We start from the raw sequence: 55888 nt of genomic DNA, 5'->3' as shown, positions 1-55888 counted from the left end.
TCCCAAGAGCGATGTTATGGTACGTGGCCACACTTGGTTTGAGGCCTGTCCCGAGTGCCACCATGCCCCACTGGAACAATCGTCGGCCACCATGGTGGAGCTGGCCATTGCAACGCTACAGGGTGTCATCCGCAAGTAGCCACTGCTATCACCACATTGCTATTCCAGCCAGTTCCTCACCAACCTGATGATCAAGCAGCAGGACAGAGAGTATGGTTGGCAAAGCTGGCTATTCATCTGATTGAGAAGGAGATCGTCGTTGAATTTTGAACAGTTGAAAACTCGTTACCGGACTCTGCGTGAACACTCTCCCAGCAACCTCAACCTGCGAGTTCATCGTGCCTTAAGCTGGCTGCAACGTGCTGAAATGGCCGAAGATGAAGATGGCCGCTTTATCTTTCTCTGGATTGCGTTCAATGCGGCTTATGCCACTGAAATCGATGACGATCGTCGCCTCTCTGAACAGGAGACCTTCAAAGGCTTTCTGGAGAAACTGTGCGACCTGGATGAACACCAGCAGATCGAGCAGCTGGTCTGGCAAGAGTTCTCGGGCAGTATCCGCATACTGCTGGACACCCCGTTTGTGCTGCAAAGCTTCTGGGATTATCACAGCGGCAAGATAAGCGAAACCCAGTGGAAAGAGCGGCTGGCACAGGGCAAGAAGATGGCGACCCTGGCGCTTGCCAGCGGCAACACCCCGCAGTTGCTGGGGGTGGTGTTTAACCGCCTCTATACCTTGCGCAACCAGTTGATCCATGGCGGTGCGACCTGGAACAGCTCGGTCAATCGCAAACAACTGAAGGATTGTGCCAACCTGCTCGGCAAACTGGTGCCAGTGATCATCGAGTTGATGATGGCCCATCCCGATACCCTGTGGGGAGATGCCTGTTACCCGGTGGTAGAGATGGCGGGTTAACCGCGTGCAAGATGGCGGGGTAACGACTGCCCTGCCTCTTCAATCCGCCCGATCTGACAGATAGAAAGCACCGGCCAACAGACCATAGACCAACCGCACTCGCTCATCTCTGCCCAGCAGCACACCGAGTAGCACTTCGCCGCTTGCCAAATCGTCACCATGCCAGAAGCACCAGAGGGCTGCCTCCACTACATCCAGCCAGCTGGCATGGCCCAGCTGATTGCGTGACTTGCGCCGCCAGCTGCCACGTACCACAGCGCCGCTATTTGGAGATGTTGCTCCCAGCGCCCGCTGCTCCATCACGCTTGGCGTGAGTCCATCCAGCTTGGCCTGACGGCTGCCACGCCCTCCCCGCAGCAATTTGTCGAGTAGCAGCGCCAACAGACGAAACGCATCCTGATCTTCAAAGCGAGCAGCCTCCCCCAGCAAATCGGCTGCACCGGTCATCAGTTGCTCACGCCCCAGATAGATTGGCTGTGACGTGCAATCCAGCCGATGTTGCTCGACATGGATAGCCAATGCCGTCACCACCGCCAGCGGTGAAGTCTCACCCTCTTGGTGACACGCGCCTTTGGCAAGCAGAGCGGTCAGCTCCCTAGCTTGCTCGGCTGACAGCAGGCAATAGATCCCCTTGATCAGGGGCATGGCCGCCTGACCTGATAACAGACTTGAGTTCATAGCGCCTCAGTGACGATCGCGTTTGAAGTGAGTGGTTTTATGACCGACGGTGACAATCTCGCCGTCTTGCAGGACCAGATAGTGACGGCGCAGCCGCTGGCAACATTTCGCGGGCAATCCGTACTCGGCTTGCAGCATGGCCACTCCTTTGCGATCGAGATAAACCAGTTCGCGCCCCTGGTGATACGCAGAGCGTCCGATGTTCAGCAGCAGCTCTACCAGCTCGGGTGCAATACCGCGCTGCTGCATCCGGCACGCGGCGTGATGGCTGTACGCACTATCCAGCTTCCCGTTCATGACATGCTCCTTTGGCGCTCATTCCGATGGACTCATTATATGTAGCCTGTATACTCATGCCGATACTGGTTACATAAACATGTCGCATTTTGGAGCACGTATGGCACCCAAAGAGCTCACCTGGGATCAAACCCTGCGCTTTCGTCTGCTGGAAATCGTATTGCAGTGGGAAGGACGGCTGACCACCAATCATTTGATCACCGCCTTCAATATCGGTCGCCAACAGGCATCGCGGGACATCAACCACTACCTGACCCACTACTCACCGAAAGGGTTGGTCTATGACAGAAGCCTGAAGGGATACAAACCCACAGAGCACTTTGTCCCGCGCTTTAGTGAGGGAAAAGTAGATGAGTACCTGATGCTGCTACACCGTGAAAAGCAGCACCAGCGCCAACATGAAGCGGGCCTGTTAACGCTGCCGCTGATGGATCTGCGCTACGGCCATATCGAAATCCTGGATGTGCCAAACCGCCATATCGACCCGAAAATCGTGCGTGGTCTGGTGCAAGCGGCGCGTGGCCAGTTTCGGGTCGATGTCGATTACGTATCCCTCAGTTCAGAGGAGCAGAGTGGCCGCAATATCGTGCCTCACACTCTGGTCTATGACGGGATCCGCTGGCACGTACGTGCCTACTGCGAGAAGAAAGGGGAATATCTAGACTTTGTGATGAGTCGTTTTCGCGGCGAACCGGATCTGCTGGATGCCTCCCCTCACGGCCGGGATCAGGATCTGGAGTGGAACACCCAGGTAACTGCTGTAGTCGTTCCCAATCCAAGCCTTAGTCAAGGGCAGCAAGCCATCATCGCCAGCGACTATGCAATGACCGGGAACCAGCTATTGATCAGCCAGCGCATCCCTTTGATGCACTACGCATTAGAGCGAATGCAAGTGAGCTATAACGGCGAACACCAACACCATCCCCTGCTCTACCCGCTGGTGCTGGCCAACCGGGAGGAGCTTATCCAGCAAGGCTGTACCTTCAAGCTCAAGAGTGCAGACCTACAAATGCGACCAAGTTAACCATGGCACCATGATGTCCGACTTCTCCGCACATCCGGCAAAGAGAGATAGAAATAAGAAAGGCTCCCGACATGGCGGGAGCCTTGACTGTAATAAATCGTTTAATCGGAATTCGTGTTTTGGGGACGCCCGTAATTATTCTCGGCAACACTCATAACATCTGGGTGCTTTGGCGACTCACCATGCCAACGCAGCTTGGCCACCTTGCCATAATGATGAAAAAGGGTATTGGTACAAGGCTTATCAACACATTTTAAGCCGGCGAACCAACCCGCAGATAACCAAAGTCAGCAATGAGATCGGTCCTGTCGAACCACCGCCACCGTTGTCACCACCATCGTTGCGGCCATCATCAGTGTTGACACCTTGCACAGTAATAACGATTGGCTGGGTAATCACATTACCGCCAGTACCGCTACGCAGACCGAGGGTGAAGCTCTTGGCACCAACGAACGCCAGATCACGGGCGGTCAAACGCACTGTGTAAGTCGGATTGCCTGCCGCATCGAGTGCTGTTTGGCCTGTAGTCGGGTCAAAGCGCACCAGTTGCGAGATACCGTCGTTGTAGTGCTGGCCAACAACAGCGCTGCCAGACTCGCTATACAGCTCTACAGAGAGACGCTTACCGGCAGCATCAGTGCCAGAGGCAGTGATGGTAACATCGATGTACGGCTTCGCATTGGTCAGGGTAGTGCTGTCTACTTTCATTGTGAAAGTGCGATCAGCAACGTCTGCACTCGGCATGACGCCTGCACCAGTGCCTTTTGTCCATCCGTAGTAAGCGCGGAGGTTGCCATCAGGCATCGTCAACAGGCGAGCGGCATCAGGGCTGTCAGGGTTGTTGTAGAAGTTTTGGAGTAAATACCTCTCGCTTGGACCGTAAGGGTAAATATCCCCTTGATCAATGGCAGAAGGACTGCCACCGAACATGTTGTTCTTGGTCAGATCACCGTAACCACACATCAGACGACCAGCCCAGATGCCTCCTTGGTCGCAGAATCCTTCTGCACCTTTACGGTTGTAAAGATCTTCTGCGCCGAACAGGTGGAATGCTTCATGTGCGTAGGTATCAGGGGTGGTGTCATAACGGCTCACCCAGAAGTCAGGGCCAGCAGAAGCCATCCCATCAAACTTGCCATCTGGGCCGCCCTTTGTGGTGATCCACATATCGGCACCAGAGCTGTGCACAGCAAAAGTCAGGTCTTGAATGTCTTGCTCGTTGGTGCATACACCGTCCCACAGCGGAGGCGCCATGATGCCGAAGTTCGGGCCATAAGAGCTACGAACACCGATAACCTTTTCGTTGAGCAGAACAACCGCGGCTGAGTAGCCTGTTTTACACGTCGGGTTCAGGACGGTATCGCTCATAACGAGGATCTGCTTCACCTCGAAATGCAGGTTCTCAGGATTGCCATTTTTGACGATGCCGGTGCGTTGACTAGTGTAATACTCGTCCATAGCCGCTACGCGCTGGTGAATTGTGTTAAACACTTTTTCGGCACCATCTTGATCAACGATGGATTTAGGAACCATTACGTTTACATCAATAACCGTAGTGGCCATCACCGCATTACTTGCAACCAAGGTTGCAGCCATAAGGAGTAGCTTTGACATCAATAGTTTCTCCGGAACTAATATAACCATATGAAACCTCAAGCAATACTCCAACGAATCCAATTTGCAATGCGTGACATGATGTTTTTAAAAAAACGTCATAATTTGTGAACGGATTCACAATCCTGTAAAACACAAAGACTTTATTAACTCTCTGCTTAACCCCCACTTTATTACCCCCTCGGGGCTAACCTATCCAATCACTTTTACAACTTTACCAATAATGAATAGAGCCACCCGTTGACTTAACAACACGAACACACTCCATACCCAACTATCGAGAGCTAAAACGAGCCATAATTTTTATTGAAATTTACATGTCATGACCATAAGTCATATTGTTCCATAGCCTTTTTTATTGCTTCTATAATACACAAAAACAATTATTAAATTTATTTTAGCAGTATGAAAATGACGACTTGTTTTTCTATATCATAAAAGCAAGTCGTCTAAAAATATGGTAAATTGACACATATACCAATCATGTTTAACCTCCTAAAAAAATAGGAGGCTATATGAACAACAATGAACCAGCACTAATAAGGACAAAAACACTATTAAAAAAACTTGGCATATCTAGATCGACGCTGTATAGATGGATTAAAGAAAACAAATTCCCACCACCTCTCAACAAAGGCTTTTATTCGACCGCTGCGGTAAATAGCTGGATATCAAGTGAAAGGCACTCATCTTAGATGATGAATTATATAATATTATGGTTCGGTTATATTTTGAGTTCCTGCAAGGATTTTACAGCTTCCATTAATTTTTTATCCCATAACTCATATGCCTCACGTTGCTCATTAGTCCAATCATGAAGATTGTAAATAGCCATCACACCCGCCATTCGGTGGCCAAGCATTTTCTCGGTTACCTGTGGCATGACGCGTTCTTCCGACAGGCGCGTACTCAACGTTCGACGCATGTCATGCATACGCCAATACGGCAGATCCAGTTTATCTCGCACACGCTCTGCTAGCTGGATCAGGGACGCACTGCTCAATGACTTTTTCGGATTCACAGGTGAGCGACATACAGGGCCCCCCTTTAGCCGAGATCTCGCTGCCGCTTCTTGCAGCAACATCATCACCCTGCCAGGAATAGGCCGACGTATTGGCGCACCACATTTGGCTCGAGCAGCCGGAACCGTCCAAATTTGCTCCTCCATATTGAACTCACTCCACTGCGCACCCAATGCCTCACCACTGCGACAGCCAAGCAGGATCACCAGTTTGGCGGCCAATTTTAATCCGCGGCTGGCCCTACTCTGTTCAAATGCAATCCAAATCTGAGCGAGTTCACGCATGGTCAGTACGCGAGTGCCTCTCTCAGGTTGAGAGCCCACGTCTTCGGTGCGTAATTGCAACACCGGGGAGCCGCCAATGAGATTACGTCGAATACAAAAGCTAAGAATGGACTTTAATCTGCGCAATAAATGACCCGCATTTTTGGGCTTTTTCTTGCCAATTTTATCAAACCACTCCAGCCAGCTGGAAAACGGGATCTGTTCCACCGGAATACCAATAAACAGAGGTTCGAAATAGCGCTGCATGGTATGCTCATAGAGCATGACCGTACGGGGCCGCAGCTTCGGCAGATGGTGCTCACGAAAATGCTCGCAGCACTGTTTAAGTGTGACATCATGCTTCTGGTGGAGCTTATCCCAGAAAACTCTGGGGTGTTCGTTACGCTCCAGTGCACCACGGATAGCAGGGATCAATGCCCTGGCATCAGCGAGTTTAAGGTCGGGATAGCGTCCAATTTTGAGTCTCGCCGCCTTTCCTTGCCAGCGATAGCGATATTGCCATGAAATGGTGCCACGCTCGGTGACCCGAGCTGACAATCCATCACGATCTGACAATTCCGTCTTGCCAAAGTAGGGCTTACCATAGAGGGCCCGTAGCTTCGCATCAGTAAGTGGCATATGACTCTCCTGTGATTGGTCATCTGATTTTTCACTGACACATTAACGCGTCCTGACCTGTACGCAGATACGTACCAAACTGGTCTGAAACGGACTGAATCAAGATCGGACAAAGTGAGACAATCTGAGATGACGCACCGTATAACGACTTGTTTTTCAAGCATATAAACACAATTCAGAACCACGAAATGAGCCAGCAGACAAATCCTACTTTCTATTTCCACGATTACGAGACCTTCGGGATCAGTCCGGCGAAGGACAGGCCGTCGCAGTTTGCCGGTATTCGCACCGATGCGGATTTCAACATCATCGGCGAGCCACTGGTCATCTATTGCAAGCCGCCGGCGGATTATCTGCCGGATCCAGAGGCGTGCCTCATCACTGGCATCACGCCGCAAAAGGCGATGAAAGACGGACTGTGCGAGGCAGATTTCATCCGCCAGATCCACGAGCAGTTCGCTACACCGAATACCTGCGTGCTGGGCTACAACAGCATCCGCTTCGATGACGAGGTGACCCGCTACACCCTCTATCGCAACTTCTATGACCCTTACGCCTACGCCTGGCAAAACGGCAACTCCCGCTGGGATATCCTCGACATGCTGCGGGCCTGCTATGCCCTGCGCCCGGAGGGGATCGAGTGGGCCTTTGATGAGGAGGGCAAACCAAGTTTTCGTCTCGAAAAGCTCACGGTAGCCAACGGTGTATCCCACGCCAATGCCCACGATGCGCTCTCGGACGTGCTGGCCACCATAGAGATGACCAAGCTGGTGAAAAAAGCCCAGCCCAAGCTGTTTGAATACCTGTTTGCCCTGCGCAACAAGAACAAGGTCAAGGCGCTCATCGATGTGGTGACCATGAAGCCGCTGGTCCACGTCTCCGGCATGTTCTCCCCCTGGCAGGGGTGCGTGAGCTGGGTATCGCCACTCGCCTGGCACCCCACCAACCAGAATGCGGTGATCATGGTGGATTTGACCCGCGACCCGACCCCGCTCATCGAGCTTTCCAGCGAGGAGATCCGCGAGCGGCTCTATACCCGCAAGGACGAGCTGGGGGATCTGGCCGCCATTCCGGTGAAACTGGTGCACATCAACAAGTGCCCTGTGCTGGCGCCAGCCGCCACCCTGACACCGGAACGTGCCGATGAGCTCACCATCGACCGGGAGCAGTGCCGCAAGAGCCTGAACCTGCTGCGCGCTCACCCCGAGGTGCGTGAAAAACTGGTGGAGGTGTTCAATCAGGAGTTCGCGGGCAGCAATGACCCGGACCCCGATACCCAGCTCTACGCCGGTTTCTTCGGCCACGGCGACAAGTCCACCATGGATCTGGTACGCGCTACCCCGGCCGATCTGCTGGGTGAGCGTGAGTTTGCCTTCACAGATGCGCGACTGCCAGAGATGCTGTTTCGCTACCGCGCCCGCAACTGGCCCCACACTCTGAGCGAGGCGGAGCAAAAACGCTGGCGTCTGCACTGCAGCGACTATTTCAGCCGCCGCCTGCCGGACTATGCCCCTCGTCTCGAAGCACTGGCGGAGCAGAATCAGGGGAACGAACGGAACTTTGCGATTCTCAAGAGTCTCTATCGCTACCTCGAAGATCTATGAGATGTGATCGGTTTCACAGTTAAATGACTGTATGCTCCCCTCACCCCATTCATAATGGGCAGGGGAGTAAAGACTCCCGAAATTTCAACTATTTGTGCACTAACATTGCATTGACTGTGTTTGGCTATCGCCCCTTGGAGATGCTTCATCTGATGCGCTCAGGATTGCCCGGTTTCGGTTTGTTCGTCTGCTCCCTGCTGCCATCGGCCAGCATGGCGGCAGTACGTTTTGATGTCCCCGACTACCTGTTGCGGTTGCCGCAGCAAACCTATCAACTGATCGAAAGCAACTTCAACCACCTCTACCAGCAGACCGACTTCACCCCCCAGATCACCAACAGCTATTTCAACCGCTCCGATCTCTACAACTTTGTGGGGGTGCCGCTGGCCATTACCCCCCAGGCCGGTTTCCAGCTGGAGGTTTTTGGTCAGCTCTATAACCAAAGTTCACAAAGCTATGTGCACATGAGCAAGGATCTGTCGCTCTATCGCATGATCCGGGCCGACGTGATTGGCAACCCCAATGATGAGGTCGCCATCGGCCTGGGGCTCGGTATCCCGCTCAGCGCCCGGCTCACTTTCAAGGCGCTGCTCTCCAGCAACGAGATCCCCGGCTATGGCGCCGCCAACTACGCCATCGGCTTCGAGTGGCGTTACTGACCTCACGCGGTCGGCATATTGACAGGATTTACCAACAATTCAGGCTCCCGATGGGAGCCTGAATTGTTTATGGCAGCAAAGGATCAGAGGTAGCGGATCACCCGCCCCTCGCCCCCCTGCAGAGTGAGCGAGGTACCGATGGCGCCCTCGTCCCAGAAATCCTGCCCACCTTCCGGCAACAGGCACTCCTGGGGTTGCGCTTCCCAGTTGAACAGGCAAAGCAGGCTGCCCCCTTCAGGCAACACCACTTCGCCGCAGACAAACTCCATCGACTCGAAACGGGCAGACGGGGCACGGACTGCACACAAGGCCAGCAGCTTTTGCAGTTGCCCCCCTTGCTCACCATCAAGCGCTTGCAGTCTGTCTCCCGCCAGCATCATGCCGCCGCTTGCCACCAGCGCCGCCAGATGGAAGCTGTAATCCGCAGGGCTGGCCTGCTGACTCGGCAGATCCCGCAGGCAGATGCAGTCAGGATCGAGCGCCCATAGTCTGTCGTTCTGCCAGGCACGGCAGAAGGTCTCGCGGGCGATCTGGCGAAAACGGTGGCCATTGCGCTCCACGTCGTCGCTCACCCGCATGCCGTGTACCAGTCCCAGGCTCGGCCAGATGGGCGCGTTGCAGCCAAGCAGGAAAGCCCCCTCACCCGCCCCGCGCAAAATGGCCGCCATGCCGCGCCGATAGGCCTCGACCCGGGTGGCGCAAGGATCGTGGAAGCGGCCGCCATGGATGGCGCCCCAGAAGTTGGCATCCAGCTTGAAGTAGTGAATGCCCCACTGCTCGCGCAGGGTGCGGAACACGCCCTCGAGGTGAGCCTGCACCTCGGGATGGGTGCCATCGAGTACGTACCAAGGGGTGCAGCGCCAGCCGCCATAGGTGACTCGCTCGGAGGGCAACGGCAGGCCATCTTCCCCCTTCACGAACCAGTCGGGATGATCCTGAAACACCCGTGAACCTGGCTCGGCAATAAAGGGGGCAACCCAGAGTGCGGGCTCGCATCCGGCGGCGTGGATCTCGGCCGCCAGCGCAGCCACCCCTTGCTCGAACTTGGGCGAAGGAGTAAGCCAGTCCCCCATTTTGGCCTGATAGCCATCATCGATCTGCACATAGCGCAGGGCCGGGAAACGCTCGGCACGCACCGCCAGATTCTCGCGAATGTCATCGGCACTGACGTCCGCATAATAGTGATACCAGGAGCACCAGCCATTGGGGCGCTCGCCCACCTGACCGATCAGCGAGCCGTGTTCGGCGGCGATCCGCTCCGCCAGTTCGGCCAACAGCGCCTCCCTGTCAGCCCCTTCCAGGCAGATCAGCGCCTCGCTTTGCCAGTGCTGGCCGGCAGACAACAGACGATCTTCGCAGTTCATCAGGATCTGCAAGCGGCCATCCGGGTAGAGGTGAAACTCGCCGCCGAAGCGGTGGCAACTGGCAAAGGCGAGCAGCAGCCAACCCTTGTCATGCTCCACCAGCAACAGGTTATGAACTGTGTGATAGCCATCATCGTCCGTGATGCGATAGACGCTTGAATCGGGGCAACGGCCAACCGGTTGCGGGGATTGCCAGCTGCCCATGGTCTGGGCCAGCATCTGGAACCCTTCACCATAGAGGGGGGTGTCGAGCGGGAGGCCGAGCTTGCCATCAAACAGTACCCAGCGAGCGACCCGGGTATCGTCACTGCCCGTGTTGTCGAGCCGGATCCGGCACAGGGACCCGTCCCACTGACGGGTCTGCAACAACTGAGGGGGCAGATCACTATCGGCCGCCAGTTGACGCACGCGGGACAAGAGGGATGTCATGGCTACTCCTTGTAATTGGGAAATATGTGTTCAGCACGCCATGGTCTTGAAAATCCATGGTTCAGAAAGATCTGCTATCAAAGAATCTTCAATGAAATCAGCCATCATCGAACTGATTTCAGCTGTTATTGTTTTAATGCCGCGCCCCTGCCTCTCTGGTAAACTGCCCATTCATTCACAGTTTCCAAGTTGAGGCTCAGGTGATTGCGCAACGTGCCTTGCTCTACCTTCGCGACTTCATGGTCATAGTCGCCTGCCTGCTGGTGGGTAAAACCCTGGCCGCCATACTGCCTTTTGCCTTTCCCGGCAGCATCATCGGCATGCTGCTGCTGTTCGTGCTGCTCTCCTTGCAGCTGGTGAAGCTGCACTGGGTCGAGCTCGGTGCCGGCCTGCTGCTGCGGCATATGGGCGTCCTGTTCGTGCCGGTGGCCGTTGGCCTGGTCGCCTGGCTTGAGCCCCTGCGCCAGTCCTTCGGTCTCATCATGCTCTGCATAGTGCTCGGGATAGTCTTGATCCTGGGCACTGTCGGGCGCCTGTACCAGAGGATGAACAAATGATCTTCTGGCTTGCCATTCCCCTGACCCTGGCACTCTATTTTGCCACCCGGGCCCTCTATCGCCGTCTGCCCTGGCCCATCATCAATCCCGTGCTGGTGCCCACCGCCATCATCATAGGCCTGCTGCTCTGGCTGGATCTACCCCTTGAGCAGTACGAGAGTGGCACCCTCCCCATCACGGCCCTGCTGGAACCCGCCGTGGTGGCACTGGCGCTGCCGCTGTATCAACAGGCCCGCCAGATCCAGGCCAGGCTCAAGCCCATCCTGGTCTGTACTCTGGCCTCCGTCTTGATCTCGGTCTGCACTACTCTGGTTGTCGGTCATTTTATGGGCGCCGACCCGACGTTGCTGGCATCGCTCGCCACCAAGTCCATCACAACCCCGCTTGCCATGAGCGTCAGCCAGTCCATCGGCGGTATACCCGCCATAGCGGCGGCCGTGGTGGTGGTGGTCGGGATCGTCGGCGCTCTGATAGGGTACCCGCTGCTCACGCTGATGCGGGTCACAGATCCAGAAGCCCAGGGACTCGCCATGGGGGCCTGTGCCCACGCCATCGGTACCGCCACCTCCGCCGAGAAGGGCATTACCCAGGGCGCCTTCTCGTCACTGGCCATGGTGGTGTGCGGCATCCTCACCGCCGCCGTCGCCCCCCTGCTGTTTGCTCTTTATCACTGGTTGACCTGAGGGTCACCCATTTACTGGCGCTGCGGGCCTGTTGGCCCGCCACTGTGCGAGCTGACGCACAATTTGCGCAAGACAAACGTTTCCTTTATCCTCCTCCTCCTTTTGCCCGTCAGGGCGTGAGCGCGCTCACACATTTTGCCGAGCTTGCTCCCTACAATGGCCCCCCAATTGGCCTTTGAGGACACACTATGCATCCCCGTTTTGCCAAGCCACTCGATACTCTGTCCGCCCCGCTCAAAGCGGCGCTGCTGCCCATGCTGGACAACGATTTCCAGGCCCGTTTCACGCCACATCAGGTGGCAACCCTGAAAGCCGCCACAGGGCTGGAAGATCGCGCCCTGCGTCTGGCGCTGCTGCCACTGGCCGCCGCTTGCTCGGTGGCGCCCATCTCCAAATTTTTTGTCGGCGCCATCGCCTGCGGCCTGAGCGGCACCTGGTATTTCGGCGCCAACATGGAATTTGCCGGACAAGGGTTGTTTCACTCGGTCCATGCGGAGCAATCCGCCATCTCCAACGCCTGGCTGGGCGGTGAGACAGGGATCAGCGAGATCACGGTCAACTACACCCCCTGCGGCCATTGCCGCCAGTTCATGAACGAGCTGAGCACCGCCAAGACGCTGCAAGTCTCCCTGCCTGACGACTTGAGCGCTCTGCAATCCTTCCTGCCCCACTCCTTTGGCCCGGCCGATCTCGACATCACCGATGCCCTGATGAGCCCGCAAGCCCATGACGAACTGGTGCTCGAGAGCGAGGATCCGATCTGGCGAGCGGCGCTGGCGGCTGCCCGTCAAAGCTACGCCCCCTACAGCCAGGGCTATGCCGCCGTGGCCCTGCTGTTTGCCGATGGCCGCCTCTTCTGTGGTCGCTACGCTGAAAACGCGGCGTTCAATCCCAGCCTACCGCCGATGCAGATGGCCTGCGCCCACGCTGTGCTGTGCGGCGAAGATCTCGCCAGCATCCGTCGCGCCGTGCTGCTGGAGAGCAAAAACGGCCAGATCAGCCAGCGGGATTCCGCCCAGTCCACCCTCAAGGCGCTGGGCTCGGTCGAGCTGGAATACCAGGCCGTCTGAGGTACATGACGCCCAACAACAAGGGGAGCCATTGGCTCCCCTTGTTGTTGATCGCTGAGTCACGTCAATCTGTCAGGATTCCCAGATGATGCTCTGGGAGGAGGACCACTGCTCGCCGATGTTTGCGTATTTTTGCTCCAGCAGGTGGCGCTTGATCTTCATGGTGGGGGTGAGTACACCGTTTTCAATGTTCCAGGGCGTCTTCACCACCAGGATGCCACGAATTCTGGCGTGAGATTCCAATTGATCGTTGACCCGGTTGCGCGCCGCCTCCAGCTGGGCATTGATGCTTTCCCGATTACCCTTCATGGCGCTCTCGGCCAGCTGCACCAGCGCAATGGGCTGGGGCATGCCGTAACCAATCACGCACAGCTGCTCTATGATGGGCTCCTGTCCCAGCAAGCCTTCAATGGGCACAGGTGCCACATACTTGCCCTTGGCGGTTTTGAACACATCCTTCATGCGGCCTGTGATGGTGAGGTAGCCCTCTCTGTCCAGCTTGCCCATGTCGCCAGTGTGGAGCCAACCGTCGGCGTCGATGGCTTCGCTGCTGTGTTCGGGATCCTTGTAGTACCCCAGCATCATGCCCTCACAGCGACAGAGGATCTCACCCTCATCGGAAATCTTGATGGTCACCCCGGGCCCCGCCTTGCCGACCGTGCCTATCTTGTCGGCGCGGAAGGGGTAGTTGAGGGTGGAAAAAGCGTGATTCTCCGTCATGCCCCAGGCTTCGGTGATCTTGATGCCGATGCTGTGATACCACTGCAACAGCGAGGGTGAGACGGGCGCCGAGCCGCAACCCAGCACCCGCGCCTGATCCAGCCCCAGCCCTTTTTGCAACTTGCCCTTGATAAGCCCCGAGACAAACGGGATCTTGAGCAGCAGTTCCAGCTTCTTCTGGGGCAGCTTTTCGTGGATCTTGATGCGGAACATGGCCCACAACCGGGGCACAGAGATAAAGACGGTGGGACGGCAACGCTTGACGTCATCAATGAAGGTGTCGAGCGACTCGGGGAAGGCGATGGTGGCGCCGCTGAACAGGCTGCCGCCATAGATGTAAACCCGCTCTGTGATATGGGCGAGCGGCAGATAGGAAAAACCGCGATCGCTGGCGGTCAGCTCCACCGCTTCCACCAGCTTTTCACAGGACCAGGCATAACGCTCGACGCTCAACATGGCACCCTTGGGCTTGCCGGTACTGCCTGAGGTGTAGACCAGGCTCAGCAGCGCATCCGGCACCTGCTCCGGGCTGTCGGAGATTGGTTCGTGCGCCTCCAGCAGATCGTCCCACTGATGGCTGGCGGGCATGGTCTCATAGGGCATGGCGATGCGCAGCAAGGAGGCAGGCACTCCCGCCTCCTGGCTCTTCCAGTCGTCCAGCTTGCCGACGAAGATCGCCTTGGCTTCGCTGTGACGCAGCACATATTCGATGGTATCGACGTTGGCGGTCGGATAGATGGGCACGCTCACGTACTGCCCCATCTGCATGGCCAGATCAGCGATAAACCACTGGGCGCAGTTCTTGGAGAGCAGGGCCACCTTGTCACCGGGCTCCAGCCCCAGATGACGCAGCGCCGTCACCATGCGTCGCGCTTCGTCAGCCACTTCACCCCAGGTAAAGTCGACGTATTCGCGATTGATGGTTTGACGAAGATAGACTCGGTCAGGACACTGCCGCTCCCAATGGTAGAGCATCTCGAGCGGCAGTTTACTGGCAATACGTGAGGAAGAAGCCATAGTTTAATCCCTGAAACAAAAGGCGAAACTTATTATTAACCTTTCACTAACTTCAGGGAGGCGTCAACTAAAACTTCTGTTTGAAATGTGTATTCGATCAAGCTTCTGCTTGTTGTTGCAGACGCTGCCACATGGCTTGTACCAGCTCTTCATCCTGTTCAGAGAGCTCCCCCTCCAGGATGGCCTCGTTCAGGCTACGCAGTACATAACTCTTTACATCCCGCACCAGTGTCTTGCCTTCCAGCTCGGCACGCGCCACCGCCAGCGAAATGTGACCGCGCAGATAACCCCCCGCAAACAGCTCATCTTCCGTCGCCGTGGCCACCATGGCGTCTATCAGTCCCAACAACTTGTGCTCAAATTCATGAATCGTCATGTAACGCAGCCTCATTTTCAGAGTGGCTGGCAAAAAATTGCCGGCAAAATAATTCGGGGGAGTGGAACCGCGATCCGGTTGATCGCGGCTCTCTGGCGCAAGGGCCAGCCGCATCCTTGATGTCCTATTCCGGGTTGGCCACCGGGTAGATGACCTGATCCTTGTATCCCGTGGTTATGCGCAGATAACCACTTAACGACCGGTTCAGTGCCGGATCATCGGTATCCACCAGCAGCGGCCTGCCCCCGAGGGCAGCCAGCTTGGCTTTGGTGGCCAGGACCTGGATCTGGTCCCGCCCGACAGCCCGGATCACCTCTGGACTCAGTTGCTGATTACCGCGCCCGAACAGATGTCCCTGACCGCCGATCAGGGTAATGATCAGACGACAGTGACGACCGCGGATCCGGGTCAGGATCTCGGCGGCGGACAGATCCTGCCCGATAAGCTGGCCATTTTCCACCAGATCCACGCCGAGCAAGGTATTTTCCAGCCCCAGCGCTGCCATGCAGGCAGCGACTGTGCTGCCGGAGCCCATCAGGTAGAGGGTATCTGGCTCCATCTGCTCCACCACACCGGCGGCGAGATCTGCCAGTACCAGCTCTTCGGACTCCCGCCCCCCCTGCTTGACCGCCTGCACGTAGCGCAGATCCCCCGGAACCAGCAGTTGGCCATAGTGGCGGGCTCGCACCTTGCCCAGGCGAAATGCCTCCTCGTCGATGTCCATCACATCGGCATCCACCAGACTCAGCAATTCGCCGGCGATCATGCGGGCTGCCACGCGACCACTGGCTGCGGGGGTCACGCCGTACACGCCGGAGTGGATCTTGCAGCCCGCCGGAATACCGAGCACATGGCAGGATTCCCCGACAGCGGCGCAAATGTCCCGCGCCGTACCATCGCCGCCGGCAAACAGCAACAGATCGACGCCGGCCGCACGCATCAAGTCGGCTGCGGCGCGAGTGTCGGCCGCCGTGGTGGCCCCTGCGGCGGGCTGATAGACGATGCGACAAGGCAACTGAAGAGACGCCGTGAGATCGGCCCCCATCTCGCCCGCGACCGTGAGCAGCTCAAATGGGGTGGCAAGATCGCACAGGGGCAACAAGGCTTGTCGTGCCCGCTCCTGCGCCTTGGGCACGGCCCCCCGAGCCAGCGCTTCAGCCACCACGCCGTCACTGCCCTTGAGACCAACCGCGCCACCAATGCCGGCGACCGGGTTAATGATGAGCCCTAAACGAAACATAGATTTCTCCCTCTGGTCGGTCGCCATTCTATCTTTTCAAGGCGCTGGGACAAGCCATGTCGGGCCAGCACTCATCCTCCTTTTCCATCATTTTGCCAAGAGCGGTCACCACGGCTGCGAACAACTCGAGCAGCAAGCGGGTCAGCCACAAAAAAGAGCGCCATCAGGCGCTCTTTTTTTATCCACACAACCGGCTTATTCGTTGCTGATGATGATGCCAACGCGGCGGTTCTCTGCCCGACCGGCAGCCGTCTTGTTGTCTGCCACCGGATCCCGTTCACCGCGGCCACGGATGTCAAGGTTGGCCGGCTGCATGCCGACCGACACCAGCACATCGGCCACCGATTTCGCCCGCTTCAAAGAGAGCTGATCGTTATAAGCCTCAGGTCCGTTGGAATCGGTGTGACCATCGATCCGCGCCTTGTTCAGGCCAACCCCCAGCAAGGTCATGCCCAGCTTTTCCACCAGGACACGGGTGTCAGGGTTGAGGGTTTCCGAATCGTTGGCAAACAGCACCCGGTTGGAGAAGTCCAGAGTCCAACCCTCATCGGTCAGGCGAAAGCCCTGCTCCTTGAGTACGCCGATCTGCTCCGCCGTCAGACCGCGAGGGGCACTTTGACAGCCCGCCAACACGCTCAACAGCAGGCCGATCAGGCCGGTTTTCATCAGGACAGTGATCTTCATTGTTATTTTTCCTCAGCAGAAACATCAAATTCCAGCTGGTCATGAAGTGCAAGCTCCCGACGCAGCCGTTTGGATTGGTACATGGCATTGTCAGCCTGCTGCAACAATTCACCGGCAGTGAGTCCCTCATCCGGATACACGGCGAGGCCTATGCTGATGGCGGCCACCAGCTGACGACCATCCCCCAGTACCACAGGGTCGGCCATCGCCAGCTGGATGCGGGACACCACATCCTGCGCTTCGCTCTCTTGCAACAGAGGCGTCAGCAAGATGGCGAATTCGTCGCCGCCCAGCCGACATACCAGATCCATCGGCCGAAGCTGATGTTGTACCCGTCTGGCCAAGGCGATCAGCACGTCATCCCCGGCGGCATGGCCCAGGGTGTCGTTGATCTGTTTGAAGCGATCACAGTCGAGGTAGAGCAGCGCAAACCGCTCCTCTTGCAAACGGCCCGTGGTCACAGCTTGATCCAGACGAGCCTCAAAAAGAGCACGATTGGGCAGACCGGTCAAGGCATCATGAGTGGCCTGATGCAGCAGGCTGGCGTTCTCCCGTCGTTGGTGGGCCTGCCAGGCCTCCAGCTCATCGAGCAGGGAGTTGAAATCCTGGCCAAGTTCGTGCAACTCGGCGATGTCAGCCTCGGGCACCCGCATGGCAAGGGTACGTTGACGACTGACACTGTGGGCCACCTGAGCCAGCTTCTTGAGCGGCACAGTGATGGAGTTTTGCATCCAGCGCGCCACATAGAGCGACCCCACTGCACTGAGGATGAGGCAGACCAGATGGACACGGGCTATCTCGACGCCGCCCCGCATCATGGGGTGTTCAACGGGACCGGGCAGGATGAGTTGTGCAAGATACTGCTCAAGGCCAGACCAGGGGGTGGTCATGGCCCGGCTCCAGCTTGCCAGCAGTCTGCCATTGGGCAACCGGATACTGGCCTGTGCCACATCCTCACGGGTGACAATGGCCTGCAGCGCCTCCTTGGCAACCTCTTCGTCATGGAATACCACGGCCGCTTCACTGGTGTAACTGATGGCACGCGCCACCAGCTCAAGGTTGTGGTCCGCATAGATACGCAAGGCCAGCAAAGCAATACCGGTCAACAGCAGACCGGCCATACAAACAGCGGTCAGGGACGTCACCATGTGGGTGCGTCCCAAGCTCTGTCGCAAAGTGAGCCGCTGCGCCTGTGAACGAAAAAACGCCTTCATGGTGTCTCCTCATCCGCCCTGGCCAGCTTCAGCACGGCGGGGTGAACCCGCACTCCGCTCCTGGCGAGAGCATCCAGATTGACCCGAAAGCGAATACGCTCCGACCCTATCTGCAAGCAGAATACGGCGTCGGCGGTACACTCGGCGCTCTGCTCACTGATGCTGAGAATCGCATGGCCGCGCAGCCGCTGGAACAGTGGCAGGCGCCGCTCTGGCGCCAGCACTCCCAGATAGAGCACATCGCACTGCCGCCCAAGCATCTCATCCTCGACATCGTAACGGCGTACACTGACCGGCCGGCCATTGGCCTGCTGCTTGATGGCAAACAGCGCTGTGGCATATTCCGTCGGCGCGGCGATGCACAAGCGCAACGCCTCTGGCTCGGTGGGCCAGCGGGTGTAGCTGAGTATGTCGAGCACCGTCTGGCGCACCTGCTCTGAGCGCAGCTCGGCAGAGGTCAAAGGAAGGTGCTCGCGGGCCAGCGCCAGCGAGCAGAACAGGAGCGTCAACCACGCCAGGGACCGGGTCAGAGAAAAAAAGTGCATCATGCCTGCGCTTATTGAACATGCGGTCTATTTGAAGGGCTGATGCCCGTTCAGGGAGATCCGGATGAATGTAGTATTGAACTTGTCAGCAGCATGACAAGGCAACATCGACAGAGCAAGGGGGTGCGCCAGCAATTGTCGCGATAAGAAGAGGGCCCACGCTGGCGTGAGCCCCGATATATCACTTGAATTCATTCGCTTACTTCTTGCTGATCCCGTATTCACGCAATTTGTTGGCGATGGCGGTGTGCGACACGCCGAGGCGCTTGGCCAGCTGACGAGTGGAAGGAAACGCTGGATAGAGCCGTTCAAGCAGCCGGCTCTCGAAGCGTTTCACCGCCTCGTCCAGGCCCCCTTCGAACCACTCGTCGATGAGCGGCATGGCATCGGCGGCCACAGGCAGATCCACGTGCTCCGGGCCGATTTCGTCCCCTTCCAGCAACGTCATGGCGCGGTAGAGGCAGTTTCGCAGCTGACGCACGTTGCCGGGCCAGCGGTAGGCCGTCAGGTACTCGGCCATGTTGCGGGTAAAGCGCGGTCTTGGCCGCTGCAACTCGCTGGCGAAGCGGGAAACAAACTGCTGGGCCAGCGCCATTATGTCCGCCTTGCGCTCGCGCAGAGGGGGCAGCGCCAGACTCAACACGTTGAGGCGATAGTAGAGATCTTCCCGGAACTTGCCGTCGTGCACCAGATCCAGCAACTGCTTCTGGGTGGTACAGATGAAGCGCACATTGACCTTCACCTCCTGCTCGTCACCGACCCGGCGAAACACCCCGTCCTGCAGCACCCGCAGGAACTTGGTCTGCAGATGGGCAGACATGTCGCCGATCTCGTCCAGCATCAGGGTACCGCCGCTGGCCAGCTCCAGCACGCCGCGCTTGCCTTCGGTGTTGTTGCCAAACGCACCGGGGGCGTAACCAAACAGTTCGCTCTCGGCCACGTTGTCCGGCATGGCGGCGCAGTTGAGGGCCATGAAGGGGTGACTGGAGCGCAGGCTGGCACCGTGGCAGGCGCGGGCCAGCAGCTCCTTGCCGGTGCCAGTCTCGCCGACGATGAGCAACGGCGCATCCTGCATCGCCAGCTTGCTCGCCTCTACCAGTACCTGCTTCATCTTCTGGCTCTCGGCCTGCAGATGCTCGAAGCCCCCCACTTCCACCGCGTGCAAGGCACTGAAGTGCATGTCTACCCGGCGGGCAGATTTGAGCACCACGACGGCGCCGGCCAGAGCCTGGCGGCCCTTCTCTTCGGCCACGAACAGCGGCATCAGATCCGCCAGATACTCTTCGCCGTTGAAGCTGAGCTTGCAGGTCTGCGGCTTGATTTCACTCGCCTCCAGCCAGCGGCTGAAGGAGAACCCCTTGACCAGAGAACCAAGGGCCATGCCACGTATCTCTTCCACCGGCAGGGCCAGGGTCGTCAGAGCAGACTGGTTGGCCTGGGTCACCTTGCCCTTGGCGTCGAGAGAGAACACCAGATCCGGCAGCGCCTTGAGCAGGGCCTCAATCTCGTGGTGTTCACGCTCTGATGGCATGTAGGGGATGGTCTTGACGTCATAGACGCCGGGAATGCGGCGGATCTCCGGCATCAGGTGCTGAAAATCGCGAAACTCCAGCTCGGGAAAGTTGAGATAGATGATGCCTGAGGTATCGATTTCGATGCCGCGCAGATCGATGTTGTGCTCCACCAGACGGTCGAGCAGTTCCCGGGTCAGGCCCAGGCGGTCTTCACAGCTGACTTCAAGACGCATTCGGGACACACTTCCTAGCTAACTCTATGAATGACCGGATAATACAGACTCGATCCCGCCAGTGCGAGCGCTGGCCCATAAAAATGCGGGCCCGCCCCGCTTTCGCCGGGCAGGCCCGAGTCACTGGAGGAGGCTTATTTGTGCAGCGGATCGCTGAGCAACTGGTCGGTACGCGCCGCCATGATAAAGTCGTTGCGGTGTAATCCGCCTATCTTGTGGGTCCACCAGCTGACGGTCACCTTGCCCCATTCGGTCAGGATCGCAGGGTGATGAAACTCAGCCTCCGCCAGTTCACCCAGACGGTTGGTAAACGCCAGCGCCTCCTTGAAGTTGCGAAAAGTAAATTCCCGCCTCAGTTGCAGCTCTCCTTTCACCACCAGCGGCTGCCAGTCAGGAATGAGGTGCATCAGTTCGCTCAGCTCCTGCTCGCTCACCTTGGGGGCATCGGCGCGGCACGCTTCACACTGCTGGCTGGCCAGTTCGGACATGGGTCTCTCCTTGTTCATCAATGGGAATGAGATAACGAAAAATCGTGGTGAGTTCAGCTCGCCTGCTTGCCGGCCGCCGGCTCAAAGCGTGGCGGGCGCAGGCCGAGGCGCCTCGCCTCCCCCACCATGGCCATGATGTCCTGCTCCGCCAAACGGTAGAGCGCCGCCAGCTCAGGCAGCACAAAATAGGTGGGCTGCATGATGTCGATACGGTATGGGGTGCGCAGCACTTCTATGGGATCGAAGGGTTGCAGCACAGGCTGGCCACCGATGGCATAGGCGGTCTCGCCGATGGAGGAGAGAATGCCGCCACCGTAAATTCTCAGCCCGGCAGGGGTATTGAGCAGGCCGAACTCCACCGTGAACCAGTAGAGCCGGGCCAGAAAGACCCTATCCTCCTTGCTCGCCTGCAGGCCAAGCTGGCCATAGACATGGGTGAAGTGGGCGAAGGCGGGATTGGTCAGCATGGCGCAGTGGCCGAAGATCTCGTGGAAGATGTCGGGCTCTTGCAGATAGTCGAGTTCATCCCGGCGCCGGATAAAGGTAGCCACCGGAAACTGGCGATTGGCCAGCAGGGCAAAGAAGCGGTCGAACGAGATAAGTGCGGGCACTGCAGCCACCGACCAGCCGGTGGCAGGTTGCAGCACCGCATTGATATCCATCAGCTGGGGGATGCGATCACGGGGTAACTGCAGGCATTCCAGCCCCGCCAGATAGTCGTCGCAGGCCTTGCCAGCAAGGGCTGCGAGCTGGCGCTCGATCAGGATTTGCCAGGTGCCATGCTCCTCATTCGAGTAATGGACAAGACCCAGGGGATCTGGCTGGTGTGCTGTGTAGAGACTTGCCATGAGCGGTTCCATCCTGTGCGCACGCCCGGACATCCAAGCATCGGCGACTCATCGTTGACTGACAGGATCACTGTAACGGTTTGCCCCTCAAAAAAGCAGCCGACCCCGGGGTCGGCTATCGATGCAAATTGTAAACAATTTGTGACAACCACAATCGAGGCCCGGGCCGTCACCCCCTGTTGAGATACCCCGCCAGCTGACCGATGAGCCGCTTGCGCAGCTCACCGAGCTTGGGCTTCTCGTCACCACACCAGGGCAACGGGCGGCACGCCTCTATGGTACGCAGGCCAAGGCGGGCAGTGAGCAGACCCGCGCCCACCCCTTGTGCGGCGCGGGCGGAGAGCTTGGCGGCCAGCTCGGCTCCCAGCAAGTCCATCCCCACCTCGGTCACCAACTCGGTGGCACCGGCATAGAGCATGTTGCGAAATACCTGACGAATGAGGCGGATGCGGCTCCAGTAACCGAGCTCGATGGCATAGACGTCGGCGATGTCCTCGATCATCCGCAGGTTGCGCCACAGCATCAGCATCATGTCGACGGTGGCAAGGGGGCTCAGGGCCACCAGCACGGCGGCCTCCCCCGACCATTTGGCCACCCGGGCCTGGGCCAGCTTGTCACGCTCGGTGAGCACCAATTGGCTGTATAGGGTCAGCACTTCCCGATCGCTGTGGCTCTCGTCAAGCTGGCTCAGCCAGCTTTGATACCCCTCGCGCCCCTTGTCGCCACTCTTCTCGGCGAGCGCCTCGCAAAAAGCCTGCCCCTGCCCGACGCTCTGACGGGCCAGCAGATCGTCGGCGCGCGAGCGCACATCCTGGCGCCGCTTGAGGGTGCGCAGCCGCAACCACTCCCGCCCCACTACGCCAGCCGTGCCCACGGCCACCAGACCGGAGGCCAGCAACCAGGCGCTGCCCCAAAGCGGTGTAGTGAGCAACTGGTCATAGATAAAGACGCCATATTGCCCCAAAGAGAGCAGGCCAACCGCCCCCAGTCCCCAGGCGAGCAGCCGATGGCGACGACGCGGCTTGATGGTGAAGGCGGGCTCCACTTCGGTGAAATCATCGAGCTCGTCAAGGCGCTCGAAGCTAGCCTCTTCCAACTGCTGGGCCGGAGCCGGCGGCCGCTCTTCGCTCGCCACCGACACGCTGGGCTCGAGGATCACCTTGCCCTGCAACGGCGTCGTCTCATCGGCCCTGTGTTTTGTCTGATCGTTCATCTTTTTGCTTGTTCCTCCACGCGGCTGTGCAGCCATGCCTGATCTGTATCCATTGCCACAGAGCCTGGGTTATTCGAGGTGATCCCCGAGCAGAAACTCCAGCGCAGCATCGAGCCGGATATGGGGCAGCGCCTGATGGGCGCTCATCGCCAAGGGGCGAAATGCCTGAAAATCAAAGCCCTGATTGTTCCACCACTGGGCTGGCGGGATATGGGCAGGCACCTCCCCCGGGAAGAGCAATAACGGCTCCCCCGAGAGGCTGGTACCGCGGATGGCGGGGAACTCGCGGCCATTGGCCACCCCCTTGCCCACCTCGGTCGCCTTGATGGCGGCCAGCGCCAGACACTCTGTGGTGATCCCCTCAAAGCGTGCCTGACCCCGGCCGCTGCGCACCAGATGCTGGAGCAAAGAGACCAGAGGGCCGTGCTGCTCGGGGGTCACGTGATCGGCCTTGCTCGCCACAAACAGCAGCTTGTCGATGCGCGGCGAGAAGAGCCGGCGCCACCAGTTGCTCTTGCCGTAGGCAAAGCTCTCCATGATGCGGGCGATGGCCTGCTGCATGTCACCAAAGCTGGCGGCGCCGGCATTGAGGGGTTGCAGGCAGTCCACCAGCACTATCTGACGATCGAAACCGGCAAAGTGCTGCTCATAAAAGCCCTGCACCAGATGCTGCTTGTACTGCTCGAAACGCTGCTTGAGGGTGGCATAGAGGGTGCCATCGGCGGGCTCGCCAGCAGGTTTGCCCCACATCCAGGGCACAAACTGCAGCATGGGGGCACCGGCATACTCCCCCGGCAGCACAAAGCGACCGGGTTGGATGAGGTGCAGCCCAAGCTCGCGCTTGCAGGCATGGAGGTAATCGGTATAACGCTCGGCAAGCTCCGCCACAGGCCGCTCTTCGAAGGCCTGCCCGGCCTGCCACGCGGTCGCCAGCCACGCGGTCGCCAGCGCCTGCAACTCGGGGCGACGCAGCTGGTCACGCACCTGCTCGCTCCACTGCTCATAACTCAGTTCAAGCAGCGGCAAGTCGAGCAGCCACTCCCCCGGATAGTCCACCAGATCCACATAGAGGGTGGACATGTCTCCCAGGTGCTTGCGCAAGGGATGGCGGGTGCGATAGCGGATCTCGAGGCGCACCTCGGCCACCCCGCGGGTAGGCTCGGGCCAGGCTGGAGGATCGCCAAACAGGGCATCGAGCCCGCGCTCATAGGCAAAGGTGGGAATGTGGGCATTTTTCTGGGGCACCCGACGGGCGCCCAGGATCCGCCCCTGCCGCTGGGCATCCCACAACGGCAAGCGGCCATCAATGGCCGCATGTTCAAGCTGGTTGACCAGCGCCGTGATGAAGGCGGTCTTGCCGCTGCGGGAAAGACCCGTCACTGCCAGTCGTATGTGGCGATCCCGTACCCGGTTCACCACGTCGGTGGCCTTGTGCTGCAAGAGCGACCATTTTTGTTCGAGTTTGTTGCGTATCAAAGCGGATCCCGTTCTCCCGTTTGTCCCATTTATTCTCGATCGTACGACCCGGTTGCACTCACCGAACCTGCCAACCAGATTGGTCATGCAGGTTCGATGAGTCCGGCAGGCCTCATCGAACCGTCACGGATTCACAGCTTGCTGAATTCCCGTTGCAGGGTGAACTCCTTGGAAGTCACCAGCTTCTCGATGCGCTGCAGCCTGGGCTCCAGAGTATCGAGCTCCTGCGCGATACGGCCCAGTGCCTGATGGGGCGTGATCCCCGCCTGCCAGCTGCGCGCCTTCATGCGCACCTCGGCAAAATCTCCCTCCTCGTTGTGATAGAGAGTGACCGGCTTTTTATCGAGCAGAAACCAGGCTGCTATGTAGGCGGTGAAGGTGATGAAACCTGCAAAGATGAGACCGCTGATGGCCAGCAGCCGCACGATCCAGGTCTCCACCCCAAAGTAGTCGGCAAGTCCGGCACACACACCGGCTATCTTGCCCTGTTGGGGGTCGCGATAGAGATTGCGCCCCTCCCGATTCGATGGACTCATACCTTGTTCCTCCAGCCCGGGACTTCCGCATCCAGAATGGACTCCAGCGCGCCGACCCGCTCCTGCATCTTCTCGGCGCGGGCCAGCAAGCCTTGCAGTTGCTCCCGTTCGCTATCGGCGAGACCGGTACCGATCCGCCCCTTGGCTCTGTAGTGCAGCACCAGCCAGATAGGGGCCACCACCACCATGAAGACCACCATGGGAACCATCAATACGCCCAGCAGATCTTCCATCCGTTACTCTCCCTGTTTTGGTGTGGTGTCGCCCTGGCCCAGCTTCTGACGCATGGCCTCGAGCTCCTTGCTTATCTGATCGTCGGCTTCCAGCTCGGCAAACTGCTGGGCCAGGGCCTTGTCCGATTGTCCCAGATCGGCACGGGCTTCCATCTCGTCGATGCGACGCTCCATGCGCTCGAACTTGCTGACCACGGCCTGACTGTCGCCACGGGCAACCTGGCTCTGCACATTGAGGCGGCTGCTGGCAGCTTCGGTGCGGATCGCCATCGCTTTTTGACGGCTGCGGGCATCTTCCAGCTTGGCTTCCAGCTGACGTATTTCGTCACCCAGTTTCTCGATGCCGCTGTCCACTGCCTGCTGCTCGCGATAGAGGGTCTCGGCCAGCTCGCTCTGCTTCTTCTTCTCGATGAGGGCGGCACGCGCCAGATCTTCGCGCCCCTTGGCCAGCGCCAGCTCGGCCTTGCCCTGCCACTCGTTCACTCGCTCCTGATGGCGACTGACCTGGCGGCCTATCTCTTTCTGGCTGGCGAGGAAGCGAGCCAGATTGGAGCGCTCCTTCACCAGTTCATCTTCCATCTCCTGGATGATCAGGCGCACCATCTTCTGGGGATCTTCTGCCTTGTCGAGCAGGGACGTCAGGTTTGAATTGATGATGTCGGCCAGACGGGAAAAAATACTCATGATAGAACTCCTGTGGTTGGCATACGTTGTTTCTCCATTGACAATGGCAACTTGTGTGCCAATCTGGAACAGAATTTAACTTGTTGATTTATATGGGGCCTGTGGGTCTAGTTTCAAGATACCCCATGCAAGTGATGATTAAAATCACCAACTTTTGGTAAGATTGACCAGCTTTTACAACTGACAGGGATCACTATGAGCACGGCCACGGAAAGCCTGTTGGGGGAATCCAACGCATTCCTCGAGATCATTGAGCAGGCCTCCCGCCTCGCACCGCTGCGCAAACCCGTGCTGATCATCGGCGAACGGGGAACGGGCAAGGAGCTCATCGCCCACCGCCTACATTATCTCTCGGGGCGTTGGGATCAAAGCTTTGTCACCATCAACTGCGCCACCTTGAGCGAGAGCCTGCTGGAAACCGAGCTGTTCGGCCACGAGGCAGGATCCTTCACCGGCGCAGCCAAGCGCCATCAGGGCCGGTTCGAGCGCGCCGATGGCGGCACTCTGTTCCTCGACGAGCTGGCAACCACCAGCGCCCGGGTACAGGAAAAACTGCTGCGGGTCATTGAATACGGTGAATTCGAGCGGGTGGGTGGGGCCAAAGCCCTCAAGGTGGATGTACGGCTGGTGTGTGCCACCAACGAGGACCTGCCGGCGTTGGCCGACAAGGGGCACTTTCGCCACGACTTGCTGGACAGGCTTGCCTTTGATGTCATCACTCTGCCCCCCTTGCGGGAGCGGCGCGAGGACATACTGATGCTGGCGGAGCACTTCGCCCACGGCATGACCCGGGAGCTGGGTTATCCCCTGTTTGCCGGATTTTCGCGCAAGGCGACCCAGCTGCTGCTGGATTACCCCTGGCCCGGCAACGTGCGGGAGCTCAAGAACGTGGTGGAGCGCAGCATCTATCGTCAGGGCAATCCCCAGTTGCCGCTCTCGGATCTGGTGCTCAACCCGTTCGATTCCCCCTGGCGGCCCCGTGTGCAAGGTGCCCCTGCCACGCACATCGCCAGTGAGAACCTGCCACAGACTAACCCGGCCGCTCAAAGCCTGCCGCTGGATCTCAAAAACGCGGTGGCTGAGTATGAAATTGATTTACTCAAGCAAGCCATGCAGCAATCCCAGTATAATCAGCGCAAAGCCGCCCAGTTGCTGGCCCTGAGTTATCACCAGTTCCGTGGCATGCTGCGCAAATACCAGTTGCTGGACAGTGATAACGATGCGGATTGAAACCACAGGGAGCCCGGTTCAGGCCGACTCCTGCAACTCGCCAGCCCCGATGCCGGCACATTTGTATAAAAACATGGTTCTACAATGAGAATGCTCAAACCCTTGCTGCTTGGATTGCTGGTGCTGGTTACCGGTTGTCAGAAACAAGACGACGCGTCCAGGACGGGACTCATCTACTGTGCGGAAGGCTCGCCCCAGACCTTCAATCCCCAGGTCTCCAACTCCGGGGTGACCCTGGATGCCAGCTCCCGCCCGCTCTACGATCGCCTGCTGGAGGTGAACCCCAACACGCTGGCGCTGGAAGGGGGGCTCGCCACCCGCTGGAGCGTAAGTGACGATGGTCTCTCCTACACCCTGACTCTGCGCAAGGGCGTCACCTTTCACCACACCCCCTGGTTCAGTCCCTCACGTAACCTGAATGCCGACGATGTGCTGTTCACCTGGCAGCGGCTGCTGGACAAGCAGCACCCCTATCACGCCATTTCAGGAGGCGAGTATCCCTACTTCTACAGCCTGGGGCTGGATCAACTGATCAAGCGGGTCTACAAGAAGGGACAGCTGCAGGTGGTGTTTGAACTGAATCGGCCGGATGCCTCCTTCCTCGCCACGCTGGCCAGCGACTACGCCATAGTGCTCTCCGCCGAATATGCCGACCAGATGCGCCGCGCCGGCACACCGGCACTGCTGGACACCCAACCGGTCGGGACAGGTCCGTTCAGCTTCAAGGAGTATCGCCACAACGAATATGTGCGTTACCTGCGCCACCCGGGTTACTGGGGCGGCGAAGCCAAGATTGAACAACTGGTCTATGACATCACGCCAAAATCCGCCAAACGCCTGGCCAAGCTGCTGACGGGCGAGTGCGATGTGATGAGCACTCCCGTTGCCAGCCAGTTGTCGGTGATCAAGCAGAACCCGAAACTGAGCCTGTCCATACAGTCGGGCATGAACGTGGCCTTCCTGGCCCTCAACACCCGCAAGGCGCCCTTCAACAAGGTACAGGTACGTCAGGCCATCGCCAGTGCCATCAATATCGACAACCTGTTGCAAGCGGTTTACTTCGAGACAGGACAACCGGCCAACAGCCTGCTCCCTCCCCTCTCCTGGGGCTACAATCCTTCTCTGCCGATGCGTCAGCAAGACTTGAAGCGATCACGTCAGCTGCTCAAGGAGGCCGGACTTGAGCACGGATTCGAGATGCAGGTGCTGGTACAGCCGGGCTCACGCCCCTACAATCCGGATGCCCTCAAGACAGCCCAACTGATGCGCAGTGATCTGGCCAAGGTCGGCATCAAGCTGAAAATCGTGCAGCAGGAGTGGCCTGTCATCGAGACGCGCCTCGCCCATGGCCACTATGACAGCCTGCTGTCGGGCTGGATTGCCGACAACGCCGACCCCGATAACTTCTTTCGCCAGTTGCTGAGCTGCACCGCCGTCGAGCGTGGCAACAACTACAGCCGCTGGTGCAGCCCGGCCTTCGATCAACTGCTGGATGACGCTGTGACCACCCCCCAACTGGCGTTCCGGCTGCGCAACTACTATTACGCCCAGACCCTGCTCAACGAGCAGTTGCCGCTCATCCCGCTGGCCCATGCACTGCGCACCCAGGTCAGTCGCAGCGACATTGAGGGGCTCTCCCTGATGCCTTTTGGCGGCACCGTCTTCTACCAAGCACACAGGGAGTAAGCATGTTTTTCTATATCCTGCGCCGCATCAGCCTGCTGCTCATTACCCTGCTGGCCCTGACCTTCGTCGCCTACCTGCTGGATTATCGGCTCATCGGCCTGCAAGCCAGCTTCTGGAGCGGTTATCCTGACTTTCTGAGCAACATTCTGGACGGGGATCTGGGGCTTTCCAGTGTCTCAGGTCTGCCTGTGCTGGACGAGATCCGCCACTACTTCCCGGCCACCCTGATCCTCTGTGCAACGGCATTTGCCATCTCGCTGCTGGTGGGCATTCCGCTGGGCACCCTGGCGGCACTCTCACAAGGCAAGCCGCTGGATCTCTCCATCATGACCGCCGGCCTCATCGGCTACGCTGTACCTGTGTTCTGGCTGGCACTGCTGGTAGTGATGTTCTTCTCGCTGGATCTCGGCTGGTTGCCCGCCTCCGGCCAGATCAGTCTGCTTTATGACGTGCCCTCCATCACCGGCATAGCACTGATCGACGTACTGATGAGCCATGAACCCTGGCGCCAGGCGGCGCTGCACGATGCCCTGCGCCACTTGATCCTGCCCTCGCTGGTGCTGGCGGTGGTGCCCACCACAGAGGTGATCCGCCACGTGCGCAGCTCACTCATCGACGTGATGAAGCAGAACTACATCAAGGCAGCGGCGAGCCGTGGTCTCTCCCGCCGGCAGATTGTCTGGCGCCATGGCCTCAAGAATGCCTTGCCCCCCGTGTTGCCGCTGCTGGGTCTGCAGCTGGGCAGCGTGCTCACCTCCGCCATGATCACGGAGGTGGTGTTCGAGTGGCACGGGATCGGCCGCTGGCTCATCAACAGCATAGCCCTGCAGGACTATGCCGCCATCCGTGGCGCCACCCTGGTAGTGGCTGGTTTCGTCATTTTTACCAGCGTCAGCACAGAGCTGCTCACCACCATCATCTATCCGGCGCGGCGCAAAGAACTCTATGCAAAACAAGACTGAACGTGCTCATGGCATGACCTGGAGCCAGGAATCCTATGCAAGACAAGACTAGCCTCTACCCCGAGCTCAAGATCCTCTCCCCGCTGGAGCAGACCTGGGCCTCCTATCGCCGCAATCCACTGGCAATGGGGGCACTCTGGTGCTTCGTGATCTTGCTGCTCATCACCCTCATTGGCCCATTGCTGGTGCCCTACGGCATCGATGATCAACACAGCTCCCGCCTGCTGCTGGCGCCCTCCTGGGCCAACAGCGGCAACATAGACTACTTCCTTGGCACAGACGATCTGGGCCGTGACATCCTCTCCCGCCTGGTGGTGGGCGCGCGCTTCACCTTCGGCAATGCCTTGCTGGTGGTGCTGATCGCCATGGTGGCCGGCACCGCCATCGGCATCCTGGGCGGCATGAGCAAGGGGCTCAAATCGAGCGTACTGCACCACCTGCTCGATACCCTGCTCTCCATCCCTTCCCTGCTGCTGGCCATCATCATGGTCGCCATTCTGGGGCCCGGCCTGTTCAACACCTTGATCGCCATTACGCTGGCGCTGATCCCTCCCTTCATCCGGGCGACCTACAATGCGGTCCATACCGAGATGCAAAAGGAGTACATCATCGCTAGCCGCCTCGACGGCTCGCCCCCGTTTCGGATCATGCGTCTAGCCATACTGCCGAACATAGTGGAGACCCTGGTCGCCCAGACCACTCGCACCCTCTCTGCCGCCATCCTCGATATCTCGGCGGTGGGTTTTCTCGGCCTCGGTGCCCAGTCTCCCCAGCCGGAGTGGGGGGCCATGCTGGCCGACTCGAGCGATCTCATCTATCTCGCCCCCTGGACCGTGACCCTCCCGGGCATGGCCATACTGTTCAGCGTGCTGGTAACCAATTTAGTGGGTGAAGGCATCCGCGAAGCACTCAAAGAGGGGAATGATTAATGCCCTTGCTCGACATACGCAACCTCACCATCGAAATTGACACGCCACAGGGCAAGGTCAAGGCGGTGGACAAGGTGAGCCTGACCCTGACCGAGGGGGAGATCCGCGGCCTGGTGGGGGAATCCGGCTCTGGCAAGAGCTTGATTGCCAAAGTGATCGTCGGCATCCAGAAAGACAACTGGACGGTACGTGCCGACCGGATGCGCTTCAACGACATGGATCTGCTGACCATGGCCCCCAAGGAGCGGCGCCGGATCATGGGCCGCGAGATAGCCATGATTTTTCAGGACCCCATCAGCTGCCTGGATCCGTCCGGGGAGATTGGCGCCCAGCTGGAAGAGGCGATCCCGACCGATTCGTTTGAAGGGAAATTCTGGCAACGCTTCCAGTGGCGCAAGAAAAAAGCCATCGCACTGCTGCACAGGGTCGGCGTCAAGGATCACCGCAAGGTAATGCGCGCCTATCCGCACGAGCTCTCTGACGGCATGTGTCAGAAGGTGATGATCGCCATGGCCATTGCCAACAAGCCGCGCCTGCTGGTAGCCGATGAGCCCACCAGCGCCATGGAGTCCACCACCCACTCCCAGATCCTGCGGCTGCTGGACAAGATGAACAAGCTGGGCAACACCACCATTCTCATCATCAGCAACGACATTGCCGCCATCGCCAACCTGACCGACACCATCAATGTGATGTACTGCGGCCAGATGGTGGAGGTCGGTACCCGGGATCAGATCCTGGATACCCCGCACCACCCCTATACCGATGCCTTGCTCAAGTCCATTCCCGACTTTGACAAGCTGGTGCGCCACAAGTCGCGACTCGAAACCCTGCCCGGTGTCATTCCACCGCTGCAGCATCTGCCCATAGGTTGCCGACTTGGTCCCCGTTGCCCCTATGCCCAGAAGCAGTGCGTACAGACGCCGCTGATGAGCAAGATAAAAGGCCACCAGTTCAGTTGCCACTTCCCGCTGAACATGGAGGAGCCGAAAAAATGATGTTCGTTAACGCCCCCGTCAAGGAGCACAGCTTGTGATTGAACCTTCCCTGTTGCAGGTCAGAGGCCTTAGCAAGACCTATCAAAACCGCACCGGCCTGTTTCGCCGCCGGGCGGTGGAAGCCATCAAGCCGCTCTCGTTTGATCTGGACGTGGGCCAGACGCTGGCCATCGTCGGTGAGGCTGGCTCCGGCAAGAGTACCCTGGCACGGATCCTGGCCGGCATGATAGAGCCCACCAGCGGCGACATCGCCATCGAGGGTCAGACCCTGGTGCATGGCGACTACCAGACCCGCTGCAAGCTGCTGCGCATGATCTTCCAGGACCCCAACTCCTCCCTCAATCGCAAGATCCGGGTCGGCCAGATCCTGGAGACACCGCTGCGGCTCAACACCGAAATGAGTGACGAGGAGCGACACGACAAGGTAGTGCAGACCCTGCGCATGGTGGGCATGCTGCCGGATCACGCCCTCTTCTACCCCCAGATGCTCTCCGCCGGTCAGCAGCAGCGGGTGGCGCTGGCACGGGCGCTGATCCTCAATCCCAAGATAGTGGTAGCCGATGAAGCGCTCTCCACCCTGGATATCTCGGTACGCTCCCAGATCATCAACCTGCTGCTGGAGATGCAGGAGACCATGGGACTGAGCTATGTGCTGGTAGCCAACGATCTGGGGGTAGTCAGCCACATCAGTGACGAGGTGCTGGTAATGCACGACGGACGAGTGGTGGAGCGCGGCAAAACCCTCAAGGTGTTCGCCGATCCCCAGCATGAGGTGACCCGCCGCCTGATCCAGAACTACAACAACGAATACCGCCGCTGATCCCGTGGCCGGTGCCAGCTCTGGCACCGGCACTCTCCCCTGCTCACCTGCTTGAAAACGCGCAAAAAAATCCCGGCTCAGGGGCCGGGAATTGCGCTCAAAAATGATGCGTCGCTCGTAGTAGGAACATGGCCATGGTAGGCAGCCCCCTTGACATCAACAACTGTCAGATCTGACAGGCAGCCCGCTATGGAACCTGAATTGCGGATCCGGCGAGCAGACAAGCTCGGCTTCGAGTTTGCCAAAATAAGCCACCCGCTCGCTGATATCCTCACCCGCATATTGCTCGGCCAGGGCCAGATAGTCCTGGTAGTGGCGCGCCTCGGAGCGCAGCAGGGAGACATAGAAACGGCCCAGCTCCTCGTCCAGATGGGGCGCCAGCTTGGCAAAGCGCTCGCAGGAGCGCGCCTCTATGTAGGCACCGATGATCAGCTTGTCGACCAGGGTGGCAGGCTCGTGGGTGCGTACATGCTGCATCAGGTTGCGGGCGTAGCGGGAGGCGGTCACGGGGCCATAGGGGATGTTGCGCGCGGCCATCAGCGCCAGTACCTGCTCAAAGTGGTGCAGCTCCTCCTGAATGAGCCGCACCATGGGAAACAGCAGCGGGTTGCGGGCCAGCTCCTCAAACACGGTGCGATCGGACTCCCCCATACTGCGCTTGCCCAGGATCTCGGCCTTCTCCGGGATGGCATCCAGCTCCCGATAGAATTCCAGCTTGGGCAGCAGATGACGTTTTCCCTTGGGCAGGCAGTAGCGACGCACCAGGCTGTGGGCAGTGAGCGCAGCCTTGTTCTCGCAGTTGGCGTGATCGATGAGCAGGGTGGGCAGATGGGCGGGATCGCGCGCCATGGCCACCCACTCGTCCGGGGTCTCGCACTGCAAAAACTGGCGCACGGGGGCTAACAAGTCATCCATCTGAATTCTCGTCTGTTCTGGTTGATACGGCATTTAGTCGAGTGGATACGACTGCGCGAAGGGCGCGACAGGCTGACTATGCTAGCGGATCCCGCCGCCACTGCCCATACCCGGCTGCATAAGTGCTTTTTTTTCAAGCAGATAACATCCCTCCCCCATTGCCCAGACACAACAATGGGGGCCGCAGCCCCCATCTCATCTCTGTCACTGACAACGAAAACGTTTAACTGCCTTCGTTGAAAATTTCCAGATTGCTGGTGCCTTCCTGCCACTCACGCACCGCCTTGTTGTCATCGCTGCGCATGGCATTCAAGTGATCCAGATAGGACTGATCCACGTCCGAGGTGACATAGTGACCGTTGAACACCGAAGTCTCGAAGTGGCGCAACTCTGGGTTGATCTCCCGCACCGCTTCTTCCAGATCTTCCAGATCCTGGAAAATCAGGCCATCGGCACCAATCAATGCACACACCTCTTCCACTTCCCTGCCGTGGGCGATCAGCTCGTTGGCGGTCGGCATGTCGATGCCATAGACATTGGGGAAACGGATTTCCGGTGCCGCCGAGGCGAAGTAGACCTTGGCCGCGCCCGCTTCTCGGGCCATCTGGATGATCTGCTCAGAGGTAGTACCCCGCACTATACTGTCATCCACCAACAACACCTTCTTGCCCTTGAATTCGGAGCTGATGGCGTTGAGCTTGCGGCGTACCGACTTCTTGCGCTGGGTCTGGCCCGGCATGATGAAGGTACGGCCTATGTAGCGGTTCTTCACGAAGCCCTGACGATACGGCAGGTTCAAGGTATGGGCTATCTCCAGCGCCACGTCACAGGAGGTCTCCGGGATGGGGATAACCACATCCACATCGAGATCTTCCCACTCGCGCGCAATCTTCTGGCCCAGCTTGCGACCCATGTTGAGGCGGGCGGCATAGACGGAGACCTTGTCGATGCAGGAGTCAGGACGGGCGAAGTAGACATATTCGAAGATGCAGGAGCTCATCTGCGGGTTTTCCGCACACTGCTCGGAGAAGAGCTGGCCCTGCTCGGTAATGTAGATGGCTTCACCCGGCGCGACATCGCGCACCGTCTCGAAACCGATGGCGTCAAGCGCCACGCTCTCGGAGGCGAGCATGTACTCCACCTGGCCCTGCTCGTCTGCCCGACGACCCAGGATCAGCGGACGAATGCCGTTGGGATCACGAAAGCCGATGAGGCCATGACCAATCACCAGGGAGACGACAGCATAGGCGCCACGGATCTGCTGATGGGTCTTGCGCACCGCAGAGAAGATATCCTCCGGACGCAGCGCCATCTTGTCGCAGAGATCCAGCTCGTGGGCCAGCACGTTCAGCAGCACTTCCGAATCGGAGGTGGTGTTGATGTGACGACGGGCCACCTTGAACTGCTGCTCCTTGAGATCCTTGGCGTTGGTGAGGTTGCCGTTGTGGGCCAGCACCATGCCGTAGGGAGAGTTCACGTAAAAAGGTTGGGCTTCAGCGGCACTTGAGCTGCCTGCGGTGGGATATCTGACATGACCTATGCCGATATGCCCCTTCAGTCGCTGCATGTGACGCACTTCAAACACGTCCTTCACCAGGCCGTTGGCCTTGCGTTGCCGGAAGTTTCCACTGTCTATGGTCACGATCCCGGCGGCATCCTGTCCCCTGTGCTGCAACACCGTCAAGGCGTCGTAGAGGGCCTGATTGACGGGGGTGGTGCCAACTATACCGACAATACCACACATGTCTTTGCTACCTCGAAGTCACTATACCTGTTTAAGAAAACTGGATGAGTTCAACATGAACCCGAAAAACCACTGGATAACCGGTTTGAACTCGGGTACCAGCTTGGACGCCACCCACCAGTCGCTCTGGGAGAGGCTGGTGAAGGTATCCATAAAAAACAGCAGGGCACTGACGATCAGCACTCCGCGAATGGCGCCAAAACAGATGCCAAGCACCCGATCCGTTCCTGACAGGCCTGTTTTTTCCACCAGCAGCCCCACCACATAGTTCACTACCCCGCCCAGGATCAGGGTCGCCACGAACAGGGCTGCAATGGCCAGGCCGTTGCGTACCAGGGGATCGGAGAACGAGGTGAAATAGACGGCGAGATCGGGATAGAAATGGCTGGCGATAAAGAAGGCGATAAACCAGGTGACAAGGGACATGGCCTCCTTGACGAAACCACGTACCAGGCTGATGAGAGCGGAGAAACCGACGATGCCGATGATGGCGTAATCAATCCAGACCATAGGAAAAAGTGTCCTGCGAAATTGCGGCGCAGTCTAACAAAAACGATTGCGCAATGCTTGATAAAAATGTGTTAAATGTTCGACCAGGGGCCGGATGAAGCACTTTTTTCGGTGCCAACGCGAAGATTTGGCGCCCAAATGCACAACGCCATGGCATGGCCATGGCGTTGTATTTACGCGAGTGCGCTTAGCCTATGTGGGTCAGACCGCCCATGTAGGATTGCAGCGCCGCCGGAATGGCGATGCGGCCATCTTCCTGCTGGTAGTTCTCGATCACGGCCACCAAGGTGCGGCCCACTGCCAGACCTGAGCCATTCAGGGTGTGTAGCAGCTGGGGCTTGCCATCGATACGCACGCGAGCCTGCATCCGGCGCGCCTGGAAATCGGTGCAGTTGGAGACGGAGGAGATCTCACGATAGGTGTTCTGGGCCGGCAGCCACACTTCCAGATCGTAGGTCTTGGCGGCGCAGAAGCCCATGTCGCCGGTAGAGAGCACCATCACGCGATACGGCAGCTCCAGCAGTTGCAGCACCTTCTCGGCGTGACCCACCATCTCTTCCAGCGCATCCCAGGATTTCTCGGGGTGAACCAGCTGCACCATCTCGACCTTGTCGAACTGGTGCATGCGGATGAGACCACGGGTGTCACGGCCGTAGGAACCCGCTTCGGAGCGGAAGCAGGGGCTGTGGGCCGTCATCTTGATGGGCAGCTCCTGCTCATCGAAGATCTCGTCGCGTGCCATGTTGGTAAGCGGCACTTCGGAGGTCGGGATCAGGGAGAACTTGCGCACCTTGCCCTCTTCTTCCCCTTCACCATTGATGCCGGTGTTGAACAAGTCTTCGGAGAATTTGGGCAGTTGGCCGGTGCCGTACAGGCTGTCCGGGTTCACCAGGTAAGGCACGTAGCACTCGGTGTAACCGTGCTGCAGAGTGTGCAAGTCCAGCATGAACTGCGCCAGGGCGCGGTGCAGGCGGGCAATCTGACCCTTCATCACCACGAAACGGGCGCCGGAGAGTTTGACGCCGTTCTTGAAGTCGACACCCTTGGCCGCTTCACCGAGATCGATGTGATCGCGCACCGGGAAGTCGAACGCGCGCGGGGTACCCCAGCGGCGCACTTCGACGTTGTCGTTCTCGTCGCGCCCCACAGGAGTGGTGTCACTCGGCAGGTTGGGAATGGCATCGGAGATGGACTTGATCTCAGTCAGCAGCGCATCGAGCTCAACCTTGCTGGTTTCAAGCTCGTCGTTGATCTTGGTCACCTCGGCCTTGAGCGGAGCCACATCTTCACCACGACGGGCAGCCTCACCGATGGACTTGGAGCGGGCATTGCGCTCGGCCTGCAGCTCCTGGGTACGGGACTGCAGATCCTTGCGTTTCTCTTCCAGAGCATTGACAGCCACTACGTCCAGAACGTAGCCACGTGTCGCCAGACGAGCGGCAGCTTCATCGATCTCGCTACGCAGATATTTGGGATCCAGCATGGTTTACCTACTTTTTTAAAATGGGATCTGGGCCTGGGTCATCAGACCGGGCGAGAAAACAGATCCGGAAGTTAACATCGGTTGGCGCACCCCTATCGTCTTCAGCTTCGGGCCTTCAAAATCAGGCCTTCGAAATCAAGAAGATGGCATCAGGCCAAGACAAGCGGGGTCAGAGGGGCAGTGTATCAGACCGCCCCCCCGCGCGAACAGGGACTATTTATGTCGTTTTTACTGACGTTACCTGCCCTGTGAGGGCAAATACGACCCCTGCTGGCCCCTTGACGATGCAAGGCTCATATAGCCCCGGGGATCACGAATGCACATAGGCGGGCTCGCCCTGTCAGGTGTCCCGCTTGCGTGGGCTCTGTTTATCCAGCTCGTGGAGATAATCGAGCTTCTGGGCGATCTGCTTCTCGAGACCGCGATCCGTGGGCTGGTAGTACTGCTTGCCCGCCAGCTCCGGCGGAAAATATTGCTCGCCAGCGGCATAGGCCCCCGGTTCGTCATGGGCGTAGCGGTACTCGGCGCCATAGCCCAGATCGCTCATCAGCTTGGTGGGTGCGTTGCGAAGGTGCGGCGGCACCTCGAAATCGGGCAGGTTTTTGGCGTCGTTGAGCGCCGCTTTCCAGGCGGTGTAGACCGCATTGCTCTTGGGGGCGCAGGCAAGGTAGACGATGGCCTGGGCGATGGCCCGCTCCCCTTCGGCAGGACCGATGCGGTGGAAGCAGTCCCAGGCCGACAGCGCCACCTGCATGGCTCTTGGGTCGGCATTGCCCACATCTTCCGAGGCAATCGCCAGCAAGCGGCGGGCGATGTAGAGGGGATCGCAACCTGCGCTCACCATGCGGGCATACCAGTAGAGGGCCGCATCGGGGGCCGAGCCGCGAATGGACTTGTGCACCGCCGAGATGAGGTCGTAGAAGTGATCGCCCCCCTTGTCAAAGCGCGCCACGTGCTCACCCACCACGGCGGCGAGCAGGGCACTGTCGATCACCCTCTCCCCTGCCCCATTGGTTTCGGCCATGTCGGCCAAGAGCTCCAGGTAGTTGAGGGACTTGCGCCCGTCACCATCCACGGCTTTGGCCAGCGCCTCCTTCACTCCGGGGGCAAAGGTGAGTGCCGGATCATTGAGACCGCGGGAGTCTGTCATTGCCTGATCGATCATGGCGAGGATGTCGTCCTCCTCCAGCCGCTTGAGCAGATAGACCCGGGCCCGGGAGAGCAGTGCGTTGTTGAGTTCAAACGAGGGGTTTTCGGTGGTGGCACCGATAAAGGTGATGGTGCCGTCTTCGATGTGGGGCAGGAACACATCCTGCTGGCTCTTGTTAAAGCGGTGCACCTCATCGACGAACAATATGGTACGCACCCCGCGCCAGCTGTTCTCCTTTGCCTTGTCGATGGCGGCGCGGATCTCCTTGATACCGGAGGTCACCGCGGAGAGCCGCTCCACCTCGGCCTGGCAGTAGTGCGCCATCAGTTCCGCCAGGGTGGTCTTGCCGGTACCGGGCGGCCCCCACAAAATCATCGAGTGGCAGTGACCGGCCAGGATCGCTTTGCGCAGGGGCTTGTCAGGCCCCAGGATATGCTGCTGACCTATGTACTGGTCGAGGTTTTGCGGCCGCATCCGGGCCGCCAGCGGACGAAAGTCCGACGAAAAATCCAGGGATAAATTGCTCATCTGCATTGACCATCCAGCGTCATGCCGACCGCCAGTGGAGGACTGCTCGACGATAGATCCAAAGACATCATGCGGGCCGCCAGCAGGTGATGGCCCGACGAGACATCCAAAGAGAAATTGCTCATCAGCGCTGGTCGTCCAGCTCGACCCCCTTCGGGATCTTGAAAACAAATTCGTTGCCCTTGAGCACCGGCTTGCGGTTGAAACTGCTCAGGGTAAATTCGCTCCATTGCCCCTGTGCCTCTTTCACATCGAAACGACTGATGTTGTTCTGCCTGTCGAACGTGACGCGAAAGGAGGCGATCAGCTCATCCTTGTTGCGGCTGGTAACGGTGTAGACATTCCCTTCCTGGGTCACGTCATAGTGCTTCCAGAATTTGTCATCGTTGCCGGCGATCAGGATGAAGGGGGTATTGAGGACCGCATCCTTGAGTTTGAGGGCGGTTACCTGCTCGACGAAGGGGTCATAGACCCAGACGTCCTTGCCATCCGCCACGATCAGGCTCTCGTCCGGCGAGGTGGTATGCCAGTTGAAACGATTCGGGCGCTGCACCAGCAGATCGCCACCGGCCTTTTGCAGCTCCTTGCCCTTGCTGTCGTAGACGGTCTGGGCAAACTTGGCGGAGAAGAGGCTCACATCGGCCAGCTTCTGCTTGAGGCTGCTGGCCGCATCCGCCCACACCTGACTGCTGGCAACCAGCAGCACAGACCCTATCAACAGTTGTTTTTTCATCACGCTTTTCATGAAGACGCTCTCGATAAAAGGCCACACCCGATGAGGGCATGGCCAGGGTAGAGGAAGGGTGAGCCTTAGTCCCGTACCGGCGGCGGTGCCAGCACATCGCGCTGACCATTGCCGCCCGGCGAGCTGACGATACCCTGATTTTCCATCTGCTCGATGAGACGAGCCGCACGGTTGTAACCAATCTTGAATTTGCGCTGCACGCTGGACGTCGAGCCACGGCGCGACTCCACCACGAAAGCCACCGCCTCGTCAAACAGGGGGTCGAGCTCTTCGTCGCTACCACCGCCATATTCGCTGCTGCCACCCTCGCCGCCTGACTCACCGGAGAGGATCTCTTCGATGTAGTTAGGTTCACCGCGCAGTTTCCAGTCCGCCACCACCTTATGTACCTCGTGATCATCGACGAAAGCGCCGTGGACACGGGTGGGGTTGGAGGTACCGGCCGGCATGTAGAGCATGTCGCCCATGCCAAGCAGGGATTCGGCACCGCCCTGATCCAGAATGGTACGTGAGTCGATCTTGCTCGACACCTGGAACGAGATCCGGGTCGGTATGTTGGCCTTGATAAGACCGGTGATCACATCCACCGACGGACGCTGGGTCGCCAGTATGAGGTGAATACCGGCTGCCCGCGCTTTCTGGGCAATACGGGCGATGAGCTCTTCGACCTTCTTGCCGACAATCATCATCATGTCGGCGAATTCGTCCACCACCACCACTATGTGGGGCAGCTTTTCCAGCTCCGGCGGCATCTGATCCATGGAGTCACCCGGGCGCCACAAGGGATCCCGCATCGGTTCTCCCTCAGCAGCCGCAGCCAATACCTTGTCGTTGTAGCCCTTGAGGTTACGCACCCCGACCGCCGACATCAGCTTGTAACGGCGCTCCATCTCGCCCACACACCAGCGCAGGGCGTTGGCAGCATCCTTCATGTCGGTGACCACTTCGGTCAGCAGATGGGGGATCCCTTCGTAGACAGAGAGCTCCAGCATCTTGGGGTCGATCATGATGAAACGCAGATCGTCCGGGGACGACTTGTAGAGCATGGAGATGATCATGGTGTTGACCCCCACCGACTTGCCCGAACCGGTCGTACCGGCCACCAGCAAGTGCGGCATCTTGGCCAGATTCACCACCACGGGCTCCCCTGCAATGTCCTGACCGAGCCCCATGGTAAGGGGGTTGCGGCTATCACGGAAAGCATCGCAATCGAGAGTCTCGCGCAGGTAAACGGTCTGGCGCACCCGGTTGGGCAACTCGATACCGACGAAAGTCTTGCCCGGGATCACTTCCACCACCCGCACACTGCTGGCGGAAAGTGATCGGGCCAAGTCCCGCGACAGGTTGGTGATCTTGCTCGCCTTCATGCCAGGGGCCAGATCCAGCTCGAAACGGGTGATGACAGGGCCCGGATAGACACCGACCACCTTGGCCTGCACGTTGTAGTCGGCCAGCTTGGCTTCCACCAAACGGCCCATACGGTCCAGCTCGTCTTTGCTCATCATCTGGGTCTTGGCGGGCGGTCTGTCCAGCAGCTCGATGCTCGGCAAGGGGGGCATGCTCAGTTGCACACGGCGCTTGGGCTTGCCCGGCGCGGCGGCAACCGGTGCGACCGGCTCATCCTCACCCTCGGCCCAGGGCAGATCGAATTCGTCATCCTCGTCATCGGCCGTGGTCAGGGCCGGCTGGCGACGGGCATTGGCAGCGGCAGCGCGCTTGGGTTTGGCCACGGGTGCCGGCTCGTCATCTTCATCATCAAACTGCGGGTCGAACTGGAAGGTATCGTCATCGAGCTCCGGCAGCCACTCATCGGAGGTTGCCTTCTGGCCCTTGGCGGTACCGTTACCCTTGGGACGATGGGTCCAGCTGGAGTGCGGCTCATCCTCGTCTTCATCATCGAGCTCGAGGGCACCGACGCCCCCTTCCAGCAAGGGATCCGCTCCCTCGTAACGGGGCTGACGCCAGCCACCGGTCAACCAGCGACCCAGTGTAGTGGGGAAGTGGTAGATGGCGCTGACCGAACCGGTACAGGTGGCGCCAATCCGCTCGACTATGGTGAGCCAGGACCAGCCGGTAAACAGTGTGATGCCGGTTGCCACGAAGCAGAGCAACATCAGATTGGCACCGACGCCGCCAAACAGCGGCACCACGGCGGAGGCGATCACGTCCCCCACCAGGCCACCGGCGGAAAAATTCTGCATGTCATTGAAGTTCATGCTGGCAATGGCGGACATGCCGAGCACTGTCAGCACGAAGCCGACGATGCGCACCGACAGGGTGAGATAGTCCACATCCAGCAGCCGGCTCGGACGCCAGAACAGGCTCCAGCCCAGTAAAACTACCAGGGGGGGGACCAGATAGGAGAAAGCCCCAAAGGTAAACATGGTGATATCGGCGAGCCAGGCCCCCGCGCTGCCGGCGAGGTTCTTCACCTCCCCTTGCCAGGAGGTCTGCGACCAACCGGGATCGGCGGGATGATAGGACAACAGGGCAAGCAAGAGATAGGCAGCCATCAGAGTGATGGCGATCAAGACGGCTTCGAAGATCCGTTGTGTACCTGATAAAGGAGTAAACAGCTTTTTATCGGCCAAACTCCGGCTCCTTTCTGAAAACATATAATGCGGGGGGATAAGGGGGCCTAGTATCCCTGAAAAGCCCACCGATTGTCAGCCAGTGCCTGATGGGCTGGGCCATATTCACAACCAACTCGATAAGAAGAAACGAGCGGACCGGCCGCTCGTTTCTGACTGTCGTGACTTGTCATTAGCCTAGCAAGCCACAGCATAACCCAACTCAACGGGTGCTGATCACCAGACGACTGCTCTGCTTGACCTCTTCCATCACCACATAGGTGCGGGTGTCATTGACGCCGGGCAGTCGCAGCAGGGTTTCCCCCAGCAGGCGGCGGTAGGCCGACATGTCGCTGACGCGGGTCTTGAGCAGATAGTCGAAATCGCCGGAGACCAGATGGCACTCCTGGATCTCTTCAAGCACCTGAACAGCCTTGTTGAACTGTTCAAACACATCCGGCGCACCGCGATTGAGGGTAATTTCCACGAACACCAGCAGAGACGCATCCAGATAATGAGGGTTCAGAATAGCGGCATATCCTTCGATATAACCTTGTCGCTCGAGGCGACGAACCCGTTCCAGACACGGTGTAGGACTCAGGCCAACTCGCTTGGACAACTCAACGTTCGAAATCCTGCCATCCTTTTGCAGTTCATTCAGAATGTTGCGGTCAATCCTGTCCAAATCCTTTAGCCGACTCTTAGCTTCCATCATTTTATTCCATCCTTTGGCTATTTTTTGGTAAGAATCACCAGTCATTTTATAATTATGGTCACAAATCCTGTCAATACCTGAATATGCTAGGCGCAAATGTTACGTAACCTTGAAGCAACATAAAACACCGGTCGATAGACGAGGGATAGCATGATTATCGGTGTACCTAAAGAAATATAAAACCATGAATATCGCCTAGACATGGTTCCGGCCAGTGTACGTGAACTGACAGCACGAAACCATACTGTTTTCGTCCAAAGCGGCGCAGGAAGCGGCATTGGCTTGGATGAGGCAGATTATCGCGCTGTCGGTGCCGATATTTTGGTCTCTGCAGCAGCCGTTTTCGCCAAGACCGGATGATCATCCAGACCAGATAACTCCGCACATCAAACATGCCTGACCCGCGGGGAACATCCCCTCTTTAATCCCGTTGTGCCACCTGTTTGCATTGGGTCCCAGGCACTGGCCCTATCCTTCAATCGCGGCCCCCTCTAAACCATCCACCCAGAAATGACCTGACGCTGCCGCCCATGGCGAAGAAAGTGGCTGAACGCATCTCTATTCATTCGAATAGCCCGCATGCTCCTCTTCTACCTGACTGTCTTGGTACTCTGCTGAGGGTCATCTTGCTGTTGAGGTGGTCAAGACAGGGATCTGCTACGCAATGATGGTATCGGGCGCCACTGCGCCAAGAGTTGTCAACCATGACCATATTGTCCGCATGAAGCCGGGTTCGGCCATCGTCGGCATGACACAGATACGGGCAAAACAAGAAGCCCCTCACCCGTACACATCCGGTTTGCGGCTTCGTCAACGAGGCAAGGCAAGACACGACAACGCAGCCGAAATACCGGGGGACCAAGATCATCCCGAGCGAACTCGCAAGCCACGCCCAACCTCGCGCCGGCAAACGCACTTCTCTGAGTCAGGATCCGTCCAGAATGGACCCTTTTCACCTCAACATGAGCATCAGCCTGCACCCATCATCGATTGGCACAATCGACTCACTGACCTTTGACCCCATATCACGAATTACCTACAATCGCGCAAACTCATCACGTCTCGGAAATCACATCATGAGCCAAGTCACTCACAGCAAACTGCTGATCCTGGGGTCAGGCCCGGCCGGTTACACTGCCGCCGTCTACGCAGCCCGCGCCAACCTGAATCCTCTGCTCATCACAGGCATGCAGCAAGGTGGTCAGCTGACCACCACCACAGAGGTGGAAAACTGGCCCGGTGATCCCGAAGGTCTGACCGGTCCAGCCCTGATGGAGCGCATGAAGGCCCATGCGGAGAAGTTCGATACCCGCATCCTGTTTGATCATATCAATGAAGTGGAGCTGACCCAGCGTCCGTTCCGCCTCAAGGGCGACAGCGCCGAATACACCTGCGATGCGCTGATCATCGCCACCGGCGCCTCCGCCAAATATTTGGGACTGCCTTCCGAAGAGGCCTTCAAGGGACGCGGCGTCTCCGCCTGCGCTACCTGTGACGGCTTCTTCTATCGCAACCAGGAAGTGGCGGTGATCGGCGGCGGCAATACCGCAGTGGAAGAGGCACTCTATCTTGCCAACATCGCCAAGAAGGTGCACCTCATTCACCGCCGCGATGAGTTTCGCGCCGAGAAGATCCTGATCAAGCGTCTGCACGACAAGGTAGCGAGCGGCAACATAGTGCTGCACACCCACCAGACCCTGGACGAAGTGCTGGGGGATCAGATGGGCGTGACCGGTGTGCGCCTGCGCAGCACGCAGGATGACACCACCACGGATCTGCCGCTGATGGGCGTATTCATCGCTATCGGCCACCAGCCGAATACCCAGATCTTCGAGGGCCAGCTGGCGATGCAAAACGGCTACCTGATCGTCCGTGGCGGGCTGGACGGCTTTGCCACCCAGACCAGCATTGAAGGGGTATTTGCCGCCGGCGACGTGGCCGATCACAACTACCGTCAGGCCATCACATCTGCCGGCACCGGCTGCATGGCCGCCCTCGATGCCGAGCGATATCTGGACGCGCAATAAGCGCAAGGGATATAAAAGGCATGCCGTGAGGCATGCCTTTTTACGTTAAGGAGCCGGATGAAACAGAAAATATTGATTGTCGAAGATAGCATGACGATCCGTCGCATGTTGATCCAGGCCATCGCGCAGCAAACTGGCCTGGAGATTGATGCCTTCGATACCCTGGAGGGGGCACGTCACTGCCAGGGAGACGAATACGTGGTCGCGCTGGTGGATCTCACCCTGCCTGATGCTCCCAGCGGGGAAGCCGTCAAGGTGCTGCTGGAGCGAGGCTTGCCAGTGGTGATCCTCACCGCCGACATCAGCGAAGACAAGCGGGAGGCCTGGCTGGAAGCAGGGGTGCTGGATTATGTGATGAAAGATTCACGTCACTCCCTGCAATACGCGGTCGGTCTGGTGCATCGCCTCTATCTCAATCAGCAGATTGAAGTGCTGGTCGTCGATGATTCACGCACCTCCCGCCACCGCACTATGGCACAGCTACGCAAGCAGTTGTTGCTGGTCCACGAGGCGAGCCATGCCCGCGAAGCCCTTGCCACCCTTGAGCAGCATCCGGCCATCCGGCTGGTACTGGTCGACTACTATATGCCGGAAATTGACGGCATCAGCTTGGTGCGGATGCTGCGAGAGCGCTACAGCAAGCAGCAGCTCGCCATCATAGGGATCTCGGTGTCGGACAAACGGGGCTTGTCTGCCCGCTACCTCAAGCAAGGGGCCAACGACTTTCTCAACCAGCCGTTCGAGCCGGAAGAGTTGCAGTGTCGGGTCAGCCATAACCTGGAGGCGCTTGAGCAGTTCAACAGCATTCAGGAATCCGCCAACCGCGATTACCTGACCGGGCTTTATAACCGGCGCTACTGGTTCAACGAGGGGCAAAAGTGGTTTGAGGAGCATCAGCGCCAGCAGACGCCGCTCGCGCTGTGTGTCCTCGATGTGGATCACTTCAAGCAGGTCAACGATCACTGGGGTCATGCCATCGGCGATCAACTGCTCTGCCACCTTACCCGGTTGCTGACCCAGTTCTTCCCCGATGCCATGATTGCCCGCTTTGGGGGGGAGGAGTTTGCCCTTATGGTGCCCCATTGCACAGTGCCAGTGCTGCTCAAACGGCTGGAGGGACTGCGCCAACAACTGCGTCAGCAACCCTTGTCACGGGAGACGCCACTGTTCGTTCGCGCCAGTTTCGGGGTGATCAGTGTCGGGCGAGTCTCCATGGACGAGGCACTGAGTGAAGCGGATCGCCTGCTCTATCAGGCAAAAAACACAGGTCGCGACAAGATAGTGTCTCAGGGCTCATCTGCATGAGCTAGATGAGTTCCGTGTAGTACCGCCCGACAGGCTCCTGTCAATGGAGACCGTCGGGTTGCTCCTCTTCCCTCTTCCCTGCTTCGCTCGATATGCTTTGCCTCAGTAGGTCTTGTCGACTCGTACCCCATCGTCGAAATAGAGGATGCGCACCTTGTCGCCGTTCATGAATACCATGGCCGGATCATAATCCTGAATGACATTGATGAGCCCGTTCTGCTCGTTGCGAATGAGCAGCTCCACCAGCTTGTTCTCCACCACAGTGCCGCCAGACTGATACTGCTGCGCCGCAGCCGCGCCGGCCAGCGCCCCGACGGCGGTGGCAATTTCACGGCCATGACCACCGCCAAACTGATTGCCAAGCAGTCCACCCAGGACTGCCCCGCCCAGGGTTTTCCAGCCGGAATGTTCAGACTCCAGGATCTGGCGCTGGGTGATGTTGCGCACCGTCTCCACCTGGCCAAACACCACCTGATTGACGGGCCGCGCCGTGTTGCGCTCGTAAACCTGGGCCCCGGCGGGCGCAGTGACAAAGCAGAGCAAGCTGGATACTATCAGGATAATGGCCTTCATCTGTGAACCTCTTCGCCTTATGTCTCGCTATCTTACCCAATTGGATGATGCGCTGTGCTGGTTTCCCGACCCCGAGCACGCACTGGATGAACCCAACGGCCTGCTGGCGATCGGCGGGGATCTCTCCCCTGAACGATTGCTGGCAGCTTACCACAAGGGGATCTTCCCGTGGAATGAGCCCCACCAGCCGTTGCTGTGGTGGTCGCCGGATCCCAGAGGGGTCATCATCCCCGAACAGCTGCACATAGGTCGCAGCCTGCGCAAATTTATCCGCCGCACCTCATTCGATATTTCCATCAATCGCGCCTTTAATGAGGTAATAGCGGCCTGCGCCGCCCCCCGTCGCAGCGCCAGTGGAACCTGGATAAGCACGCCCATGATCGACGCCTATCGACAACTTCATCGCCTTGGTCATGCCCACTCCGTCGAGATCTGGCAGCATGGCCAGTTGCAAGCGGGCCTCTATGGCCTCTCCCTCGGCCGCCTCTTCTGCGGTGAGTCCATGTTCAGCCGCATCGACAACGGCGCCAAGCTGGCCATGGTGGCGCTCTGTCACCACTTCGCCCGCCACTGTGGTGCACTGATCGATTGCCAGATGCAGAATGATTTTCTGGCCACCATGGGGATCCAGGAGTGGCCAAGAGAGACGTTTTTGACGGCGCTGACCAAACTGAGCCGGCAGCCGTTGGTAGATAACTGCTGGCAAGCGGGGAGCATCAGCCTATGACAGAAGAAGTGATCCTCAAGGTAGGCCTGACCCCCAAGCATCAATGCAGCTATCTGGGCCATGAACAGGAGCAACTGCTGGTATTGATGGACCACAACCTGCTCAATGCCAGCGGCTATGAGCGGTTGCTGACGGCGGGATTTCGGCGCAGCGGAAATGACATATATCGGCCCCACTGCCCGGCCTGCAGTGCCTGCCAGTCGCTGCGCATTCACAGCGAACGCTTTGTGCCGAGCCGCAGCCAGAAGCGGATCCGTCAGTTGAATCAGGACCTTGAACTGGTGCTCAGCTATGACGACAAGCCCGAGTATTACCAGCTCTACGAGCGCTACATTCGCGAGCGTCACCATGACGGCAGCATGTATCCCCCCAGCCGGACCCAATACAAGGGCTTTTTGCATTGCGACTGGATGCCGCCACTTTACCTCGAAATGCGCAAGGACAACCGGCTGATCGGGGTCGCTACTACGGATCTGCTCCCCCACTCCTTGAGCGCCATGTATACCTTTTTCGATCCGGCTCACGCCGATCGCTCCCTCGGTACCTTTGCCATTCTGAGTCAGCTGGATCTGGCCAAGCGCACAGGTCGCACCTGGTTGTATCTTGGCTATCTGGTGGAGGCGTGCCGCAAGATGAATTACAAGCGCCAATACCTGCCTCACGAGCGGCTGATACAGGGGGAATGGAAAAATATCGACACCAAGCCCGAGTAAACTTTACACATAGCCTTAAATCCGGCATGATCCAGCGGATTTTTGTTGTGGCTTATCAAGAGGATTCAATGGCTAAAGAAGACAGTATTGAGATGCAGGGCACCATTCTCGAAACCCTGCCCAATACCATGTTCCGTGTGGAACTGGAAAATGGTCACGTGGTTATCGCTCATATTTCCGGCAAGATGCGCAAAAACTACATCCGTATCCTGACTGGGGACAAAGTAACGGTAGCTCTGACTCCGTACGATCTCTCCAAGGGACGTATTGTTTTCCGCTCTCGCTAAGCCAGGAATTCAGCAAAAAACCCCAACCTCTCGGCTGGGGTTTTTTGTCGCTTTCTAACTATCAGTGCTTAGTGGGAGACAGCTTCAATATTGACCTGAAAGTCAAAGCTGAGGCTGTCATTTACCAACTCAACCTTCACTACCCCTCCATCAACCAGTGATCCAAACAGGATTTCATTGGCCAGTGGTTTCTTGAGGTGTTCCTGGATGACCCGTCCCATGGGTCTGGCTCCCATGGCCCTGTCATATCCCTTCTCGGCCAACCAGTGGCGGACACCCTCGGACACTTCAAGAGACACACCCTTGGCATCCAGCTGTACCTGCAACTCGACAATGAACTTGTCGACCACCTGGTGGATCACCTGCATATCCAGATGGTTGAACCAGATGGTGTGATCCAGCCGGTTGCGGAACTCAGGACTGAACGTCTTGTTTATCACCGCCATGGCATCGTGGCTCATATCTTGTTGCTGGAAGCCAATGGACTTGCGCTGGGTCTCCTGCACACCGGCGTTGGTGGTCATCACCAGGATCACGTTACGGAAATCGGCCTTGCGCCCGTTGTTGTCCGTCAGGGTCCCGTTGTCCATTACCTGCAACAGCAGGTTGAACACATCCGGGTGCGCCTTCTCAATCTCGTCCAGCAACACCACAGAGTGGGGATGCTTGAGCACTGAGTCGGTCAGCAAGCCGCCCTGTTCAAAACCGACATAACCGGGAGGGGCACCAATCAAACGTGAGACGGTATGGCGCTCCATGTACTCGGACATATCAAAACGCAGCATTTCCACCCCGAGCGCCTTGCCAAGTTGCTGGGTGACCTCCGTCTTGCCCACCCCGGTCGGGCCGGCAAACAGGAAGCAACCCACCGGGCGGCGTTCATTGCCAAGACCTGAGCGTGACAGCCGAATAGCATCAGTCAACACCTCTATGGCCTTGTCCTGGCCAAACACCACCATCTTGAGATTGCGCTCCAGGTTTTTCAGCACTTCCTTGTCGGAAGAAGAAACAGATTTCTCCGGGATACGGGCAATCTTGGCAACGATGGCTTCGATTTCCGGCACATTGATCACTTTCTTGCGCTTGCTCACCGGCAGCAAACGTTGCCCTGCCCCCGCCTCGTCGATCACGTCGATGGCCTTGTCAGGCAGATGACGGTCATTGATGTACTTGGCCGACAGCTCAACCGCAGCCCGGATCGCCTTGACTGTATAACGCACTCCGTGGTGCGATTCGTAGCGGCTCTTGAGGCCCATCAGGATGCGAGTGGTATCATCCACACTCGGCTCGACGATATCGATCTTCTGGAAACGACGGGCCAGGGCACGGTCTTTCTCGAAGATCTGGGAGTATTCCTGGTAGGTTGTCGACCCGACACAGCGCAACAAACCATTGGAGAGCAACGGCTTGATGAGGTTGGCTGCATCAAGCTGGCCACCCGAAGCCGCACCGGCCCCTATGATGGTGTGGATCTCGTCGATGAAGAGGATGGCCCCTTCCTGACGCTCAATCTGCTTGAGCAACACTTTGAGGCGTTTTTCGAAATCACCACGATACTTGGTGCCCGCCAGCAAGGACCCCATATCCAGTGAATAGATGGTGCTACCGGCAATCACCTCGGGCACATCTCCCTTGACGATGCGATAGGCCAGGCCTTCGGCGATGGCTGTCTTGCCAACACCGGCTTCACCCACCAGCAGCGGATTGTTCTTGCGGCGACGGCACAATACCTGGATGGTACGGCTCAGTTCCTGATCGCGGCCGATGAGCGGGTCGATACGCCCTTCCAGCACCAGCTGATTCAGGTTGGTGGCAAAGCTTTCTATCTGGGCAGCAGAGACATCATCGTCAGACTCGGCATTGTTACTGCTGTTGTCCGGCTTGCTGTCTTTTCGCACCCCGTGGGAGAGGAAATTGACCACATCCAGCCGGCTTATCTCGGCCTTTTTCAGAAAATAGGCCGCCTGAGATTCCTGCTCACTGAAGATGGCCACCAGCACGTTGGCGCCGCTGACCTCAGTATTGCCGGAGGATTGCACATGGAAGACAGCACGTTGCAACACCCGCTGGAAGCCAAGCGTGGGCTGGGTTTCTCTGTCTTCATCATCGCGGGGAATAAGCGGGGTTGTTTGACCGATGAATGCGCTGATCTCTTTGCGCATCAGTTCCACATCAGCACCACACGAACTCAACGCCTCAAGGGCTGAGCTGTTATCCAGCAGGGCTAACAACAGGTGCTCGACAGTCATGAATTCGTGGCGCTCGTCACGGGCCAGTTTGAAAGCCTCGTTCAGCGTCTTTTCTAGATCTTTATTCAACATAGGCACCTCCCCTAGTACAGCAACAATGTGGTGTCGTTCTCGCCATCAAGTCATCAGATTCAAGCCTTTTCCATGGTACATAGCAGTGGATGTTCGTTGTTACGTGAATAGGTGTTGACCTGGACCACTTTGGTTTCGGCAATCTCGGCGGTAAACGTACCACAGACTCCCTTACCACTATAATGCACACTCAGCATCACTTGGGTAGCCTTGTCCAAATCCATACCAAAGAACTTTTGCAGCACCTCCACCACAAACTCCATCGGTGTGTAGTCGTCGTTGTTCAGGACGACCTTGTACATGGGTGGCGGTTGCAGCTTCGTTTTCTCTGCTTGTGCAATCTCTTCATTAGCAAAGAGTTCTTTCTGCTTGCTCATAGTCGCGCTTCGGTACCTCTAGATTACTACCGTCTAACACAAGATTGTCAATAGACTTGTTAACCAGATCACATCAGTTGTTAACAACTCCTTGACTCGCTCAAAAGTTAGACTAGATTGGTTACTTGCTAATCGGCGCCCGTCTGCTATAGACGTATGCTACTAGTTATAAAGGGCTGGCGCAGGTTACTCAACGACTTCAGGGTAATCAATAAAAGGATGTAGATGTATGGCAACCGGAACAGTCAAGTGGTTTAACAACGCAAAAGGATTTGGGTTTATCTGTCCGGAAGGGGGTGGTGAAGATATCTTCGCCCACTACTCCACGATACAAATGGAAGGTTACAAGACCTTGAAAGCAGGTCAGGCAGTCAACTTCGAACTGCAGCAGGGGCCGAAAGGAAATCACGCCTCTGTCATCGTGCCAAACGAAGCACAGAACATGTAAGAGTCAAACTGGATAAATAAAAAACCCGGCGAACCGCAAGGTTGCCGGGTTTTTTATTTTGAGCTTTGAGTGTGAGCGTGAAGCCAATCAGATGCAGGCTTCACCCATCATCACAGAGCCTGGTCGTGATAGTCCTGACAGGCACTCAGGGTGTTTTCCATCAGGCTCGCTACCGTCATGGGGCCAACACCACCCGGAACCGGTGTGATGAAAGAGGCATGATTACGCGCCGTCTCGAACTCCACATCCCCCACCAGAGAGCCGTCAGCCAGACGATTGATACCCACGTCGATCACCAGGGCACCCGGCTTGACCCACTCTCCCGGAATGAAGTTCGGCTTGCCCACGGCCACGACCAGCAAGTCGGCACGACGCACCTGCTGTTCCAGATCCTGGGTGAAGCGGTGGCAGGTGGTCGTGGTGCAACCAGCCAGCAGCAGCTCTAGCGTCATCGGGCGCCCCACTATGTTGGATGCACCGACCACCACAGCATGCAAACCATGAGTCTTGACGCCAGTGGTCTCTATCAGGGTCATGATGCCCTTGGGCGTACAGGGGCGCAGTGCCGGAATGCGTTGCGCCAGACGGCCCACGTTGTACGGGTGGAAGCCATCCACGTCCTTGTCGGGACGAATACGCTCCAGCACCTGGGTCGTATCACAATGGGCCGGCAGCGGCAGTTGCACCAGAATGCCGTCTACATCCGCATCATCATTGAGCCGATCGATCAGGGCCAGCAGCTCTTCCTGGCTCGCCGTCGCGCTCAAATCGTAAGAGCGGGAGATAAACCCAACCTCTTCACAGGCGCGGCGCTTACTGCCGACATAGACCTGAGACGCAGGATCCACCCCTACCAGGATCACCGCTAGACCTGGCGCCCGTTTCCCTTGTGCCAACCGCTGTTGGACTTGCGCTGCGACCTGATTGCGAATCGTTTGCGCAACCTGTTTTCCATCAATGATTTTGGCAGACATCGTTCTTCACTCACCATGTGTTCAACTGCCGCGCATTGTCGCATTTTTTTGGCGCAGGTGTTAGCAGCGCTCGCTGGGCGGGCAATAAGTAGGCACTTGAATTTACTGGCGGAAAAATACGTTGACGCTGCCTTTCCCGCTTGGGTATGATGCCCGCCCGTTGCCCAGTACCGCCGCTATCGGTATGCTGGACAGGAAATTTTCGGTGATTAGCGCAGCCCGGTAGCGCATCTGGTTTGGGACCAGAGGGTCAAAGGTTCGAATCCTTTATCACCGACCAAGTTCATCGATGAGCCACCTTGGCTAATCGATACAGAGCGCCCTTAGCTCAGTCGGATAGAGCAACGGCCTTCTAAGCCGTGGGTCGCAGGTTCGAATCCTGCAGGGCGCGCCATTTAAAATGTGTTTTAAATCATTGAGTTATTGACGAAGAGTGTGACTTATTGTCCATTCGGCAGATTATCTCAAGATGACCTTGGCCACGCCTTGGCAGACACAAAATGGCGATGATTTCAGTGGTGGCTGTAGCTCAGTTGGTAGAGTCCCGGATTGTGATTCCGGTTGTCGTGGGTTCGAGCCCCATCAGCCACCCCATTATTTCTCTGTTGTTGCTATCTGTTGCGAAAGAAATGAAAGGCTTGAATATGGCCGGCAACTCATCAGCAAGGCAGACTTCGCGCAATTTATACGCGGCGATAAACCGGCCACGCGCCGGTTTTTTGTTTTAGCGAATCAATTAACGCCCATGGAGGCGACCTATGTCTCTTCGTCATCCGGGTCGCAAGCAGCCCGCTCGCCAGCCCTCCCCCGCGACGGGCAACCCCGCCCTCGATCTCTTCCACCGCAACTGGCAAGCGCTCGAAAAGCTACAGGCAAAGATCGACAAGCAAGCCCTCAACTGCCGCGATATCTATCAGCGTTTCACCAGCGAAATAGAACCCCTTGAGCGTCAACAGTGCGAGCTCATCTTTGCCCTCGCCAAGCGCCTGGTCGATTTTACGGCTCGCAAGAGCTTTACCCTGTGGCAGCGGGAGACCTTGCACCACTGGATCCACGATCTCATCAGCTATATCGAGTCCAATCCGTTTCGTGGCGAGATGGATTTGGCACCCCTCTTTCACCAAATCCAAACCAATACCGCCCTGCACATGGATGACGAACAGCTCGACTATCAGTGTGACGTTCTTACCCAGATGCTGATGGAGACTTGTGGCCACTGCCCCGATGACATCGATACCTTGCGCGAGATGCTCAAAAACCCCGATCGGTTGAACGAGTACATGATGAATGCGGCGCGCCAGCATATGGCCGAAGAGTGCAACACCGTCGATAAAGAAGAGGATGCCCGCTTCGACGATGATGAGTTGTTTGCCGATGAGCCTCTCTTCGGCACTGAGCAGCAAGATGCTTTTGCCCACGCGCGCACCCGTCGTGAGCAAGAGGAAGAGGCGCGCATCGAACAGTTGTTCAGCAAATCCAGCCTCAAGCAGCTCTATCGCAAGCTCGCCCTGGCGCTGCACCCGGATCGGGAACCCGACCCCGTCATGCAGGCGGAAAAGACCCGCATCATGGGCCAACTCAGCCAGGCCTGGGAAAACAAAGAGATGTTCACCCTGTTGCAGCTGGCCCACACCCACCTGCCCGAGTTCGATAACCTGCTCAGTGACGAGAACCTCGCTTACCTCAACCCGATGCTGAAACGCCAGCTACGCGAGCTCGAAGTCAGCTACTACGGCGGGCAAGACGGGCTAATGGGCGCGGTGCTGCACAAATTCAAGCAATCATCCAAGAAAAAGACCGAGCAGGCCTTTGCCGAACATCGGGACTATTTGCTGCGTGATATCGACCACCTGACTGCCCAGCTGGCCGAGATCACCACCCTGCAGACCCTCAAACCCTATCTGGCGGCCCGCTGGGATCAGAAGCAAATGAGGTGGGATGAGGAAGAGGACGATATGGAATGGCTGTTTAGGTAACGGCCAGCGGTGACCGACCATCTCATCAAACAATCAAGGCGCCACTGGCGCCTTGATTGTTTTCACACTGCTGGTTTTTACACTGATCGTGCTATCGGATAGCCAGCCTTAAATCAGGGTCACCTGACGCGCTTTGCCATCAGGCGCCAGCGCCTGTTCCTCATCGTGGATAGTTGTGAAGGGCTCAGGGGAAATGGCGGCTGCCGATGCGATTTTGCGCTGCTCAGCAATACCGATAACCTTCCCCAGGATTTCGCCCACCTGGGCGTTGTAGTTCCGCAGGCTCAGCGTTGGCCCGATGAGTTGCTTGAACCGGTACATGGCGGTCTCGGCTATCGAGCGCTGGTGATAGCCGGAGTCTTTCTTCCATTGCTTCAGTTCACCGGCCTTGAGCGCCGTCACCGCCTCGTTGCGGGGATGGCCTTCCTCCCACGGTGCCGCATTTTTTCTCGGCGGTATGGTGGCTTTCGCCCCCTTCTTCTTCAGTAGCGCATGACAGGCCTTGGTGTCATACGCACCATCGGCGCTGACCTGTTTTATCTTGCGTCGTAAGGGGTTGAGCAACGTCGGTAACACCTCGTTATCCGCCACCGTCTCCAGGCTGACTTCGGCAGCGATGACCGCATGGGTTGTGGCATCCACCGCCAAGTGGAGCTTGCGCCACACTCGTCGCTTCTCCTTGCCGTGTTTGCGAATTTTCCATTCGCCTTCGCCATAGACCTTGAGGCCGGTTGCATCAATGACCAAGTGAGCCACCGGGCCTTGGCTGGGGAGGCGGTACTTGATGTCGACGGTCTTGGCGCGCTTGCTGATACAGCTATAGTCCGGCGACTGCAAAGGCACCGCCATCAGTTGGAACAACGAGTTAATGAAGCCTTCTAGCGCCCGCAGCGGCAACTTGAACAAGCCTTTTAGCATCAGGGCCGTCTCAATGGCGGTGTCACTGTAGTGGAAACCTCTCCCTCGGCGGCCATGGTGGACCAGGCAATGCCACTGCTTAATGGCTTGTTCGTCCATCCAGATGGTCAACGAACCGCGTTGCACCAAGGCTTGGTTGTACTGCTGCCAGTTGCTGATCTTGTGCTTGGACTTGCCCATCTGATGCTCTCGGAGACTGCGCTACAGGATCAGATCACCGAGATGACAGATAGTTCCCCGATTTGAGCAACAAGGCCCCTCCATGCGCCTGTTTGCCCGATTATCCCTGGATAGCGCCCTGCCGGATCGCACCACCATCATGAATTTCCGCCACCTGCTCGAGCAGCATCAACTGGCCCGTCAATTGTTCAAGACCATCAATCGCTGGCTGGCCGAAGCAGGCGTCATGATGACCCA

55 protein-coding genes, 3 tRNA genes and 2 pseudogenes are annotated in these 55888 nt (G+C 58.1%); 28 read left to right on the top strand and 32 right to left on the bottom strand.

Annotated features, from left to right (window positions below; genetic code table 11):
* The first annotated feature begins 16 nt into the window (after positions 1–16).
* Together OKC28_RS06600 and OKC28_RS06595 are read left to right on the top strand one after the other, a co-directional pair.
* The gene (locus OKC28_RS06600; protein WP_270688287.1) at positions 17–139 is read left to right on the top strand and encodes a hypothetical protein; all 123 of its coding nucleotides are present in this window, start codon (positions 17–19) and stop codon (positions 137–139) included.
* 120 nt (positions 140–259) lie between these two features.
* Positions 260–916: a HEPN domain-containing protein gene (locus tag OKC28_RS06595; RefSeq protein ID WP_270688285.1), complete on the top strand. Its 657-nt coding sequence runs from the start codon at positions 260–262 to the stop codon at positions 914–916.
* A gap of 39 nt (positions 917–955) precedes the next feature.
* Here OKC28_RS06595 and OKC28_RS06590 read toward each other — a convergent pair whose 3' ends face one another.
* Together OKC28_RS06590 and OKC28_RS06585 are read right to left on the bottom strand one after the other, a co-directional pair.
* The gene (locus OKC28_RS06590; RefSeq protein WP_270688283.1) at positions 956–1594 is read right to left on the bottom strand and encodes an ADP-ribosylglycohydrolase; all 639 of its coding nucleotides are present in this window, start codon (positions 1592–1594) and stop codon (positions 956–958) included.
* 6 nt (positions 1595–1600) lie between these two features.
* Positions 1601–1891 (bottom strand): DUF4258 domain-containing protein, encoded by a 291-nt coding sequence (locus OKC28_RS06585; protein WP_270688281.1) that lies wholly within the window; start codon positions 1889–1891, stop codon positions 1601–1603.
* 100 nt (positions 1892–1991) lie between these two features.
* Between OKC28_RS06585 and OKC28_RS06580 the strand changes: the two genes are divergently transcribed.
* Positions 1992–2915 carry a WYL domain-containing protein gene (locus OKC28_RS06580; protein ID WP_270688279.1) on the top strand — a complete coding sequence of 308 codons (924 nt, stop codon included), beginning with the start codon at positions 1992–1994 and terminating at the stop codon, positions 2913–2915.
* A gap of 243 nt (positions 2916–3158) precedes the next feature.
* Here the strand turns inward: OKC28_RS06580 and OKC28_RS06575 are convergent, their stop codons facing one another.
* Positions 3159–4559, bottom strand: coding sequence for an SVAGG family GlyGly-CTERM protein (locus OKC28_RS06575; RefSeq protein WP_270688277.1), 1401 nt, complete (start codon positions 4557–4559; stop codon positions 3159–3161).
* A gap of 485 nt (positions 4560–5044) precedes the next feature.
* Here OKC28_RS06575 and OKC28_RS22975 point away from each other — a divergent pair, with 485 nt between their 5' ends.
* Positions 5045–5224, top strand: a complete 180-nt coding sequence (locus OKC28_RS22975) for a helix-turn-helix transcriptional regulator (protein WP_408746771.1) — start codon at positions 5045–5047, stop codon at positions 5222–5224.
* Positions 5225–5253: 29 nt separating this feature from the next.
* Here the strand turns inward: OKC28_RS22975 and OKC28_RS06570 are convergent, their stop codons facing one another.
* Entirely contained in the window at positions 5254–6453 is a 1200-nt protein-coding gene (locus tag OKC28_RS06570) for a tyrosine-type recombinase/integrase (protein WP_270688275.1), read from the bottom strand.
* Positions 6454–6641: 188 nt separating this feature from the next.
* Between OKC28_RS06570 and sbcB the strand changes: the two genes are divergently transcribed.
* Both sbcB and OKC28_RS06560 read left to right on the top strand, forming a co-directional pair.
* Complete coding sequence (gene sbcB / locus OKC28_RS06565) at positions 6642–8057, top strand: exodeoxyribonuclease I (protein ID WP_265434014.1); 1416 nt, start codon at positions 6642–6644, stop codon at positions 8055–8057.
* Positions 8058–8209: 152 nt separating this feature from the next.
* Complete coding sequence (locus tag OKC28_RS06560) at positions 8210–8716, top strand: hypothetical protein (RefSeq protein WP_005310800.1); 507 nt, start codon at positions 8210–8212, stop codon at positions 8714–8716.
* 83 nt (positions 8717–8799) lie between these two features.
* On the opposite strand, the gene OKC28_RS06555 is transcribed toward OKC28_RS06560, so the two are convergent.
* Positions 8800–10509: a glycoside hydrolase family 36 protein gene (locus OKC28_RS06555; RefSeq protein WP_219592658.1), complete on the bottom strand. Its 1710-nt coding sequence runs from the start codon at positions 10507–10509 to the stop codon at positions 8800–8802.
* On the opposite strand from OKC28_RS06555, the gene OKC28_RS06550 reads away from it, so the two are divergent.
* The 4 genes from OKC28_RS06550 to cdd all read left to right on the top strand — a co-directional run bounded on the left by OKC28_RS06550 (position 10508) and on the right by cdd (position 12819).
* Complete coding sequence (locus tag OKC28_RS06550) at positions 10508–10702, top strand: hypothetical protein (RefSeq protein ID WP_125609331.1); 195 nt, start codon at positions 10508–10510, stop codon at positions 10700–10702. The genes OKC28_RS06555 and OKC28_RS06550 overlap by 2 nt on opposite strands.
* A 7-nt stretch (positions 10703–10709) precedes the next feature.
* Positions 10710–11066: a CidA/LrgA family protein gene (locus OKC28_RS06545; RefSeq protein ID WP_005310798.1), complete on the top strand. Its 357-nt coding sequence runs from the start codon at positions 10710–10712 to the stop codon at positions 11064–11066.
* Complete coding sequence (locus OKC28_RS06540; RefSeq protein ID WP_270688272.1) at positions 11063–11749, top strand: LrgB family protein; 687 nt, start codon at positions 11063–11065, stop codon at positions 11747–11749. The genes OKC28_RS06545 and OKC28_RS06540 overlap by 4 nt, the downstream gene beginning before the upstream one ends.
* Before the next feature lie 188 nt (positions 11750–11937).
* The gene (cdd, locus tag OKC28_RS06535) at positions 11938–12819 is read left to right on the top strand and encodes a cytidine deaminase (protein WP_256688203.1); all 882 of its coding nucleotides are present in this window, start codon (positions 11938–11940) and stop codon (positions 12817–12819) included.
* Positions 12820–12891: 72 nt separating this feature from the next.
* On the opposite strand, the gene OKC28_RS06530 is transcribed toward cdd, so the two are convergent.
* The 14 genes from OKC28_RS06530 to pspA form a co-directional block, all read right to left on the bottom strand.
* Positions 12892–14556 (bottom strand): AMP-binding protein, encoded by a 1665-nt coding sequence (locus tag OKC28_RS06530; RefSeq protein ID WP_099993610.1) that lies wholly within the window; start codon positions 14554–14556, stop codon positions 12892–12894.
* 97 nt (positions 14557–14653) lie between these two features.
* The gene (locus OKC28_RS06525) at positions 14654–14932 is read right to left on the bottom strand and encodes a YfcL family protein (protein WP_034523848.1); all 279 of its coding nucleotides are present in this window, start codon (positions 14930–14932) and stop codon (positions 14654–14656) included.
* A 124-nt stretch (positions 14933–15056) separates the two neighbouring features.
* Complete coding sequence (locus OKC28_RS06520; RefSeq protein ID WP_270688269.1) at positions 15057–16172, bottom strand: ATP-NAD kinase family protein; 1116 nt, start codon at positions 16170–16172, stop codon at positions 15057–15059.
* Positions 16173–16367: 195 nt separating this feature from the next.
* Positions 16368–16856, bottom strand: coding sequence for an OmpA family protein (locus tag OKC28_RS06515; RefSeq protein ID WP_021139593.1), 489 nt, complete (start codon positions 16854–16856; stop codon positions 16368–16370).
* A 2-nt stretch (positions 16857–16858) separates the two neighbouring features.
* Positions 16859–18070, bottom strand: coding sequence for a diguanylate cyclase domain-containing protein (locus tag OKC28_RS06510; protein WP_270688267.1), 1212 nt, complete (start codon positions 18068–18070; stop codon positions 16859–16861).
* Positions 18067–18618, bottom strand: coding sequence for a YfiR family protein (locus OKC28_RS06505; protein WP_059112402.1), 552 nt, complete (start codon positions 18616–18618; stop codon positions 18067–18069). Before OKC28_RS06505 ends, OKC28_RS06510 begins: the two co-directional genes overlap by 4 nt.
* Positions 18619–18814: 196 nt before the next feature.
* On the bottom strand, positions 18815–20362 hold the full coding sequence (gene tyrR / locus OKC28_RS06500; protein WP_256688200.1) for a transcriptional regulator TyrR: 1548 nt from the start codon (positions 20360–20362) through the stop codon (positions 18815–18817).
* Positions 20363–20496: 134 nt separating this feature from the next.
* Positions 20497–20850 carry a 4a-hydroxytetrahydrobiopterin dehydratase gene (locus OKC28_RS06495; protein WP_005310774.1) on the bottom strand — a complete coding sequence of 118 codons (354 nt, stop codon included), beginning with the start codon at positions 20848–20850 and terminating at the stop codon, positions 20497–20499.
* A 53-nt stretch (positions 20851–20903) separates the two neighbouring features.
* Entirely contained in the window at positions 20904–21698 is a 795-nt protein-coding gene (phhA, locus tag OKC28_RS06490) for a phenylalanine 4-monooxygenase (RefSeq protein ID WP_219592661.1), read from the bottom strand.
* Positions 21699–21867: 169 nt separating this feature from the next.
* On the bottom strand, positions 21868–22911 hold the full coding sequence (locus OKC28_RS06485) for a YcjF family protein (protein ID WP_270688262.1): 1044 nt from the start codon (positions 22909–22911) through the stop codon (positions 21868–21870).
* Between the two features lie 69 nt (positions 22912–22980).
* Positions 22981–24387, bottom strand: a complete 1407-nt coding sequence (locus OKC28_RS06480) for a YcjX family protein (RefSeq protein WP_234579382.1) — start codon at positions 24385–24387, stop codon at positions 22981–22983.
* 131 nt (positions 24388–24518) lie between these two features.
* Positions 24519–24923: an envelope stress response membrane protein PspC gene (gene pspC / locus OKC28_RS06475; protein WP_270688259.1), complete on the bottom strand. Its 405-nt coding sequence runs from the start codon at positions 24921–24923 to the stop codon at positions 24519–24521.
* Positions 24920–25156, bottom strand: coding sequence for an envelope stress response membrane protein PspB (gene pspB / locus OKC28_RS06470; protein ID WP_005310764.1), 237 nt, complete (start codon positions 25154–25156; stop codon positions 24920–24922). Before pspB ends, pspC begins: the two co-directional genes overlap by 4 nt.
* A gap of 3 nt (positions 25157–25159) precedes the next feature.
* Positions 25160–25840 (bottom strand): phage shock protein PspA, encoded by a 681-nt coding sequence (pspA, locus tag OKC28_RS06465; protein ID WP_005310762.1) that lies wholly within the window; start codon positions 25838–25840, stop codon positions 25160–25162.
* A 195-nt stretch (positions 25841–26035) separates the two neighbouring features.
* Between pspA and pspF the strand changes: the two genes are divergently transcribed.
* The 6 genes from pspF (at position 26036) to OKC28_RS06435 (ending at position 32465) form a co-directional block, all read left to right on the top strand.
* On the top strand, positions 26036–27070 hold the full coding sequence (gene pspF / locus OKC28_RS06460; protein WP_270688256.1) for a phage shock protein operon transcriptional activator: 1035 nt from the start codon (positions 26036–26038) through the stop codon (positions 27068–27070).
* Positions 27071–27160: 90 nt separating this feature from the next.
* A complete protein-coding gene (gene sapA / locus OKC28_RS06455; RefSeq protein ID WP_270688366.1) occupies positions 27161–28756 on the top strand; it encodes an ABC transporter substrate-binding protein SapA in 1596 nt (531 codons plus the stop codon).
* A 2-nt stretch (positions 28757–28758) separates the two neighbouring features.
* Positions 28759–29718 carry an ABC transporter permease gene (locus tag OKC28_RS06450; protein ID WP_256688198.1) on the top strand — a complete coding sequence of 320 codons (960 nt, stop codon included), beginning with the start codon at positions 28759–28761 and terminating at the stop codon, positions 29716–29718.
* Between the two features lie 35 nt (positions 29719–29753).
* Positions 29754–30647 (top strand): ABC transporter permease subunit, encoded by an 894-nt coding sequence (locus OKC28_RS06445; protein WP_058394657.1) that lies wholly within the window; start codon positions 29754–29756, stop codon positions 30645–30647.
* A complete protein-coding gene (locus OKC28_RS06440) occupies positions 30647–31645 on the top strand; it encodes a peptide ABC transporter ATP-binding protein (RefSeq protein ID WP_017411679.1) in 999 nt (332 codons plus the stop codon). Before OKC28_RS06445 ends, OKC28_RS06440 begins: the two co-directional genes overlap by 1 nt.
* 34 nt (positions 31646–31679) lie before the next feature.
* Positions 31680–32465 (top strand): peptide ABC transporter ATP-binding protein, encoded by a 786-nt coding sequence (locus tag OKC28_RS06435; protein WP_005310752.1) that lies wholly within the window; start codon positions 31680–31682, stop codon positions 32463–32465.
* Between the two features lie 156 nt (positions 32466–32621).
* On the opposite strand, the gene miaE is transcribed toward OKC28_RS06435, so the two are convergent.
* From miaE to lrp, 8 genes are all read right to left on the bottom strand, one after another.
* On the bottom strand, positions 32622–33380 hold the full coding sequence (gene miaE, locus OKC28_RS06430; protein WP_256688196.1) for a tRNA isopentenyl-2-thiomethyl-A-37 hydroxylase MiaE: 759 nt from the start codon (positions 33378–33380) through the stop codon (positions 32622–32624).
* A 223-nt stretch (positions 33381–33603) separates the two neighbouring features.
* On the bottom strand, positions 33604–35124 hold the full coding sequence (purF, locus tag OKC28_RS06425; protein WP_005310748.1) for an amidophosphoribosyltransferase: 1521 nt from the start codon (positions 35122–35124) through the stop codon (positions 33604–33606).
* A gap of 21 nt (positions 35125–35145) precedes the next feature.
* The gene (locus OKC28_RS06420) at positions 35146–35634 is read right to left on the bottom strand and encodes a CvpA family protein (protein WP_005310746.1); all 489 of its coding nucleotides are present in this window, start codon (positions 35632–35634) and stop codon (positions 35146–35148) included.
* Positions 35635–35821: 187 nt separating this feature from the next.
* The gene (gene serS / locus OKC28_RS06415; protein ID WP_256688195.1) at positions 35822–37117 is read right to left on the bottom strand and encodes a serine--tRNA ligase; all 1296 of its coding nucleotides are present in this window, start codon (positions 37115–37117) and stop codon (positions 35822–35824) included.
* Between the two features lie 340 nt (positions 37118–37457).
* Positions 37458–38801: a replication-associated recombination protein A gene (locus OKC28_RS06410; RefSeq protein ID WP_270688251.1), complete on the bottom strand. Its 1344-nt coding sequence runs from the start codon at positions 38799–38801 to the stop codon at positions 37458–37460.
* Between the two features lie 118 nt (positions 38802–38919).
* Positions 38920–39528 (bottom strand): outer membrane lipoprotein chaperone LolA, encoded by a 609-nt coding sequence (gene lolA, locus OKC28_RS06405; RefSeq protein ID WP_005310741.1) that lies wholly within the window; start codon positions 39526–39528, stop codon positions 38920–38922.
* Between the two features lie 77 nt (positions 39529–39605).
* Positions 39606–42131, bottom strand: coding sequence for a DNA translocase FtsK (locus tag OKC28_RS06400; RefSeq protein WP_256688193.1), 2526 nt, complete (start codon positions 42129–42131; stop codon positions 39606–39608).
* Positions 42132–42333: 202 nt separating this feature from the next.
* Positions 42334–42825 carry a leucine-responsive transcriptional regulator Lrp gene (gene lrp / locus OKC28_RS06395; RefSeq protein ID WP_005300047.1) on the bottom strand — a complete coding sequence of 164 codons (492 nt, stop codon included), beginning with the start codon at positions 42823–42825 and terminating at the stop codon, positions 42334–42336.
* Positions 42826–43017: 192 nt separating this feature from the next.
* On the opposite strand from lrp, the pseudogene OKC28_RS06390 reads away from it, so the two are divergent.
* The 3 genes and pseudogenes from OKC28_RS06390 to OKC28_RS06380 form a co-directional block, all read left to right on the top strand.
* A pseudogene (locus OKC28_RS06390) lies at positions 43018–43185 on the top strand (alanine dehydrogenase); the annotation flags it as partial.
* A gap of 716 nt (positions 43186–43901) precedes the next feature.
* A complete protein-coding gene (trxB, locus tag OKC28_RS06385; protein WP_021140586.1) occupies positions 43902–44852 on the top strand; it encodes a thioredoxin-disulfide reductase in 951 nt (316 codons plus the stop codon).
* A gap of 57 nt (positions 44853–44909) precedes the next feature.
* Positions 44910–46157, top strand: coding sequence for a diguanylate cyclase (locus OKC28_RS06380; RefSeq protein ID WP_256688191.1), 1248 nt, complete (start codon positions 44910–44912; stop codon positions 46155–46157).
* Between the two features lie 102 nt (positions 46158–46259).
* Here OKC28_RS06380 and OKC28_RS06375 read toward each other — a convergent pair whose 3' ends face one another.
* Positions 46260–46730, bottom strand: a complete 471-nt coding sequence (locus OKC28_RS06375) for a glycine zipper 2TM domain-containing protein (RefSeq protein ID WP_058394664.1) — start codon at positions 46728–46730, stop codon at positions 46260–46262.
* A gap of 19 nt (positions 46731–46749) precedes the next feature.
* On the opposite strand from OKC28_RS06375, the gene aat reads away from it, so the two are divergent.
* From aat to infA, 3 genes are all read left to right on the top strand, one after another.
* Positions 46750–47457: a leucyl/phenylalanyl-tRNA--protein transferase gene (gene aat / locus OKC28_RS06370; RefSeq protein WP_256688190.1), complete on the top strand. Its 708-nt coding sequence runs from the start codon at positions 46750–46752 to the stop codon at positions 47455–47457.
* Positions 47454–48170, top strand: a complete 717-nt coding sequence (locus OKC28_RS06365; RefSeq protein ID WP_005310729.1) for an arginyltransferase — start codon at positions 47454–47456, stop codon at positions 48168–48170. Before aat ends, OKC28_RS06365 begins: the two co-directional genes overlap by 4 nt.
* A 68-nt stretch (positions 48171–48238) precedes the next feature.
* Positions 48239–48457 (top strand): translation initiation factor IF-1, encoded by a 219-nt coding sequence (gene infA, locus OKC28_RS06360; RefSeq protein ID WP_005300033.1) that lies wholly within the window; start codon positions 48239–48241, stop codon positions 48455–48457.
* Between the two features lie 68 nt (positions 48458–48525).
* Here the strand turns inward: infA and clpA are convergent, their stop codons facing one another.
* Together clpA and clpS are read right to left on the bottom strand one after the other, a co-directional pair.
* Entirely contained in the window at positions 48526–50778 is a 2253-nt protein-coding gene (gene clpA, locus OKC28_RS06355) for an ATP-dependent Clp protease ATP-binding subunit ClpA (RefSeq protein ID WP_256688189.1), read from the bottom strand.
* A 59-nt stretch (positions 50779–50837) separates the two neighbouring features.
* The gene (gene clpS, locus OKC28_RS06350; RefSeq protein ID WP_005310725.1) at positions 50838–51155 is read right to left on the bottom strand and encodes an ATP-dependent Clp protease adapter ClpS; all 318 of its coding nucleotides are present in this window, start codon (positions 51153–51155) and stop codon (positions 50838–50840) included.
* Positions 51156–51384: 229 nt separating this feature from the next.
* On the opposite strand from clpS, the gene cspD reads away from it, so the two are divergent.
* A complete protein-coding gene (gene cspD, locus OKC28_RS06345; protein WP_005300025.1) occupies positions 51385–51603 on the top strand; it encodes a cold shock-like protein CspD in 219 nt (72 codons plus the stop codon).
* A 110-nt stretch (positions 51604–51713) separates the two neighbouring features.
* Here cspD and folD read toward each other — a convergent pair whose 3' ends face one another.
* Positions 51714–52577: a bifunctional methylenetetrahydrofolate dehydrogenase/methenyltetrahydrofolate cyclohydrolase FolD gene (gene folD / locus OKC28_RS06340; protein WP_005310722.1), complete on the bottom strand. Its 864-nt coding sequence runs from the start codon at positions 52575–52577 to the stop codon at positions 51714–51716.
* A 203-nt stretch (positions 52578–52780) separates the two neighbouring features.
* On the opposite strand from folD, the gene OKC28_RS06335 reads away from it, so the two are divergent.
* The 4 genes from OKC28_RS06335 to OKC28_RS06320 all read left to right on the top strand — a co-directional run bounded on the left by OKC28_RS06335 (position 52781) and on the right by OKC28_RS06320 (position 54553).
* A tRNA-Pro gene (locus tag OKC28_RS06335) sits at positions 52781–52857 on the top strand.
* A gap of 37 nt (positions 52858–52894) precedes the next feature.
* A tRNA-Arg gene (locus tag OKC28_RS06330) sits at positions 52895–52971 on the top strand.
* Positions 52972–53095: 124 nt separating this feature from the next.
* A tRNA-His gene (locus OKC28_RS06325) sits at positions 53096–53171 on the top strand.
* 164 nt (positions 53172–53335) lie between these two features.
* A complete protein-coding gene (locus tag OKC28_RS06320) occupies positions 53336–54553 on the top strand; it encodes a J domain-containing protein (protein WP_202041670.1) in 1218 nt (405 codons plus the stop codon).
* A gap of 108 nt (positions 54554–54661) precedes the next feature.
* On the opposite strand, the gene OKC28_RS06315 is transcribed toward OKC28_RS06320, so the two are convergent.
* On the bottom strand, positions 54662–55651 hold the full coding sequence (locus OKC28_RS06315; RefSeq protein ID WP_270688237.1) for an IS5 family transposase: 990 nt from the start codon (positions 55649–55651) through the stop codon (positions 54662–54664).
* A gap of 79 nt (positions 55652–55730) precedes the next feature.
* Between OKC28_RS06315 and OKC28_RS06310 the strand changes: the two are divergent.
* Positions 55731–55888, top strand: a pseudogene (locus OKC28_RS06310) (transposase); the annotation flags it as partial.

Origin of the sequence: Aeromonas sp. D3, from assembly GCF_027705025.1 — a bacterium.
Classification (GTDB): Bacteria; Pseudomonadota; Gammaproteobacteria; order Enterobacterales; family Aeromonadaceae; genus Aeromonas; species Aeromonas salmonicida.
Note: the sequence above shows the minus strand (reverse complement) of the source record. Positions and strands in the feature narration are given on the sequence as shown.

Excerpts from the sequence above, each read along its gene's own strand:
- OKC28_RS06600 (WP_270688287.1), top strand. The coding sequence starts at position 17 with ATGGTACGTGGCCACACTTGGTTTGAGGCCTGTCCCGAGTGCCACCAT.
- OKC28_RS06590 (WP_270688283.1), bottom strand. The coding sequence starts at position 1,594 with ATGAACTCAAGTCTGTTATCAGGTCAGGCGGCCATGCCCCTGATCAAG.
- OKC28_RS06585 (WP_270688281.1), bottom strand. The coding sequence starts at position 1,891 with ATGAACGGGAAGCTGGATAGTGCGTACAGCCATCACGCCGCGTGCCGG.
- OKC28_RS06580 (WP_270688279.1), top strand. The coding sequence starts at position 1,992 with ATGGCACCCAAAGAGCTCACCTGGGATCAAACCCTGCGCTTTCGTCTG.
- OKC28_RS06575 (WP_270688277.1), bottom strand. The coding sequence starts at position 4,559 with ATGGTTATATTAGTTCCGGAGAAACTATTGATGTCAAAGCTACTCCTT.
- OKC28_RS22975 (WP_408746771.1), top strand. The coding sequence starts at position 5,045 with ATGAACAACAATGAACCAGCACTAATAAGGACAAAAACACTATTAAAA.
- OKC28_RS06570 (WP_270688275.1), bottom strand. The coding sequence starts at position 6,453 with ATGCCACTTACTGATGCGAAGCTACGGGCCCTCTATGGTAAGCCCTAC.
- sbcB (WP_265434014.1), top strand. The coding sequence starts at position 6,642 with ATGAGCCAGCAGACAAATCCTACTTTCTATTTCCACGATTACGAGACC.
- OKC28_RS06560 (WP_005310800.1), top strand. The coding sequence starts at position 8,210 with ATGCGCTCAGGATTGCCCGGTTTCGGTTTGTTCGTCTGCTCCCTGCTG.
- OKC28_RS06550 (WP_125609331.1), top strand. The coding sequence starts at position 10,508 with ATGGCTACTCCTTGTAATTGGGAAATATGTGTTCAGCACGCCATGGTC.
- OKC28_RS06555 (WP_219592658.1), bottom strand. The coding sequence starts at position 10,509 with ATGACATCCCTCTTGTCCCGCGTGCGTCAACTGGCGGCCGATAGTGAT.
- OKC28_RS06540 (WP_270688272.1), top strand. The coding sequence starts at position 11,063 with ATGATCTTCTGGCTTGCCATTCCCCTGACCCTGGCACTCTATTTTGCC.
- cdd (WP_256688203.1), top strand. The coding sequence starts at position 11,938 with ATGCATCCCCGTTTTGCCAAGCCACTCGATACTCTGTCCGCCCCGCTC.
- OKC28_RS06530 (WP_099993610.1), bottom strand. The coding sequence starts at position 14,556 with ATGGCTTCTTCCTCACGTATTGCCAGTAAACTGCCGCTCGAGATGCTC.
- OKC28_RS06525 (WP_034523848.1), bottom strand. The coding sequence starts at position 14,932 with ATGACGATTCATGAATTTGAGCACAAGTTGTTGGGACTGATAGACGCC.
- OKC28_RS06520 (WP_270688269.1), bottom strand. The coding sequence starts at position 16,172 with ATGTTTCGTTTAGGGCTCATCATTAACCCGGTCGCCGGCATTGGTGGC.
- OKC28_RS06515 (WP_021139593.1), bottom strand. The coding sequence starts at position 16,856 with ATGAAGATCACTGTCCTGATGAAAACCGGCCTGATCGGCCTGCTGTTG.
- OKC28_RS06510 (WP_270688267.1), bottom strand. The coding sequence starts at position 18,070 with ATGAAGGCGTTTTTTCGTTCACAGGCGCAGCGGCTCACTTTGCGACAG.
- OKC28_RS06505 (WP_059112402.1), bottom strand. The coding sequence starts at position 18,618 with ATGATGCACTTTTTTTCTCTGACCCGGTCCCTGGCGTGGTTGACGCTC.
- tyrR (WP_256688200.1), bottom strand. The coding sequence starts at position 20,362 with ATGCGTCTTGAAGTCAGCTGTGAAGACCGCCTGGGCCTGACCCGGGAA.
- OKC28_RS06495 (WP_005310774.1), bottom strand. The coding sequence starts at position 20,850 with ATGTCCGAACTGGCCAGCCAGCAGTGTGAAGCGTGCCGCGCCGATGCC.
- phhA (WP_219592661.1), bottom strand. The coding sequence starts at position 21,698 with ATGGCAAGTCTCTACACAGCACACCAGCCAGATCCCCTGGGTCTTGTC.
- OKC28_RS06485 (WP_270688262.1), bottom strand. The coding sequence starts at position 22,911 with ATGAACGATCAGACAAAACACAGGGCCGATGAGACGACGCCGTTGCAG.
- pspC (WP_270688259.1), bottom strand. The coding sequence starts at position 24,923 with ATGAGTCCATCGAATCGGGAGGGGCGCAATCTCTATCGCGACCCCCAA.
- pspB (WP_005310764.1), bottom strand. The coding sequence starts at position 25,156 with ATGGAAGATCTGCTGGGCGTATTGATGGTTCCCATGGTGGTCTTCATG.
- pspA (WP_005310762.1), bottom strand. The coding sequence starts at position 25,840 with ATGAGTATTTTTTCCCGTCTGGCCGACATCATCAATTCAAACCTGACG.
- pspF (WP_270688256.1), top strand. The coding sequence starts at position 26,036 with ATGAGCACGGCCACGGAAAGCCTGTTGGGGGAATCCAACGCATTCCTC.
- sapA (WP_270688366.1), top strand. The coding sequence starts at position 27,161 with ATGCTCAAACCCTTGCTGCTTGGATTGCTGGTGCTGGTTACCGGTTGT.
- OKC28_RS06450 (WP_256688198.1), top strand. The coding sequence starts at position 28,759 with ATGTTTTTCTATATCCTGCGCCGCATCAGCCTGCTGCTCATTACCCTG.
- OKC28_RS06445 (WP_058394657.1), top strand. The coding sequence starts at position 29,754 with ATGCAAGACAAGACTAGCCTCTACCCCGAGCTCAAGATCCTCTCCCCG.
- OKC28_RS06440 (WP_017411679.1), top strand. The coding sequence starts at position 30,647 with ATGCCCTTGCTCGACATACGCAACCTCACCATCGAAATTGACACGCCA.
- miaE (WP_256688196.1), bottom strand. The coding sequence starts at position 33,380 with ATGGATGACTTGTTAGCCCCCGTGCGCCAGTTTTTGCAGTGCGAGACC.
- purF (WP_005310748.1), bottom strand. The coding sequence starts at position 35,124 with ATGTGTGGTATTGTCGGTATAGTTGGCACCACCCCCGTCAATCAGGCC.
- OKC28_RS06420 (WP_005310746.1), bottom strand. The coding sequence starts at position 35,634 with ATGGTCTGGATTGATTACGCCATCATCGGCATCGTCGGTTTCTCCGCT.
- serS (WP_256688195.1), bottom strand. The coding sequence starts at position 37,117 with ATGCTGGATCCCAAATATCTGCGTAGCGAGATCGATGAAGCTGCCGCT.
- OKC28_RS06410 (WP_270688251.1), bottom strand. The coding sequence starts at position 38,801 with ATGCAGATGAGCAATTTATCCCTGGATTTTTCGTCGGACTTTCGTCCG.
- lolA (WP_005310741.1), bottom strand. The coding sequence starts at position 39,528 with ATGAAAAAACAACTGTTGATAGGGTCTGTGCTGCTGGTTGCCAGCAGT.
- lrp (WP_005300047.1), bottom strand. The coding sequence starts at position 42,825 with ATGATGGAAGCTAAGAGTCGGCTAAAGGATTTGGACAGGATTGACCGC.
- trxB (WP_021140586.1), top strand. The coding sequence starts at position 43,902 with ATGAGCCAAGTCACTCACAGCAAACTGCTGATCCTGGGGTCAGGCCCG.
- OKC28_RS06380 (WP_256688191.1), top strand. The coding sequence starts at position 44,910 with ATGAAACAGAAAATATTGATTGTCGAAGATAGCATGACGATCCGTCGC.
- OKC28_RS06375 (WP_058394664.1), bottom strand. The coding sequence starts at position 46,730 with ATGAAGGCCATTATCCTGATAGTATCCAGCTTGCTCTGCTTTGTCACT.
- aat (WP_256688190.1), top strand. The coding sequence starts at position 46,750 with ATGTCTCGCTATCTTACCCAATTGGATGATGCGCTGTGCTGGTTTCCC.
- OKC28_RS06365 (WP_005310729.1), top strand. The coding sequence starts at position 47,454 with ATGACAGAAGAAGTGATCCTCAAGGTAGGCCTGACCCCCAAGCATCAA.
- infA (WP_005300033.1), top strand. The coding sequence starts at position 48,239 with ATGGCTAAAGAAGACAGTATTGAGATGCAGGGCACCATTCTCGAAACC.
- clpA (WP_256688189.1), bottom strand. The coding sequence starts at position 50,778 with ATGTTGAATAAAGATCTAGAAAAGACGCTGAACGAGGCTTTCAAACTG.
- clpS (WP_005310725.1), bottom strand. The coding sequence starts at position 51,155 with ATGAGCAAGCAGAAAGAACTCTTTGCTAATGAAGAGATTGCACAAGCA.
- cspD (WP_005300025.1), top strand. The coding sequence starts at position 51,385 with ATGGCAACCGGAACAGTCAAGTGGTTTAACAACGCAAAAGGATTTGGG.
- folD (WP_005310722.1), bottom strand. The coding sequence starts at position 52,577 with ATGTCTGCCAAAATCATTGATGGAAAACAGGTTGCGCAAACGATTCGC.
- OKC28_RS06320 (WP_202041670.1), top strand. The coding sequence starts at position 53,336 with ATGTCTCTTCGTCATCCGGGTCGCAAGCAGCCCGCTCGCCAGCCCTCC.
- OKC28_RS06315 (WP_270688237.1), bottom strand. The coding sequence starts at position 55,651 with ATGGGCAAGTCCAAGCACAAGATCAGCAACTGGCAGCAGTACAACCAA.